Annotated in this window: 61 protein-coding genes and 2 tRNA genes (2 of these 63 cut by a window edge); 40 read left to right on the top strand and 23 right to left on the bottom strand. The window is 51.0% G+C overall.

The features are described 5' to 3' along the window. Positions 1-748 carry the 5' portion of a phosphoglucosamine mutase gene (gene glmM / locus SBG41_RS06845; protein ID WP_317894811.1) on the bottom strand. The gene continues 638 nt to the left of window position 1, outside the view, so 748 of the gene's 1,386 nt are visible here — the first part of the coding sequence; its start codon is at positions 746-748; its stop codon lies off the left edge, out of view. A 95-nt stretch (positions 749-843) separates the two neighbouring features. Here glmM and SBG41_RS06840 point away from each other — a divergent pair, with 95 nt between their 5' ends. The 4 genes from SBG41_RS06840 (at position 844) to SBG41_RS06825 (ending at position 4,147) form a co-directional block, all read left to right on the top strand. Next, complete coding sequence (locus tag SBG41_RS06840; RefSeq protein WP_317894810.1) at positions 844-1,887, top strand: DUF1152 domain-containing protein; 1,044 nt, start codon at positions 844-846, stop codon at positions 1,885-1,887. Further along, positions 1,865-2,662, top strand: a complete 798-nt coding sequence (gene surE, locus SBG41_RS06835; RefSeq protein WP_317894809.1) for a 5'/3'-nucleotidase SurE — start codon at positions 1,865-1,867, stop codon at positions 2,660-2,662. Before SBG41_RS06840 ends, surE begins: the two co-directional genes overlap by 23 nt. A 175-nt stretch (positions 2,663-2,837) precedes the next feature. Further along, entirely contained in the window at positions 2,838-3,053 is a 216-nt protein-coding gene (locus SBG41_RS06830) for a 4Fe-4S dicluster domain-containing protein (protein ID WP_317894808.1), read from the top strand. 68 nt (positions 3,054-3,121) lie between these two features. Then, positions 3,122-4,147: a hypothetical protein gene (locus tag SBG41_RS06825; RefSeq protein ID WP_317894807.1), complete on the top strand. Its 1,026-nt coding sequence runs from the start codon at positions 3,122-3,124 to the stop codon at positions 4,145-4,147. Between the two features lie 80 nt (positions 4,148-4,227). Here the strand turns inward: SBG41_RS06825 and speD are convergent, their stop codons facing one another. Beyond that, positions 4,228-4,623: an adenosylmethionine decarboxylase gene (speD, locus tag SBG41_RS06820; RefSeq protein WP_317894806.1), complete on the bottom strand. Its 396-nt coding sequence runs from the start codon at positions 4,621-4,623 to the stop codon at positions 4,228-4,230. Between the two features lie 293 nt (positions 4,624-4,916). On the opposite strand from speD, the gene SBG41_RS06815 reads away from it, so the two are divergent. Both SBG41_RS06815 and SBG41_RS06810 read left to right on the top strand, forming a co-directional pair. Continuing rightward, positions 4,917-5,720: a nucleoside phosphorylase gene (locus SBG41_RS06815; RefSeq protein ID WP_317894805.1), complete on the top strand. Its 804-nt coding sequence runs from the start codon at positions 4,917-4,919 to the stop codon at positions 5,718-5,720. Positions 5,721-5,769: 49 nt separating this feature from the next. Beyond that, positions 5,770-6,000 (top strand): hypothetical protein, encoded by a 231-nt coding sequence (locus SBG41_RS06810; RefSeq protein WP_317894804.1) that lies wholly within the window; start codon positions 5,770-5,772, stop codon positions 5,998-6,000. A 537-nt stretch (positions 6,001-6,537) separates the two neighbouring features. Here SBG41_RS06810 and SBG41_RS06805 read toward each other — a convergent pair. Beyond that, positions 6,538-7,227, bottom strand: a complete 690-nt coding sequence (locus tag SBG41_RS06805; RefSeq protein ID WP_317894803.1) for a diphthine--ammonia ligase — start codon at positions 7,225-7,227, stop codon at positions 6,538-6,540. 67 nt (positions 7,228-7,294) lie between these two features. Between SBG41_RS06805 and SBG41_RS06800 the strand changes: the two genes are divergently transcribed. After that, positions 7,295-10,405 (top strand): DEAD/DEAH box helicase, encoded by a 3,111-nt coding sequence (locus tag SBG41_RS06800; RefSeq protein WP_317894802.1) that lies wholly within the window; start codon positions 7,295-7,297, stop codon positions 10,403-10,405. Here SBG41_RS06800 and SBG41_RS06795 read toward each other — a convergent pair. Both SBG41_RS06795 and SBG41_RS06790 read right to left on the bottom strand, forming a co-directional pair. Further along, positions 10,377-11,288, bottom strand: a complete 912-nt coding sequence (locus tag SBG41_RS06795) for a triphosphoribosyl-dephospho-CoA synthase (protein WP_317894801.1) — start codon at positions 11,286-11,288, stop codon at positions 10,377-10,379. The two genes, SBG41_RS06800 and SBG41_RS06795, sit on opposite strands and share 29 nt — an antisense overlap. Next, on the bottom strand, positions 11,273-12,823 hold the full coding sequence (locus SBG41_RS06790) for an amidohydrolase (protein ID WP_317894800.1): 1,551 nt from the start codon (positions 12,821-12,823) through the stop codon (positions 11,273-11,275). Before SBG41_RS06790 ends, SBG41_RS06795 begins: the two co-directional genes overlap by 16 nt. A gap of 174 nt (positions 12,824-12,997) precedes the next feature. Here SBG41_RS06790 and SBG41_RS06785 point away from each other — a divergent pair, with 174 nt between their 5' ends. Further along, positions 12,998-14,047, top strand: coding sequence for a 60S ribosomal export protein NMD3 (locus SBG41_RS06785; RefSeq protein ID WP_317894799.1), 1,050 nt, complete (start codon positions 12,998-13,000; stop codon positions 14,045-14,047). Between the two features lie 17 nt (positions 14,048-14,064). On the opposite strand, the gene SBG41_RS06780 is transcribed toward SBG41_RS06785, so the two are convergent. Then, the gene (locus SBG41_RS06780) at positions 14,065-14,406 is read right to left on the bottom strand and encodes an MTH1187 family thiamine-binding protein (protein ID WP_317894798.1); all 342 of its coding nucleotides are present in this window, start codon (positions 14,404-14,406) and stop codon (positions 14,065-14,067) included. Between the two features lie 305 nt (positions 14,407-14,711). Here SBG41_RS06780 and SBG41_RS06775 point away from each other — a divergent pair, with 305 nt between their 5' ends. Next, positions 14,712-15,785, top strand: a complete 1,074-nt coding sequence (locus SBG41_RS06775; protein WP_317894797.1) for a hypothetical protein — start codon at positions 14,712-14,714, stop codon at positions 15,783-15,785. A 354-nt stretch (positions 15,786-16,139) separates the two neighbouring features. Here the strand turns inward: SBG41_RS06775 and SBG41_RS06770 are convergent. Beyond that, a tRNA-Ala gene (locus tag SBG41_RS06770) sits at positions 16,140-16,216 on the bottom strand. A 249-nt stretch (positions 16,217-16,465) separates the two neighbouring features. On the opposite strand from SBG41_RS06770, the gene SBG41_RS06765 reads away from it, so the two are divergent. Continuing rightward, entirely contained in the window at positions 16,466-16,984 is a 519-nt protein-coding gene (locus SBG41_RS06765) for a transcription elongation factor (protein WP_317896508.1), read from the top strand. On the opposite strand, the gene truD is transcribed toward SBG41_RS06765, so the two are convergent. Next, complete coding sequence (truD, locus tag SBG41_RS06760; protein ID WP_317894796.1) at positions 16,981-18,150, bottom strand: tRNA pseudouridine(13) synthase TruD; 1,170 nt, start codon at positions 18,148-18,150, stop codon at positions 16,981-16,983. The two genes, SBG41_RS06765 and truD, sit on opposite strands and share 4 nt — an antisense overlap. Before the next feature lie 17 nt (positions 18,151-18,167). Continuing rightward, positions 18,168-18,548, bottom strand: a complete 381-nt coding sequence (pth2, locus tag SBG41_RS06755; protein ID WP_317894795.1) for a peptidyl-tRNA hydrolase Pth2 — start codon at positions 18,546-18,548, stop codon at positions 18,168-18,170. An 84-nt stretch (positions 18,549-18,632) separates the two neighbouring features. On the opposite strand from pth2, the gene SBG41_RS06750 reads away from it, so the two are divergent. The 5 genes from SBG41_RS06750 (at position 18,633) to fen (ending at position 23,264) form a co-directional block, all read left to right on the top strand. Next, positions 18,633-18,848, top strand: coding sequence for a zinc finger domain-containing protein (locus SBG41_RS06750; RefSeq protein ID WP_317894794.1), 216 nt, complete (start codon positions 18,633-18,635; stop codon positions 18,846-18,848). 40 nt (positions 18,849-18,888) lie between these two features. Beyond that, positions 18,889-19,167 (top strand): elongation factor 1-beta, encoded by a 279-nt coding sequence (locus SBG41_RS06745; RefSeq protein WP_317896507.1) that lies wholly within the window; start codon positions 18,889-18,891, stop codon positions 19,165-19,167. Between the two features lie 316 nt (positions 19,168-19,483). Next, on the top strand, positions 19,484-21,694 hold the full coding sequence (locus SBG41_RS06740; protein ID WP_317894793.1) for a CDC48 family AAA ATPase: 2,211 nt from the start codon (positions 19,484-19,486) through the stop codon (positions 21,692-21,694). 244 nt (positions 21,695-21,938) lie between these two features. Then, positions 21,939-22,172, top strand: a complete 234-nt coding sequence (locus tag SBG41_RS06735; RefSeq protein WP_317894792.1) for a hypothetical protein — start codon at positions 21,939-21,941, stop codon at positions 22,170-22,172. A 36-nt stretch (positions 22,173-22,208) separates the two neighbouring features. Continuing rightward, complete coding sequence (gene fen, locus SBG41_RS06730) at positions 22,209-23,264, top strand: flap endonuclease-1 (RefSeq protein WP_317894791.1); 1,056 nt, start codon at positions 22,209-22,211, stop codon at positions 23,262-23,264. Here the strand turns inward: fen and SBG41_RS06725 are convergent. Further along, a complete protein-coding gene (locus SBG41_RS06725) occupies positions 23,261-23,953 on the bottom strand; it encodes a protein-L-isoaspartate O-methyltransferase (protein WP_317894790.1) in 693 nt (230 codons plus the stop codon). The two genes, fen and SBG41_RS06725, sit on opposite strands and share 4 nt — an antisense overlap. Positions 23,954-24,036: 83 nt before the next feature. On the opposite strand from SBG41_RS06725, the gene SBG41_RS10505 reads away from it, so the two are divergent. Continuing rightward, positions 24,037-24,540, top strand: a complete 504-nt coding sequence (locus tag SBG41_RS10505; protein ID WP_397470752.1) for a DUF371 domain-containing protein — start codon at positions 24,037-24,039, stop codon at positions 24,538-24,540. Here SBG41_RS10505 and SBG41_RS06720 read toward each other — a convergent pair. Continuing rightward, positions 24,433-25,440 (bottom strand): class I SAM-dependent methyltransferase, encoded by a 1,008-nt coding sequence (locus tag SBG41_RS06720; protein ID WP_317894789.1) that lies wholly within the window; start codon positions 25,438-25,440, stop codon positions 24,433-24,435. The genes SBG41_RS10505 and SBG41_RS06720 overlap by 108 nt on opposite strands. 14 nt (positions 25,441-25,454) lie before the next feature. On the opposite strand from SBG41_RS06720, the gene SBG41_RS06715 reads away from it, so the two are divergent. The 3 genes from SBG41_RS06715 to SBG41_RS06705 are packed head-to-tail and all read left to right on the top strand — an operon-like array spanning position 25,455 to position 27,482. After that, positions 25,455-26,282, top strand: coding sequence for an NAD(+)/NADH kinase (locus SBG41_RS06715; RefSeq protein ID WP_317894788.1), 828 nt, complete (start codon positions 25,455-25,457; stop codon positions 26,280-26,282). Then, positions 26,258-26,791 carry an NOB1 family endonuclease gene (locus tag SBG41_RS06710; RefSeq protein WP_317894787.1) on the top strand — a complete coding sequence of 178 codons (534 nt, stop codon included), beginning with the start codon at positions 26,258-26,260 and terminating at the stop codon, positions 26,789-26,791. Before SBG41_RS06715 ends, SBG41_RS06710 begins: the two co-directional genes overlap by 25 nt. Positions 26,792-26,840: 49 nt before the next feature. Continuing rightward, positions 26,841-27,482: a pyroglutamyl-peptidase I family protein gene (locus tag SBG41_RS06705; protein WP_317894786.1), complete on the top strand. Its 642-nt coding sequence runs from the start codon at positions 26,841-26,843 to the stop codon at positions 27,480-27,482. Here SBG41_RS06705 and SBG41_RS06700 read toward each other — a convergent pair. The 6 genes from SBG41_RS06700 to SBG41_RS06675 all read right to left on the bottom strand — a co-directional run bounded on the left by SBG41_RS06700 (position 27,445) and on the right by SBG41_RS06675 (position 33,669). Then, positions 27,445-28,626 carry an RsmB/NOP family class I SAM-dependent RNA methyltransferase gene (locus SBG41_RS06700; protein ID WP_317894785.1) on the bottom strand — a complete coding sequence of 394 codons (1,182 nt, stop codon included), beginning with the start codon at positions 28,624-28,626 and terminating at the stop codon, positions 27,445-27,447. The two genes, SBG41_RS06705 and SBG41_RS06700, sit on opposite strands and share 38 nt — an antisense overlap. Before the next feature lie 112 nt (positions 28,627-28,738). After that, positions 28,739-29,461 (bottom strand): ABC transporter ATP-binding protein, encoded by a 723-nt coding sequence (locus SBG41_RS06695; protein WP_317894784.1) that lies wholly within the window; start codon positions 29,459-29,461, stop codon positions 28,739-28,741. Beyond that, positions 29,458-30,228, bottom strand: coding sequence for an ABC transporter ATP-binding protein (locus SBG41_RS06690; protein WP_317894783.1), 771 nt, complete (start codon positions 30,226-30,228; stop codon positions 29,458-29,460). Before SBG41_RS06690 ends, SBG41_RS06695 begins: the two co-directional genes overlap by 4 nt. 10 nt (positions 30,229-30,238) lie before the next feature. Next, the gene (locus SBG41_RS06685) at positions 30,239-31,255 is read right to left on the bottom strand and encodes a branched-chain amino acid ABC transporter permease (protein WP_317894782.1); all 1,017 of its coding nucleotides are present in this window, start codon (positions 31,253-31,255) and stop codon (positions 30,239-30,241) included. A 14-nt stretch (positions 31,256-31,269) separates the two neighbouring features. Beyond that, on the bottom strand, positions 31,270-32,133 hold the full coding sequence (locus SBG41_RS06680) for a branched-chain amino acid ABC transporter permease (RefSeq protein ID WP_317894781.1): 864 nt from the start codon (positions 32,131-32,133) through the stop codon (positions 31,270-31,272). 159 nt (positions 32,134-32,292) lie between these two features. Next, entirely contained in the window at positions 32,293-33,669 is a 1,377-nt protein-coding gene (locus SBG41_RS06675; protein WP_317894780.1) for an amino acid ABC transporter substrate-binding protein, read from the bottom strand. A gap of 235 nt (positions 33,670-33,904) precedes the next feature. On the opposite strand from SBG41_RS06675, the gene SBG41_RS06670 reads away from it, so the two are divergent. Further along, positions 33,905-33,982: transfer RNA gene (locus tag SBG41_RS06670), tRNA-Arg, on the top strand. Positions 33,983-34,374: 392 nt separating this feature from the next. Next, positions 34,375-34,881 (top strand): hypothetical protein, encoded by a 507-nt coding sequence (locus tag SBG41_RS06665; protein WP_317894779.1) that lies wholly within the window; start codon positions 34,375-34,377, stop codon positions 34,879-34,881. A 43-nt stretch (positions 34,882-34,924) separates the two neighbouring features. Here the strand turns inward: SBG41_RS06665 and SBG41_RS06660 are convergent, their stop codons facing one another. After that, positions 34,925-36,079, bottom strand: coding sequence for a radical SAM family protein (locus tag SBG41_RS06660; protein ID WP_317894778.1), 1,155 nt, complete (start codon positions 36,077-36,079; stop codon positions 34,925-34,927). A gap of 93 nt (positions 36,080-36,172) precedes the next feature. Then, positions 36,173-37,090: a DMT family transporter gene (locus SBG41_RS06655; protein ID WP_317894777.1), complete on the bottom strand. Its 918-nt coding sequence runs from the start codon at positions 37,088-37,090 to the stop codon at positions 36,173-36,175. Between the two features lie 248 nt (positions 37,091-37,338). Between SBG41_RS06655 and SBG41_RS06650 the strand changes: the two genes are divergently transcribed. Both SBG41_RS06650 and SBG41_RS06645 read left to right on the top strand, forming a co-directional pair. Next, a complete protein-coding gene (locus SBG41_RS06650; protein ID WP_317894776.1) occupies positions 37,339-37,857 on the top strand; it encodes a methyltransferase family protein in 519 nt (172 codons plus the stop codon). A gap of 98 nt (positions 37,858-37,955) precedes the next feature. Beyond that, positions 37,956-38,426, top strand: a complete 471-nt coding sequence (locus tag SBG41_RS06645) for a SixA phosphatase family protein (protein WP_317894775.1) — start codon at positions 37,956-37,958, stop codon at positions 38,424-38,426. 173 nt (positions 38,427-38,599) lie between these two features. Here SBG41_RS06645 and SBG41_RS06640 read toward each other — a convergent pair whose 3' ends face one another. After that, positions 38,600-38,962: a MarR family transcriptional regulator gene (locus SBG41_RS06640; RefSeq protein ID WP_317894774.1), complete on the bottom strand. Its 363-nt coding sequence runs from the start codon at positions 38,960-38,962 to the stop codon at positions 38,600-38,602. A 172-nt stretch (positions 38,963-39,134) separates the two neighbouring features. On the opposite strand from SBG41_RS06640, the gene sfsA reads away from it, so the two are divergent. Both sfsA and SBG41_RS06630 read left to right on the top strand, forming a co-directional pair. Next, positions 39,135-39,860, top strand: coding sequence for a DNA/RNA nuclease SfsA (gene sfsA / locus SBG41_RS06635; RefSeq protein WP_317894773.1), 726 nt, complete (start codon positions 39,135-39,137; stop codon positions 39,858-39,860). 114 nt (positions 39,861-39,974) lie between these two features. After that, on the top strand, positions 39,975-40,328 hold the full coding sequence (locus tag SBG41_RS06630; RefSeq protein ID WP_317894772.1) for a hypothetical protein: 354 nt from the start codon (positions 39,975-39,977) through the stop codon (positions 40,326-40,328). A 50-nt stretch (positions 40,329-40,378) separates the two neighbouring features. Here the strand turns inward: SBG41_RS06630 and SBG41_RS06625 are convergent, their stop codons facing one another. Further along, positions 40,379-41,152, bottom strand: a complete 774-nt coding sequence (locus SBG41_RS06625; RefSeq protein ID WP_317894771.1) for a phosphoribosyltransferase family protein — start codon at positions 41,150-41,152, stop codon at positions 40,379-40,381. A gap of 149 nt (positions 41,153-41,301) precedes the next feature. Here SBG41_RS06625 and hisC point away from each other — a divergent pair, with 149 nt between their 5' ends. The 12 genes from hisC (at position 41,302) to SBG41_RS06565 (ending at position 50,233) form a co-directional block, all read left to right on the top strand. Further along, complete coding sequence (hisC, locus tag SBG41_RS06620; RefSeq protein ID WP_317894770.1) at positions 41,302-42,360, top strand: histidinol-phosphate transaminase; 1,059 nt, start codon at positions 41,302-41,304, stop codon at positions 42,358-42,360. 207 nt (positions 42,361-42,567) lie between these two features. After that, a complete protein-coding gene (locus SBG41_RS06615; RefSeq protein ID WP_317894769.1) occupies positions 42,568-42,747 on the top strand; it encodes a hypothetical protein in 180 nt (59 codons plus the stop codon). Beyond that, positions 42,741-43,601 (top strand): ATP phosphoribosyltransferase, encoded by an 861-nt coding sequence (hisG, locus tag SBG41_RS06610; protein ID WP_317896506.1) that lies wholly within the window; start codon positions 42,741-42,743, stop codon positions 43,599-43,601. Before SBG41_RS06615 ends, hisG begins: the two co-directional genes overlap by 7 nt. Continuing rightward, positions 43,598-44,314 (top strand): 1-(5-phosphoribosyl)-5-[(5-phosphoribosylamino)methylideneamino]imidazole-4-carboxamide isomerase, encoded by a 717-nt coding sequence (locus tag SBG41_RS06605; RefSeq protein ID WP_317894768.1) that lies wholly within the window; start codon positions 43,598-43,600, stop codon positions 44,312-44,314. The genes hisG and SBG41_RS06605 overlap by 4 nt, the downstream gene beginning before the upstream one ends. Further along, entirely contained in the window at positions 44,307-44,894 is a 588-nt protein-coding gene (locus tag SBG41_RS06600) for an imidazoleglycerol-phosphate dehydratase (protein WP_317894767.1), read from the top strand. The genes SBG41_RS06605 and SBG41_RS06600 overlap by 8 nt, the downstream gene beginning before the upstream one ends. Continuing rightward, the gene (gene hisF, locus SBG41_RS06595; protein WP_317894766.1) at positions 44,884-45,651 is read left to right on the top strand and encodes an imidazole glycerol phosphate synthase subunit HisF; all 768 of its coding nucleotides are present in this window, start codon (positions 44,884-44,886) and stop codon (positions 45,649-45,651) included. Before SBG41_RS06600 ends, hisF begins: the two co-directional genes overlap by 11 nt. Next, positions 45,644-46,885: a histidinol dehydrogenase gene (gene hisD, locus SBG41_RS06590; protein WP_317894765.1), complete on the top strand. Its 1,242-nt coding sequence runs from the start codon at positions 45,644-45,646 to the stop codon at positions 46,883-46,885. Before hisF ends, hisD begins: the two co-directional genes overlap by 8 nt. Before the next feature lie 8 nt (positions 46,886-46,893). Then, complete coding sequence (hisE, locus tag SBG41_RS06585; RefSeq protein ID WP_317894764.1) at positions 46,894-47,193, top strand: phosphoribosyl-ATP diphosphatase; 300 nt, start codon at positions 46,894-46,896, stop codon at positions 47,191-47,193. Continuing rightward, on the top strand, positions 47,190-47,786 hold the full coding sequence (gene hisH / locus SBG41_RS06580; protein WP_317894763.1) for an imidazole glycerol phosphate synthase subunit HisH: 597 nt from the start codon (positions 47,190-47,192) through the stop codon (positions 47,784-47,786). Before hisE ends, hisH begins: the two co-directional genes overlap by 4 nt. A 9-nt stretch (positions 47,787-47,795) precedes the next feature. Next, positions 47,796-48,797 carry a phosphoribosyl-AMP cyclohydrolase gene (locus tag SBG41_RS06575; RefSeq protein WP_317894762.1) on the top strand — a complete coding sequence of 334 codons (1,002 nt, stop codon included), beginning with the start codon at positions 47,796-47,798 and terminating at the stop codon, positions 48,795-48,797. A gap of 199 nt (positions 48,798-48,996) precedes the next feature. Beyond that, positions 48,997-49,605, top strand: a complete 609-nt coding sequence (locus SBG41_RS06570) for a hypothetical protein (protein ID WP_317894761.1) — start codon at positions 48,997-48,999, stop codon at positions 49,603-49,605. A 214-nt stretch (positions 49,606-49,819) separates the two neighbouring features. Further along, positions 49,820-50,233: a hypothetical protein gene (locus tag SBG41_RS06565; RefSeq protein ID WP_317894760.1), complete on the top strand. Its 414-nt coding sequence runs from the start codon at positions 49,820-49,822 to the stop codon at positions 50,231-50,233. 1,277 nt (positions 50,234-51,510) lie between these two features. Here SBG41_RS06565 and SBG41_RS06560 read toward each other — a convergent pair. Then, positions 51,511-52,335, bottom strand: coding sequence for a M55 family metallopeptidase (locus tag SBG41_RS06560; RefSeq protein WP_317894759.1), 825 nt, complete (start codon positions 52,333-52,335; stop codon positions 51,511-51,513). A 258-nt stretch (positions 52,336-52,593) separates the two neighbouring features. Next, entirely contained in the window at positions 52,594-54,588 is a 1,995-nt protein-coding gene (gene acs, locus SBG41_RS06555) for an acetate--CoA ligase (RefSeq protein WP_317894758.1), read from the bottom strand. A 277-nt stretch (positions 54,589-54,865) separates the two neighbouring features. On the opposite strand from acs, the gene SBG41_RS06550 reads away from it, so the two are divergent. The 3 genes from SBG41_RS06550 to SBG41_RS06540 form a co-directional block, all read left to right on the top strand. Further along, entirely contained in the window at positions 54,866-55,405 is a 540-nt protein-coding gene (locus SBG41_RS06550) for a GNAT family N-acetyltransferase (RefSeq protein ID WP_317894757.1), read from the top strand. Positions 55,406-55,550: 145 nt separating this feature from the next. After that, a complete protein-coding gene (locus SBG41_RS06545) occupies positions 55,551-56,567 on the top strand; it encodes an amidohydrolase family protein (RefSeq protein ID WP_317894756.1) in 1,017 nt (338 codons plus the stop codon). A 100-nt stretch (positions 56,568-56,667) separates the two neighbouring features. Next, on the top strand, positions 56,668-57,098 hold the 5' portion of the coding sequence (locus SBG41_RS06540; RefSeq protein WP_317894755.1) for a LysE family transporter. It continues 271 nt past the right edge of the window; the window shows 431 of its 702 coding nt (coding positions 1-431); it begins with the start codon at positions 56,668-56,670; the stop codon falls past the right edge of the window.

Below are 57,098 nucleotides of genomic sequence, written 5' to 3'. Positions count from 1 at the left end.
TCGCCCGATCACCATCACCGTCATGCCCGACTCCAAGGTCAAGGCCCAGGCTCTTCACTACTACTGAAGCCTCTTGAAGCGAGGAGGGAGTAGGCTCTGGTTCTCGATAAGGGGTCTGCGATATATTGCATGCAATCGTATACGGCTTTACACCGATCCGCCTAAGTATCTCGGGGCTAGTTAGTGCTGAAACATTATTTGCGCAATCTACGAGAACTCGGAAACCTTTCTGCTTGATTAGTCCCTTATCGACTCTGCTTACTACGTCTCTTACATAGAGTTCAAGTACGTTATCGTCTATCCTTACCAAGTCATTTATTCGAGTCCATGGTACGTATCTGAAGCGTTCCTCAAAATAAATGTCTTCTATTTTCCGCTCAGTTTCTCTGTCAATCTCTATGCCCAGAGAATTAATGACCTTGATACCGTTATATTCGGGTGGATTATGGCTAGCAGTAATCACTACGCCAGCGTCATACCCTTGCTCCTTTACGGCAAACTGGAGGGCAGGTGTCGGCGCATACCCTGTCTTGCCTGCAAGGAATACCTCTACACCGCTCGCAACCAGGCCCGCAATCACAGCATTCATTATCATTTGGCCGCCTGCTCTGCCATCACGCCCTACTAGAATTCTTGAACCCTCGCCATAGTATGTCCCTATTGCAAGGCCTAGTTTGAGCGCAAGAATAGGGGTTAATTCTTGGTTAACGATGCCTCTAACACCGTCAGTACCGAAGAGTCTACCCAAAGCCTTCTCTCCAAAAGTTTCTGCAAAGACGAGGCTACATAAATAACACTAACCGTGTTATGGCATATGGGCCAGGCATCATAGAGTGATGAAGCTTGTGCTTCCTCGAGGAAATTTATGGTAATATGCCTCGATGCGTCATAGTGCTTTCTACAGGAGGTGGAGGAGATGTTGCAACAGCCCTACTATATGCGTACAAGATTGCAGAAGAGGGCTCTAGAGCCATAGTGGCAGCACTGCCGTGGGAAAGATACGTTAAGGACCCATGCCCGGGCCCAATAAAGCTCTCGGAAATAGCTTCAGCAACCACGTACAACGAGTATGCTTTGCTCCATAGGGGATGCATTGCGTACCGATGCGGCCGCGTTCTTGTACCAGCAGTATGCAAGGCAGCATTACTCTCGAACAATGTTGTGCCGATATACGCGGTGGACGGGTGGGGAGGAGAACTTGGAATACGTAGGGCAATCAAAGAGCTAAGTGTGCTGCATGGATGTGATTCCATCCTTTTAGTCGATGTAGGAGGAGATGTACTTGCCGAGGGACATGAGGAAGAACTCTGGAGCCCCCTTGGAGACTCTCTCGGGCTTGCAGCGGCAATAAATAGTGATCTTCCCTCAGCACTTCTAGTACAAGGGCCAGGAGCTGATGGCGAGTTATCGGATAAGCAATTATATAGAATCATCGCGGAGCTTGCAAAACGTGGCGCCTTAATGTGGGTAAGGGGGCTAAGTGCAAGGGATGCTGAAATCCTAGAACAAGTAACAAGTATAATACATACAGAGGCAGGCCGTATCCCCTTGCTTGCATTTAAGGGGTTCTATGGATGGTATGAGATACGGGGTGGCACTCGCCGAGTATGGATAGATGTATCTAAAGCGACGGCAGTTATTCTTCGAGCCGAGCACGTCTACAAGTTTTCGAAACCCGCGCAAATAGTTGCTGGGACTACCTCTCTATATGAGGCTAGGCGGCGACTCAATGAACACGGTGTTTATACAGAGCTTGACCTCGAAGAAGACATACACGTGTTAATAGAGCTTGGTGAACTAACTCCTCAAAAGCTCCTCGAGATCCGCGAGAAGTCGCGTTCATCGTTACGGCACGGTGGTAGAAGTGAGACGCTTGCTTATAACTAACGATGATGGTGCTGAAAGCCCTGGGCTCAGAATACTCTATGAAGCAGTAAAAGACCTTGGTAGAGTAGATGTCTATGTACCATCTAGCGCGAAGAGCGCGTGCGGCCATGGGATGACGCTGGGTAAGCCTATAAGAGCGGTAAAGAAGAAGCTGTGGGGTTCAAAAGAGGTAGTAGTTATCGATGGTTTGCCGTCAGATGCTGTATACATAGCTACTAGCATCAATGGGCTTTATGATGCAGTATTTTCCGGAGTGAATATAGGCGACAATACTAGCCTTCAATCAATACTCGCATCTGCAACGATTGGTGCAGCAGTACACGCTGCACTTATGGGTATGCCAGCTGCGGCATTCTCGGTAGAGGCTAGGAGCATGAATGATATTAAAGCCATGGACTATGCTGCGTTGGTGCGTATGCAGCGTGTTATAAGGCTTGTGGCCTCCTTCTTGACTCAAAAAATGCTTCCCCGTGGAATAGACTTGCTTAGCGTTAACTTTCCTCGGAGACTCACAAGCACGAGCAGAATAGTTGTGGCTCCTCCAGCCCGTATCCGTTTTAGACAAATAGCTAAAGAAGTAAAGAGAGATGAAAACGGCAAAGTCATATACTATTCTATTCAAGGCGAGGAGGAGGAGCCAGCTAAGGGAACAGATACTTATGAGTTAAAGCGCGGAAACATCGTCTTAACACCGATTTGTCTAGAGGGCGTTGCGAAATGTAACGCCATATCAATTCTCAAGCACGCTATGGAAGAATTAAATAAAATGATGTAGGGTGGGGCGTCTCAAAGGATTATGGCTTTAATACGGCTCAGAAGAATACGTAAGCAATCTGGGGGGGGTGGTGGCCCGGCGGACGAGATGAACCCGGATAATCCGGGCGATATGGCGCCGGGTCCGACCTCGGGTACATACCCGCACACAGCTTCTCTGATCAGAGGTAGCCGTGATGGAACAGCCTCGCTGCAGAATAGTTGCGACAAGGATAGAGGTAGGAGATAATATAGATCCACGTCTCTGCGAGGAAGCTTGTCCCTCAGAAGCATTACGCGTTAAGGATGGAAAACTTAGCATAAACGTCTCTGCATGTATGGTGTGTCTTGCATGTATGGCTATCTGTGGGCCTAACAATATACGTGTTGTCAGTGATTGGGTCTGCATGTAGTTATTATTTGACTAGAGGACTATAACATCATAGTGCTATTACTCGTTGTGCGGGGTGGCTTGCACAGCATGAACATAAATCTCTTGTTCGTTGATGTTTACATAGCTGAAGAAGACGAGGTAAAAGGGCCAGGATACATTCACCTATCCAATGGTGTTATAGATCATATAGGCGTAGGCTCTCCCCCCGAGGAGGCAGAGATAGCTGAACTTGTGCTTGGAGGCAGGGGCCGCATAGTTTTTCCCGGCTTCTGTGCCCCGCTTGTCTATCCAGAAGCCTATCTATTCAGGACGCTTAGGAGACCTCCAAGAGTATTTGATGATAAGCTCATCGAGTTCAGCAGATCGCTCAGCTCGGAAGAAGCATACTATTTATCGCTTATGGCGTTCTATGAGATGAGTTTGGCTGGGTACACGAGAATACTTGCTGTGTCTCCAAACGCTGTACCTGTTGCAAGAGCGCTAATCGAGAGCGGCCTCGAGGGCGCTATACTGCTGCCAATAAGTAGCTGCAATAATTGCAGTGAATCATATTTCGAAAAAATCCGTTCAGAAATAGAACAAGTCAGTGGCGGCGAACAAGTACGAGTAAAGCTAGGTGCCCTCATAATGCATAGTGAAGGAATAGTGTTACCTAGTTGGATGGAGCTTGTCTGTAAAGTAATGGATAGATCGGTAGCAATTTGTAATGGAATTAATGTTAGAGCGTATGGTCACGATATTCTCGGAGCTAGCGATGTCCCGGGACTTATCTATCCACACATCTCTCCAGGCCAAGTAATATTCGAGTATGGTGCCGAAGGATACAAGGCTTTGTCGCTCCGCTGCCACAAAATCATTGACACCGAGTATAGAGGCATAGAAAAGAATGAAAGAGCATACTTAGCTGTCTACGATATCTCTGAACCCCCCTCCTGGTTCCCCGAGACGAACTTAGCTAAGCCTTATGTACTTACACCAATAGCTACTGCTGAGACAGTCGTATCGGGAGGTAGACTAGTAGTTGATGGAGGCGAGCACTTGTTTATAGGAAGTAGTGCAACAGAGAAAGCTTCTGATGTACTATCCAATATACTCAAGAGAATTAATCTATAATCATGCTATAGTTGTTGCGATGATTTGGGTCCTGTGATAGTTAAAAACAAGATTGTATCGGGGAGGACCAGGAGCTTCTCCTATTCCAGGTTCCTTGATGTTATTCCGCGCTCTACGCGCTTCGCGCCAAGCATCTTTACTATGTAGTCGAATGCGCTGTCGGGATCAGTGTGTTTTCCACAACTATATACATCGACTGTCGCAAAGTGGTATTCGGGCCAGGTGTGGATTGTGATATGGCTTTCAAGTACTATTGCGACGACGCTTACGCCCTCTCCTATTTTCCAGCTTTTGACGTCTAGGAGCGTCATGTTTCCAATGCGTGCTGCCTCGATTACTATTTGTCTCAGCCTCTCTTCGTCTCTTAGAATTGCTTCGTTGCATTCGTAGAGGTTACCGTAAACGTGTCTTCCATATACCTTGGGCTCGTTATTGTTCGCTATGTTTCCTATGTTTCTCAGTGTTGCAGCTTCCATATGACCCCCCTCCGGCTATAGGGGGGGTTATTTTTATAGCCTTTAAGAGTTACCCCCCGGGTCTTAGAGTCTCTCATGGGTACACGGTAGTATTTCATGTCTGATTAGTTGGTTTTATGATAATTAGTAATATTTTATTTAATTCGTAGTAATTGTTATTATGGTGTTTACAAGCCGAAGCCTTATCTACGTTGCATTATATCCTCTCAAAATAAGGCTATGGGCCTTTCTAGAGGAATGAAATAAGATTAACCCGTATGCAGAAGATTTGCCGCGGGAGAGGTTAAGGACTCATGGTCATAATGCAAATCTTTACTAAGACGAGTAAAGGAGACGTTTCAACCCATGCACTCGTTACAAGCCTTGAAGAAGTATACGAAAGAGCTCTTAGCTATCTCAACAATGTTGTTGAGCGAACTGGTAGGCCAGGCTTTCGCGTAGCTACTGGCGAGTTCCATAGAACACGTCTCACAGTAGTACTTCACCCTATAGGTCCCTCAGCACTTGCGATACTCTTAGAGGAGCTAGCCCGCTTGGGCACAGATGTGGTTCTATACCTTGACGCGGCGACAGCTCTTTCGCCCAAAGTTGATATCGGTAGCGTTATCCTGGCTACGGGGGCCATAAAGGGTGATGGTGTGTCAAAGGCTTATGCCCCTCTAGAGGTGCCCGCAATACCGAGCCATGAGCTGTTTCACCATGTTCAGCAATCGCTCGAGGTTCATGATATCAAAACTATACCCGGTATTGTGTGGAGCGTTGACACATTCTACCTTAATGGGGGGGCGATAGAAGCGTCAATGAAGACGTATAGTAGGCTCGCTGTCGCCATGGACATGGGAACAGCGACCCTCTTCACTGTTGCTATGACTAGAAAACTCCAAGCGACCTCTGTTCTGGTGGTTGAATCAAGCGTACCGAAGGGCGTAGAGCGCGGAGCTATTTACTCCGAAGAGGAGGAATACGAGACGCTTCATCAGAAAATATTTAGCGTTATAGATAAGCTTGTGAAGCCATTGCTTGAGGCACTATCTTTGCACATGGAGCACGTAAAGGTATCCAAAGCCGCAACACAGATTGAGGCAACAACACCTTAGGCATCAGCAATAAGCAACGTCTACCGAGGGATACAGTATGGGGAAGGAGATGTCAGCAGCAGATAGGGCATTGCGTCTTATCGATGAGAGTATGGAATTATTAGAGCTGATAGAGAAGGATGTTGGCGTCATAGCTTCAAGTGCGGCAAAGGACCAAGTTCCGAGCAAGGGGAGTATATATTCGCTCTACACGCTCGTAGTTAAACTTAGAGACAGACTTACACAGCTCAGGCATGAAGTATACAATGTCTATTCTCTTGAACCTGGTATTGACGACTAAGTGGTGCACTAGAGAATGAAAGGAAGACCTCTTCGCCCGCTAGGTATCACAATAGTCTTTTCCAAAACTGCTGGATTCCTTGGATCATTGAGCTTCCTTGCATTTCTTGCCTCAGTTGTTCTCTCCAGCTCGCCTGAGACCTCCTTGGCTCTCTGGGTTCTCTTCGCTGGATTTGCGGCTGCATCAATTTATCCTCCAAGCTTAGCTGCTTCAAGACTGATTAGTATACTTAGAAGTCTTGACAAGAACATAGCTCTGCGTCCCTCATTCACGCCTCTGACTGCTGCTTTTGCAGTGCTGGCTGCCCCGCCGATCGCACCGCTTGTCGCCTATAGCATGCTGTTATCGATGCTTAATGTAATCGATAAACTAGCAGTCAACTATGATATCAATATAGAGGATTTAATAAGGCGCTTGCCCGGCGATGCCTTGTCGCCCAAGTTTTTTGTCGCTTCAAGCATCATACCTATAGTGTTGCCGCTCGCAGTAACCATGTATTGGAGGAACATTTTCTCCGCATCTTGTGCAGTCTTTGACTCATTGCGACACAGAGGGTTTTGGGACAAGCCATGCACGCTTGATTTCATAGAAATAATGATCTGGTCCCAGCCTTACAGTCTCGCCTTCGACTCTAAGCTCCTTGCGGAAAAGTGGAGCATCAAGGACTAGTGTCTCGGCCTCACCTCCCTCAAATGCAGGGTTGAATCTATATTTCTTTGCAAGAGAGATTATCATTTCAACAGTTTTCTCGTCAAGGATCTTCCCTACAAGCCAGCCCGGTAAACCGTATGCTTGCACACTCGTAACCATTACCTTGAAGCCTTCGCGCACTAAGCCCCTCATGTACTCTTCTTGGTTTATTCTCCAGAGGGGAGTAAAGCTCTTGAGACCATTCTCTTCAGCGGCTATCGCAAATCTAAGCCTCTGATAATCACTCAGCAGTGCCCCAGAGACTATTGCTTCACAGCCCTTCTCAGCAACCAGCTTAAAGGCATCAATCAGTGAGGCCTCCTCATCCTCCCTAGATGAGTATACGACATAGTCAACTCCTAGAGCCTCGCTCTGGAGACGTGCAACCCATATGTTTGGGTAGTGGAATAGCATGCTTTCCCACTGCTTTGCAGGCTCTATTATCAGTGTGCAGCAGAGTTCGAAGCCGTGCATGACTGCCCAGTGCAATGCATATATGCTATCCTTGCCACCGCTCAGCATAGCGCATACTCGCATGGAGCACACCATGACACTAATCGTATTTATCTAGTCTAGTTGTCTGCCACTAATCGGGTTTTAGGTAATGAGTTCTAGGAAAAACAAGGCGACGAGAGATAGCAATGTGGCAACAAGCCTACGAGCACTTGGCTATGAACTAGTTGAGTGGACAGATGAAGGACAGGAGCCTGAAAAGACAAATACCAAGTTCGCAGATGTTGTCCCAGAGCTTTCTAGCCACGAGAAAGGCTCATTAAATCTCTATAAGCATCAGCTCGAGACGATCAAGGCGCTCGAGGACGGGCGGAACGTCATACTTACAGCGCGCACGGGCTCCGGGAAGACAGAAGCATGGGCATTGGCCGCCCTTCGTAACAATTGGCACGTCTTGGCAATATATCCGACGCTTGCACTGGCAGCGGATCAGATCAAAAGACTTGAAACATATTATTCAATGAGTGGACGCGGAAAAGTAGTAAGAGTTGATAGGCCAAGTATAGGTAAACGTCAGCGGGACAAGCTTCTCGCCGAAATCCTTTCCGCGAAACTAGTTGTAACGAATCCAGCATTCCTATTAGCAGAGTTAAAGAGAATAGCTATGTCTCCTCATCGTGCGTTACTCGAGGACTTCTTGGCGAAATTAGACCTTATAGTTGTAGATGAACTCGACTTCTATGGCGCCCGTAGTGCGCACTTGATATTGTCGATGATCGAGCTAATAGCCAGATACATAGCGTCAAAGCCTCCCCGCGTTGTAATACTCTCTGCTACACTCGGAAACCCCGAAGAGCTAGGTAAAATGCTATCAAGCATAACTGGTAGAGAAACCAAGATAGTTCACGGAAAGCCCTTCAAGACACCGAACAGAACCATAATAGTTCTAGGCAAGGGTGTTGACTCGCTACTAAACTATATACGAGCATACTCAAGCATAATCGCCTCTCGAGCAAAATGGATCCTCGACATTGCCTTCAACGAGGAAGAGCTAAGAGAGCACTTGTACGAGATATATGAGGCTCTTGAAGCAATAGGTTTGCGTCCGCCTAGACCAGGTTTAGACTCAGTAGAGATTCTTCAAGCTGTTCTCGAATCCGCAGAAGAAGGCTTTGTGACCCTAGTGTTTACGAAGAGTATACGTATGGCTGAGAAGCTATACCGTGGCCTCCTCGAACGCTTACCAGCAGACCAACAAGGCCTTGTAAAGATACACCACCACCTAGTCCCTAAGGATGTTAGGGAAAGGATCGAGGAAGAGGCCCGCCGCGGGAAAATACGCATGATAATAACTGTCCGAACACTTGCACAAGGCATAGACATCGGTAACGTCAATCGTGTAGTGCACATCGGTTTACCCGTAGACCTTAGAGAGTATATGCAGAGAGAGGGAAGAAAAGGTAGAAGAAAAGACATCGGAATATCTGAGACAATTGTTGTGCCTTCAGGGCTTTGGGATAGAAAACTGCTTGAAGCAGGAAGCTCGGCTCTAAAGCAGTGGCTAAGTCTCCATCTCGAAAAACTATTTGTAAACCCATCCAACACTTATGCAGCAATATTCAAAGCTCTATGGAAGCTCCTTCACGGAGACCAGTTATCTGGCAACGAGTTAGCGGTAGTGAAGCAACTAGGCCTAGTAGAGGAGTACGGCACGTTAACCGGTAAAGGTCTTGGGCTCAGTGATAAAGGTAGGAGATTTTGGAACGACATCGGATTCTATGAGCATGGTCCGCCCTATGGGTACAGAAAAGTATTGATACATAGGGGTGTCGAGAAGCTCCTAAAAGGAGAAGAGGCCTCACATAGAGATGCCATAGAGAAGTACCAACCAGGAGTATATGACTCAATGACGGAAGCCCTTGTCGTCGGCATTAGTCCCCGTGAGCTAAGAATCTACGAGGAATATCCATCTGAGGCCGTAGAAGAGCATGACTGGCTTGCCAGGGCCTATCACCGATATATTGACATTAAGCGTGGATGGGGCGAGCACCCATCGTTCGAGAACGATCTGCGCTACGGAAGAATAAGCACATATGTAGCCCTTAACGTCAAGGCCCCGCTTAACGGCTTTGGAGAGCTAGTAGAAGAACCCATTGATGTAGAATGGTTTATTGAGAGCCGCCGTCCACGTCTATTGTCGCGTGGTGGCTCTGTGCGAGTCTACCACGATGTTGCTGTAGTTGAACTCAACTCACCAGTAGCCGGGAGATATCGTGATTTTACTTATGGCTATGTGGTAGAAGCCCCGGGAGATATCACGGCGGAGGATATTAGACTTGGCCTCGCAACGCTAATGGTTTATCTCCGGCTCGACCCGGAGTATGCCGTGCCTCTGGGGCTAATACAGTACAGAGTAGTAACGGCGGGCTCAATGAAGCTTGTCCACTTATGGGAGCGCGAGGCTGCCGGGCTTCTCGAGAAGATAGAATGGCTGCAGGTATCAAAGAAGCTAGAAGACTATGCGTTGCCAACTATATTTGTCCCCATGATGGCCGCCATAGATCCCGTCTCGGCGCTCCGCGTTATTAGAGGCGAGGTTCTGCCAAGTGATGCTCGTGCACTCGCAATCCGTGTAGCAAAGATACTTGGAGGAAGCATGACACTTAGGGTAGCAGGGCTACGCATAGAGTTTCCGAAGCCTAGTCCAAGCCACGGGCTTGCATCAATCTATGTGCTATACGATAGTGTTCAGACGGATAGAGGAAACTACGTGGTCGCGGCTATTGCGAGCTATGATGGCGAGAAGGAGGAAGTCTCCTCGATTGCAGCGCCGTTATCTCTTGACACGTCATCAAGACTCTCACAAATAGTGCTCGCTCACTTGGATAAGCTACTCTCTAGGGGATTCAAGATAGCGTATTATGGCTCCGAGCAAAGGAACTTGCTGATTAGGATGCTTGCGGCGAGCTATAGTGGGGTAATGGTGCTGCGTGGTGCCGAATCCGAGGGTAGGCTTATTGATATTGCTCAGAGGCTTTCGAGCCAGGTGGGAGACATTGCTCTTTTATCATACGTGGAGCCGCGGCTTCGGGGAGTACTCGATAATATAATGAAGGCTCATGTGCGTAAAGACGTAGAGTTATTGGAGAAGATGTACGTGGAAGCTGCGAGGCTGCTTGCTAGGGCGATATATAAGCTATTCCTCGCGCTAGAGAAGGGCCGTATAGAGCGTGCTAACAAGAAAGATAGAGGGGCTCATTAAGAATAAGTGCATCGAAAATCCTGCGTGCAAGAGCATTTATAACTATGTCTGCAACAGAGCCCGGTCCTTCATGTCTAAGAATGTTTTCGAGCTCGGCTTCTGCGCTCCTATCGCCCTCTGCGGCTCTCTCCCATAGGCTTCGCAAAGTTCTTCCAAGCTTTCTCTTTAACAAGAAGTCATCGAGCATTGATGCGAGCAAGTACGTTGCTCTCTTAGTAGCAATGGTGAGGCAGGGAGTTTCTCCCAGTATTGGAAGCGCTAAGCCGAAACTTAGCGAGAACATGGTGTGCGCATCGAATGAGACGGGGTCGTAAAGGGAGGCAAGTTTAATCAGTTCTTGAAATGGTGGAAGCCCGCCTACGTCTATGAGGGGTTGTGAAGCGTCTGGTAAGCCGCTCCACGAGAGCCTGCCGAGATAGCTTGGAGTAAGCAGTCTTAGCGAGTCATAGAAGTACTTTGTCCCTGCTCTTCCACAGAGGCTGAGGACGTAGACTGTTGAGCCAGCAACGTGGTCAATGCTTATCTTCGCATATTTTTCAAAGGCATAACCTAGCGCGGCCCCCTGTAAAGCTAGCAAGAGGGATGATCCTAGCCCAACGTTGCCCCACCGCTTCATATGGCGTATAGCCTTATTCCAGCACCTACACCAGGTACCTGAACGAGAGAAGAGGTGCGCTAGTTTAGCGCCCTCTTCGCAACTACATAGGCACATCTCGTACGCTATTGGAGAATAGGCAGCAAAACCTACAGGATCCAAGTCCGGCCTCGGCTTAGAGAAGCTCGATAGCCCGGGTCTAGGCACAGCAGCATCGATAATAACACTGATTGAGCATGCATGTGCATACGCGCGGCAGATGCTTCGAGGCCTCATTGCTTCTCCCATACTAGTTCTCCGCCAACAATCGTTGCGTCAATCCGGAGCCCTGGGAGATCTTCTACGTCAACTTCTAGCGGGTCTTCAGACAATATAGCCAGGTCGCCAAAGCATCCAGGCTCAAGGCAGCCTGCGCGCGGCTCGCCAAGCACTTGCGCCGAACCGGCCGTGTATAGGTGGAGCGCCGTCTCTGGGTCAATAGCCTCCTCCCTCGTATACGATAGCAATGATCCACGTGTCACAGCAGCATATACGCCTTCCAACGGGTTTAGAGGCTCTACCGGTGCATCGCTAGAGAAGCCGATTACTATGCCCTTGTTAAGCATCGACCTAAACGGGTAGAGCCACCTAGTTCTCTCTCCGAGCCTCTCGTGTGCCCACCAATCGCTTATCAGGAAACGCGGCTGTACAGCCACACGTATGTTCATCGAGGACAGTTCTTCCAGTACATCGGGTGGAGCAAGGCTTGCATGCTCAATTCTGCAGCCGCAGTCACTCATTCGGAACCCCTTTATGGCCTCAAGTATTGCCGCATCCCCGATCGCGTGAGCCGCGACGTCAAGCCCCCATTCCTTAGCCTTCCTTGCTACCTCGGCTACTTCGGGGGCTCTTAGGAGAGGCCTGCCTTTGTTCCCTGGGTCATCGCTGTATGGTTCTCTGAGCCACGCGGTTCTCGCGCCTAGGCTCCCATCCATGTATATCTTTACGCCGCTTATTCTGAAGAAGGGGCCTCCGAAGACCGGTACAGCGCCAATAGAATAGAATTTATCGAAAAGTTCTTTCGATATATACGCCCTTACACGTATTCTTAGCAGGCCCATGTTCCATGCAGAAACGAGGCCCCTAAACGCGTGCTCGTCGACATCCATAGTTCCAATCATTGTTATGCCGTGCTTGAGTGCCTCGTTTACACCCTCTATGACGAGCTTTAGCGGGTCGAGACTCTTAACTGCCTCTCGGTACGCCCTTTCGGCCAGCTCCTCAAACACTATTCCAGTGGGCTCTCCATTGCAGCCCCTATCTATTAGCGGCGAGCTTCTATCGTCTAGGAGCCCAAGCCTCTTCATGGCCTCAGTGTTGAGCACGGCAGCGTGGCCACAGACCCTCATCAATATTACAGGCTTGTCGCTGACCACTTCGTCTAGGTCAAATCTAGTAGGCCATGTTCCCATTCTCTCTTGGTCCCAGCCACGACCAATAATCCATTCACTGAATCTCTTCGACTCCTTCGAAACCCTTGCAAGAAGGTCATCAAGGCTCTCAACATCGTTGAGCTTTATCGAGTACTTGTAGAGACCGATACCTTGCACGTGTAGGTGAGCGTCAACGAAGCCAGGGAGGGCAACACCATCGAATTCGTAGAGTCGTGGGCGTCCACAGCTAGCTGAGCGTGCAAGATCACGGGCTATTTGCGCAGCCTCTGTAGCTTCGCCGGCATAGACGACTCTGCCGTTAAGCACTACTATTGACTCAACATACTTCGTTGGCTTAAAAGAGGTATAGATCCGTCTTGCGCGTATAAGAGAAGGACATTCGTGCATCATTAGTGAAGCCCCGAGTAAATCCGAGAAGGGGATATCCTAATCAGCCTTGCTACTAAAGCTCCTCACACTATTGACTAGTTCGCCGAGAACCCAATATAAGGGGAGACATGGCTCCAGCTATCTAAGAGGACGGAGAGAACAAAAGAAAGTGGATAGAGCCGGCCGGTGCCAGCTATGCCCATGTGCATAAGGTGCGGACGAGAAACAAGTATACTCATTGATGGGAGGCTCTGCCCTGACTGCTTCTTAGACCTATACGGATTCGGTGTTGCACCGAAGAGGCTAGAGGTCACAGTGTGTCCAAGGTGCGGTAGCTACAAGTTCCAAGGAAGATGGTTCCCCTCCTCCGGGGATCTTGAAGACGTTGTCGCCTTGGTTTTCCAGGCAGCTTTCAAGCCGAACGAGTATACCGAATACTATCGCGTAGAAACAGTAGACATAGACTATGAGAACGAGAAAGCGATAGTAACTGTTGTGGGCAAGCTAAGGGGCGACGACAAAGAGCGCAGCATGACGTATGCCGTTGATTTGAGGATAAAGAAGCAATTATGCCCAGTGTGCATGAGGAAAGCCTCTGGTGCACCCACAGCAATAATCCAGGTCCGGAGCCATAATGGCCGTCTCGGAAGCGAGGAACGATTGCTCGTAGAAGAGCTCCTCGCAGACCTGGACTCCGGGCTCCAAGAAGCAATCATATCAACTAACGAGGTTAAGGAAGGACTCGACATAAACCTGTTAGACCAAAACATTGCAAGGGTTATAGCAAATAGGTTTAGAAGCAAACTCGGCGCCCTGATTAAGGAGAGCCATAAACTCATAACGCAGAGGCGTGACGGGAAACGAGTAACAAGGCTCACCCTCTCTGTCCGCCTCCCCTTCTTCACGCCCGGCGCACTGATAGACTATAAGGGAGGCCTTGCCCGCGTCGAAGAAATAGACAAAGGCTACGTGATCATCCGGCTCCTCGGCACAAATAAGTACAAGAGGCTAAGAGTCGAGGAAGCTTGGAAAACACTTCAGAAGCCAAAACACATAGAAAGATCAAATGTAGTGATTGCAGCACTAGAGCCCGGCTGGATACACTTGCAAGAAACAAGCGGCGCATACAACTACATTGAAATCCCAAAGAGAGACGTCCTCGTCGAGGGCAGCATAAAGCCCGGAACCGAGGCGACACTAATCAAGTACAACAACAAGTACTACATAGTGGGCAAAAACAATTGAATAAGAGCAAGAAAGAGCTACATTACTCCGTGGACGTTTCTTATCTTCTTTCTCTCCTCGTCTAGAACTTGCATCACTTTCTGCACTTTCTCATTAGGTAGCTCTTCCTCCCTATCCCGCCTATCATCAACAGTAACAACAGTTACTATCCTCGTAACACCCATACTGTAAAGCTCGTCATGTACCTTGCGAATAATTGCTCCTATCTCGCTAAGATCACGAACATGAATAACGGTATTGTCTGGGGTAACTATAGGGCTATATCCTTCTGCCTCAAGGAGCGCGACGACTCTCGCAATATATCTTGAAAGACTAGTTCCTACTCCAATAGGTATGACCTTTAGCGCAACCGTTGGCATAGAACACGTTACCTCCACAACAGTATAGAATATGTTAGGACTGCTACTAAAGGCAAACGATAATCAGCTGTAAACACATTAAACCCTAGCATGCTACTAGCAAAAACCGAGCAGGTGCTGACTACAGCCGAGGCCGAACACCCGGATGTGGTACAACACCTAGGCTGAGCCTCTCCGCATCTTCCCTCTCTTCAAGCAGGGCAATGAAATATCTGATTAGCAAATTGCTATAACAATACGTAGAATCACTATATAAATCAGTGACGGCTCACTTTACGACCCAATCGGCGCCTAGGATTGATAAAATGAGATACTTAAGCATTGTCTACCTGCTGGCTATCCTGGTTATTATCATTGTATCATCTAGCTATATGTATATAGGCATAACGGAGAGCAATGACGAGGCATCATTGACTAGCCCGACAGAAATAGTAGTTTGTCCGGAGCTAAGCATGTTTACGAACGCGCTGACAACATCTTCTGATGGTCGTGTTTATGCCGTGAATTCTAGTCCAGATGCTTGTGTTAGGGAAGCTTTTAGCCTTATTGGGTCTAGAAGGATGAATCTAGAAATAGACAGAGATAAACAATATTACGTAAGCAAGATACAAATGTACATAGAAAAGAGTAGCTTGAACTCGTCAATACGAGACATAGTTATTCATATTAAAGTACATCAACTAGTAGTCTATGATAATGATACAGCCCTTCTACTGGTTAGTGTACCAGCATCATTGATTCCCAAGCTCGTTTCAAATAAGGAGGCAACCAGTATCATGATAGCTGCACTAAAATACGCCCTAAAAACTGATCTTCACAATATAGCCATCATATATTCTTCTCCTAACCTTCAACTTGCTCTGGAAAAACTAACCATAGGGCTACAAGACCTTGTTGAGAAACATGTTGTTATCAGTATAGGTTGTACCGGCGGCATCCTAGTGGTAGGAGTACTAGAGGATAGGCTCAAAGAAGTTGGCGGTATACAGAACTTCGTCGATCTTGTGGCAAGCTTGTTGCCGGAGGACTCTTGGGCTGTTGTAGTTGTAAACAAGAAGCTTCCGACTGTTACATTATTGATAGGTACTGAGACTCTTAGTAAGCCTAGTCACAGTAAGCTGGTCCAAACTGTTGCAGAAACATCTATCGAAAGTCATGTAACTGCTACAAATAGTACGACTAACATAGAAGCTGCTCAATCAAGCATAACTGTTGAAAGAAGCATAGAAATCATCAGCAATAATAACGCTAACCATAATCCTAATATCACAACTAATCAGGCTGGTAGCGGAAAAGACATTATTCATAGCGGATATGTGCTTCTGCTAGCAGTTCCAATAATTGCTATTACTGCTATTATTGTATTACTTCGTCACTAGTAAGCATTGATTAACCCGACCATTACTAAGACATCTCTGCTCATTCAGAGAATTGAAGCTACAACAATAGGACGTTGCCGCTAAACATCGAAAAGCTAGCCTTATGATTCCTAATTTTTCATATTAGGCTTTATCCTTAGCCTCTCTATTCATTGTGTATCATCATTGCTGATACCATGTTTTAAGCCAGTAATTGGTATGCCTTAGGATTGTTGATTACCTTATCGGGACGTAGAGGTTAACCTCGTTTAGTCTTTTTAGAACTCTTGGACTTGTTTCATTTTAGTTGATAAACATTAGGCAATTAGAGCTTGGAAGGCCATAAGAAGCGTAAGAGAAGGTTTTGTATGGGGGTGGTGGACCGGCCGGGATTTGAACCCGGGACCTCTCGGGTGCAAGCCGAGCGCTCTTCCAGGCTGAGCTACCGGCCCATCCCGTGTACGGGATTCTCCTCGTTGTAGGTGCTTCCTCTACGGGGTCGTTTATATGTTTGTTTTATGATTCTTGAAAGTTTTTGGGTTATGTTTTTGTTTTCCCCCTTATTTGAAAGGACTAATATTATATAGGGTCTGTGTGTTTGGGGAGAATGGCGGATTAGGTACTGGTCTTGTGCTAGGGACGGCCAGTAAAACATTATGTAAACAGTAAGCGTGATTGTGGGGTGATGTGTCTCGGTACAGATTCCTCTTGACTATGTCTGTGTCAAAAGCGGTGTGCTGTGTCCTAGGTGCCAGAGTCTTATTGATACTGGTGTTGTCCAGGATTTCGAAGTGGAGATAATGAGGGCACTGATAGAGCTTGAGGAGAATGAGGGAATACAGATACTCAAGAAAGCGACGTACTATAAGTCATACCTAGTAGACAACGATATGGTAATCATCGTTATGGATCTGGGTGTTGGTACAAGTGTGCCGGTCTTTAGCCGCTATGCTCGCCAGATAGAGCAGCGGCTCCGGGAAAAGCTCGGTAAGAGAGTAAAGATTATACCAAGGGCTAACGATGTTAGAGGATTAGCGATGCACCTTCTTTACCCTGCTCGCATACTCGGCGTTAATACTCTCTGGTTGCCGGATGGGAGCATAGAGTACGTTGTTAGAATTCCTCGTAGCGATGCTCGCCGGCTGAGCAAGCACAGAGAGATGTACGAGAAGATATTGTCGGAGATATTGCGAAAACCGGTGCGTATAAGGCCAACCTAAAGTCCATCAGGTATTTTTACAAGCTCTCTCAACACAATTGTAGCATACATTCCATGTTCTAGGCTGAATTCAATCAATACTTTTCCATCAGCGAGCTTCCTGGCTTGGAGCCCTTCTGGCTTCATGTATACTGGTCTCCAGTAGGGTCTTGAGCGCATTGATTTATGTAAGGGCTTTGAGATTTCTTCCTCGCTTAGCCCTATATCGTCTAGAACGCTTCTTAGCAATTGCCTGGCCTCGCCTTCTACGCCTATCTTATACCCTATGCCTGGCACTGGGGCATAGACTCTGTTACCGATGATTCTTTCTCCGCTCAGTTTCTCATTAATTCCGACTCCTTTCTCTATGCGTTTCGACAAGTAGAGGTTGTAGATGAATGCTTGTAGGGCTGAGAAGTACACCGAGTATATACCTTTAGGCAGTTTCTTAACAAGGTCGCTGAGGCATCTTGATTCTGAGGCCACAGTGAATTCGTATAGCTTGGAACCGATACAAGCTTCAGGGCTCCAGCCTACTAGTCTGCAACGAATACTCTCCGGGTCCTCATCAGGATAAGGAGAGTTAATCATCTCGTCAGCATAGTCTACATAGTTACCCAGTAGGAGAGCTATTCCGAGTAGATGCGTGTTCGGCCTTCGTGTGCCGAATCTTTGATATCCATAGTAGTTGGGAAGGAGCTTCTCTCGAAGATCAATTATTTTCTCGACTATTTTGTCGGGGCTGTTGAGAGGTTCTAGTATTATCCAAAAACGGTTGCCTTCTGGTGGTCTCTCTTTGCACACATCGGTGCGCCCTATAAGCCTTGCCCAGATATTTCTTAGGTTAACGTGTCTGGGGGGGTCACCTTTGCACGGGATGCATACATATTGTGTTGCTGTTGCATCGGTATCCTTTAGCCCGAAGAACCTTGGTCTTCCTCTAATATGGTTTCTAAGGGCTTTTGCAAGCATGGCGACAGCTGCATGAGTTGAAAGACCCCTTTTGGCGACGAGGTATACACAGAAGCTGCCCTCGTCCCTCAGGAAAAAGCTTGGTGCTATCTCGCGGACAATGAAACTTCTCTCTCGAGGTCTAGCTATTCTGGCTACCGGTTTCCCGTCTAGCACTATGTACTTGAGCCCTAAAAGATAATCGAGGCTCCAGGGAGAAGGGCGAAAATAATCCAAAATTGCACACCACGTATTCATAGGAGTTTCAACTTGCCGGTAACTCTATCAACAAGTCTCGCTGGCGCCGGCCCAACAGCTGCAGCAGTCAAAGTATTGGGCGGTAATTCGGTACGCCCAGCATCTCTTATCAGCGATGCAGGCAATCCTAGTCGCCGCGCCTCCTCATAGATCTCGAGGAGCTCTCTCTCACTATTGACTTTAAGTACTACTTTTTTCTGCCCCTCAGCCCTCCATCTCTTAAGCCACGTTGTCCAAGTAGGATTACCGCTTTCTAGAACCAATAATACTGCCTCTACGGCTGCGTGGGCTGCCTGGGCAGCTGCTTTACCTTTGCTCATCTTTATATCGGCCCGCAGTACTATTGCTTGTTTATATTCCTCTGTCTCCGAGGCCAAGCTATGTTCCCGGTATGGCGGGATACGAGCATAACTCTAATAATTAGCCCTCTCCTAGCTGAGGGCCCGGGGTGCACTGCTAAGTTGGCGCTAAGCCTTGAAGTCCCACGTAGGCCTAGCATAGTAGAGGCAACAAAGCTACCAGTATGCACTAGCTGTGGTAGGCCAATACCTCCGTGGGAAAAGGCAGTCGCGTTTGTCTGCCCTAACTGCGGCGAAGTAATAATTTGGAGATGTGCACGCTGCAGGAAGATGGGCGTACCCTATAAGTGCCCCAAGTGTGGTTTTGAAGGACCCTAACAACAATGGTATTGAATACATAAGAGTGGAGGGAACAAGAATGGCAAAAGTACTAGTCGTAACAACCGTATACCCATCAAGCACAGATATAGACCTAGACCAGCTAGTTGAGAAGATAAAGTCACAGCTGCCAAAGGACTACTCAATAACAAGGTACGATAAGGTGCCAATAGCGTTCGGGCTCAATGCCCTCAAGCTATACATACTGATACCCGAGGAAAGTGAGGGAGGTACTTCAAAACTAGAGGAAATATTGCAAAACGTTGAGGGTATTGAGGAAATAGAAATAGAGGCAGTGCACCGCATATCTGAGTATTAAGATAGTGGTAAGATAGTGGAACACAACTTTTTCGCTCCCATCGAAGCCCCTATAATTCATCAAGCTGCAATTCCTCTAGCAAGTCCTTGCTTACACAATTTCGGGCATTCTGTTCTTGTTACTAGGGGGAACCGGGGAATCAGTCCTTATTAGTCCTTGTTTGGAGGGTAGCTACACAGATAAACGGCTAGGCAGAGTGCCTAGCTTCTGGGATTAGTATCCCGCTATATACCTCTGTAGACGAAGTCACAATGTTAACTAAATTAGTGGCTAAGAGTAAAAGAGCTAATGCTTAGGAGCATAGGTGGGTAAAGATATGGCGATCACCGGGTCGCGGAGGAGGAAGGAGATCGTACTAAGAGTTGCTGAAGCGAAGCAGCGTGATGTTGGCAAGGGAAAGGTGCGTATTGACCCCGACCTCCTAAAGATGATAGATGCTGAGCCAGGCGATGTCGTCGAAATAGAGGGTCGGAAGAAGACTGCAGCCATAGCGCTTCCAGCGTATCCTGAGGACAGAGGATCAGATATTATCCGCATGGACGGCCTTATAAGGAAGAACGCGGGGGTCAGCATTGGAGACAAGGTCATAGTGAGAAAGGCCGAGGTAAAACCAGCAGCACTAATGAAGCTAGCGCCAGCAAACTTCTCAATAACCATAGACGCTGGATTTGTTAACTATGTTAGAAAGAAGCTCATAGAATACCCTGTTGTTGAAGGCGATACCGTACTAATACCAGTGCTGAATCAGTCCATACCGTTTGTTGTTATCCAGACAAAGCCTCAAGGAGTAGTCGTAGTAACATATGACACTAATATCGTGGTGCTTGAGAAGCCGGTAGAACAGGGTAGGATTCCGCGAGTAACCTACGAAGACATTGGTGGAATGAAGGATATTATCCAAAAGGTAAGAGAACTAGTAGAGCTTCCATTGAAGCACCCAGAGGTATTCAAGAGGCTTGGCATAGAGCCTCCAAAGGGTATTCTCCTCTATGGCCCGCCGGGTGTTGGTAAGACGCTGCTGGCGAAGGCAATAGCTAATGAGACAAACGCTTACTTTATTGCCATTAACGGTCCGGAGATAATGAGCAAATACTATGGTGAGAGCGAGCAAAGGCTAAGAGAAATATTCGAAGAGGCAAAGAAGCATGCTCCAGCAATAATATTCATAGACGAGATAGACGCGATAGCGCCTAAGCGAGACGAAGTCATAGGTGAGGTCGAGAGGAGAGTCGTTGCACAACTGTTAGCTCTAATGGATGGGCTCGAGAGCAGGGGCGAGGTAATAGTCATAGCTGCAACCAATAGGCCAAATGCTCTTGACCCTGCACTGCGCAGGCCGGGAAGATTTGACAGAGAGATAGAGATCCCGTTACCTGACAAACAGGGTAGGCTCGAGATATTGCAAATACACACTCGCAACATGCCGTTAGCCGACGACGTAGACCTTGAGCGACTCGCTGAGATGACCCGCGGATACACGGGTGCAGACCTTGCAGCGCTAGTCAAGGAGGCTGCACTGCACGCTCTCCGCCGCTACTTGCCAAAGATAGACTTGAGCGAGGACAGGATACCGCCAGAAGTACTCGAGGAAATGGAGGTAAGAATGGAGGACTTCATGTCTGCCCTCCGCGAAATAGTGCCAAGCGGCCTAAGGGAGATCTATATTGAGGTTCCTGAGGTTCATTGGGAGGATATTGGTGGGTTGGAGGATGTTAAGCAGCAGTTGCGCGAGGCAGTAGAATGGCCGCTCAAACAGCCAGAGATATTCAGAAGAATGGGGATCGAGGCACCCAAGGGTATCTTGTTGTTTGGTCCTCCTGGTACTGGTAAGACTATGCTCGCTAAGGCTGCTGCAACAGAGAGCGGAGCCAACTTCATAGCAGTAAGAGGACCAGAAATACTAAGCAAATGGGTAGGAGAATCAGAAAAAGCAATTAGAGAAATCTTCCGCAAAGCAAGGCTCCACGCACCTGCAATTATATTCTTCGACGAGATAGACGCAATAGCGCAGACGAGAGGCTTCTACGACACCAGCGGCGTGACATACCGCATAGTAAATCAATTGCTCGCAGAACTTGACGGAATAGAACCGCTGACTAATGTCGTGGTTATTGCTGCTACTAATAGGCCTGATATCCTCGACCCGGCGCTGCTAAGGCCAGGAAGATTCGACAAGATAATTTATGTGCCGCCTCCGGACAAGAAAGCAAGACTAGAAATACTCAAAATACACACAAGAAAGATGCCATTAGCAGAAGACGTAGACCTAGAACTATTAGCGCTAAAGACTGAAGGCTATAGTGGCGCCGACCTTGCAGCTCTCTGCCGCGAGGCAGCAATGCTTGCGCTGAGAGAGGACATAAACGCGACAAGGGTACACATGAGGCACTTCCTCAAGGCACTAGAGATAATAAGGCCGTCAATAACACAAGACATGGTCAAGTTCTACGAGGACTGGTATAAGCAGGCACGCCAGCAGCTACCCGGAAGCAAGCTTGTACAGGCAAAGCCACTCATATTCACATAACCCTTATAAGGCTCTTCTTCCACGAGATTCTTTTGTGGAGCCTAGGCTAAATCTATCATACTCCTGAATTCCGTTATCCGGGCACCTTTGGTAATTGTTCCGCTTTGCACGGGTCTGAACTGATCCAAAGTCTTGATCAAAAAGAGGTTGCCGGTTAGTGTGCTCATGGAAAAGTAGACTACGCGTGTTGTATACTGCCTAGCCCCTCTTTGCATGGTTTCATGCCTGTTACGTGGTGGTTGTTATGGGCGTGAATGGATGGAGGAGTATACCACTATACTATGCTATTGTCGAGGAGCTTGAGCGCAGAGGAGGAACCGCTAAGGATATTGATCTCTACAAGGCGCTTAGAGATAAGTACGATGTCACTTTTATGGAGTTCCTAAAAGAGCTCATGAAGCTCGAGATGCAAGGGATAATACATGTAGACGTCCTTAAGGAGAATCTCAGAAACATTGAGCTTGTTGTCAAGCCTTAAGAGACAGCTGTGCACCATTTCTACCCGGGGTAGGGCTTGGGAGTAAACATTAGAGAGATAATACCGCCTGAAGCCATAAAGACAATCGAGTTATCGTTTCTCAAATACAAGGTTGTAGCCATTGATGCCTATAACGCCCTTTACCAGTTCTTGACAGCCATAAGGCAGCCAGATGGTACTCCGTTAATGGATTCCAAGGGGCGCATAACAAGCCATCTAAGCGGCTTATTCTATAGGACGATAAACCTGGTTGAGAATGGTATTAAGGTAGTATATGTCTTTGACGGCCAGCCTCCCGAAATGAAGTATGCCGAGATCGAGAGAAGGAAGAAAATAAAATCAGAGGCAATAAAGAAGTATGAGGAAGCCGTGAAGAAGGGAGACATAGAAGCTGCGAGAAGGTATGCACAAATGTCATCAAGACTCACCGAGGACATGGTGAATGATGCCAAGAAGCTTCTCGAGGCAATGGGGATACCCTACGTCCAGGCTCCAGCAGAGGGCGAGGCACAGGCAGCATTTATGGCGCGGAAAGGCGACGCGTGGGCAGCAGCTAGCCAAGACTACGATTCACTGCTGTTTGGTGCCCCAAGACTTGTACGCAACCTAGCTATAACCGGTAAGAGAAAACTGCCGCGAAAAGACGTGTACGTCGAGATAAAGCCAGAGCTAATAGAGCTTGAAGTGCTTCTTAAAGCACTAGGCATTACACGGGAGCAGTTAATAGCAATAGGTATACTGGTTGGTACCGACTACAATCCTGATGGCGTCAGAGGAATTGGGCCGAAGACTGCTCTAAAAATGGTGAAGGCTCACAAGGACCCAGTTAAACTGCTACAAAGTCTACCTAAGCACGAGTTCCCAGTTGACCCTGTAAAGATTTATGAATACTTCCTCAACCCGCCAGTTACTAGCGATTACAAGCTAGAATGGAGGGAGCCCGACGAGAAGAAGGTCTTCGAAATACTCGTAGAGGAGCATGACTTTAACCCTGAGAGGGTTAAAAACGCGCTCGAGAGGCTAAAGAAGGCTTACCGTGAGCATATTAAGGGTAAGCAAACCGGGCTTGATGCTTGGCTGCGTAAACGCTAATACTCGTGAGGTCTCCATCCATGCTCGCCTATAAGGGGTACGAAGAGCACTGGGATCGTTGGCTTCACCTTGATGCTTCCATCTGGTCTTTTCTCAACAATGTATAGGACTTGAGAATACCTATCGCCTATTGGTATAACCATTTTTCCGCCGGGTTTCAGCTGCTCGACCAGCGGTTCGGGGATATCCGGAGCGGCGGCAGTGACTATTATCCTATCGTATGGAGCTTTTTCCGGGTAACCCTTAGTACCGTCTCCGACTATCACTGTAACACGGTCAGCATATCCGGCCCTCCTTAAATTCTCCTTTGCCTTCTCCGCTAGCTCGGGTATCCTCTCGACAGAGTATACATGACCCCATTTTTCTCTAGGCATATCGCTAGGAGCAACTATCTCAGCAATAACTGCTGCATGGTATCCGGAGCCGGTACCGACCTCTAATACCTTCATGCCTATATCTAGGTCCGCGTACTCGCACATCAATGCAACCATGTGTGGTGCACTAATAGTCTGGCCATGGCCTATTGGTAGGGGGGTGTCCTCGTAGGCTAGGTGACGCAGCTCTTCAGGGACAAAAAGTTCTCTCGGCACGCGCAGCATCGCCTTAAGCACTTTTTCAGAACGAATATAGCCTTCTCGAAGGAGTCTCTCAACAAGTCTACGACGTTGTTCCTCGAAGCTTATAGGCACCTCAGAGAACCCCAAGCATTTCCCTAATATACGGGTTCTTCTTATCGGTGGCGTAACGGTAGCCAAGATAATGGTGTACCCCGGTGCAATATGGCCTTGTCTTGCTAAGCTGTAGGGGTCATCCAAACGTACAAGCCGCTCACGAGACGACATTAGAGCTGGAAGAGGGTCCTAATCTAACGATTCGTGGTGACTGCATCGTATGCGTTGAATGCAAGAATGCTGGCAATGCAAGACAACTTGTAGCTGAGAGAGGACTCTCAAAGCTATTCCTTATCGCCGTGAACCCTTTCATAAAACCCTATGTCGCGGGCTTGAGCATTGATGGTTTTTCTCCCGGAAAGAGGCCTCGTAGGCTCATTGTCAGGAAGAGCTCCTATACCAAGGACGCGTTGATGATTTGTTCATCGAAGAGTGCCGCAGAGCTTCCAGCAGAGTTTAGGAAGCTTCTACAAAGCTCATATACAAAATGCTTCGTATTACTGGTTCTCAGCAGGCCTATAGATGACATCAACTCTATATATGAACTTGCGGGGTGCGTAGTCGAGGACACGGGTCACCCTAACACCGCTAGGCACAACTCCTAATGCCTCTTCCTCGCTAGAGGCCACGACATAGACGTGTATAATACAGCCCCTTGCCGTGTTGCAAAGAGTCTTAGCCGTATCAAGGAACTCTACAGCGTGGTGAGGTAGATTCATGATTATCCTTGTAAAGACGGGGCGCAGATAGCGTGGAAGCTCGTGTGCATCCATATTGAGAACCATTACTGGTGTTCTTAGGCGCTTCCTATTCCTAGCAATAGCGTCAATGAGCACCTCTATTGCCTTAGGATTTATGTCGTTTGCTACAATGAGGCGTGCTCGTCCAAGCATGCTTATTGTTAGCGCGAAACCACCTATGCCGGAAAACATGTCAAGGACAACCTCGTCACGGCCCACGAGGCTCGCTAACCTATAGTGCTCTGTAGCGAGCCTAGGATTGATATAGACCTCTCCAAGTGGAACCCGGAAAACAAGTCCGTGTTCTCTATAAGTTACGACGCGGCGCTCCTCGCCCGCAAGGTGGATGAGCTTTTGGATGCGGTACTCGCCGAGAGTAGCCTCTTTACCATATACACTCCTGATACCCTTTACCCTTCTTAGAAGCTCCTCGGCAACCTCTCTTTCCCGCCCCCTGAGTCTCTCATCAAGCGATACTACAGCTACGTCGCCTACAACGACGTATGATATGGGCGGCTTCTCTTGAAGAGTGTATTCGCAGGCCATCTCTATAAGGTCTGCATAGCCGCAAGACCCAAGCAAGTTGTTGATAAGGCTTTGCATCTCCTCTATGTTCGTTATAGCGTAGAGGGGGTATTCTATTCGTAGAGGAGAGTACTTCTTAAGAGGCTTAGCACCTCTAAGCATTAATTGGCGTCTTTGCAGCATGCTGCGTGCATGCTCGCCGCACCAACGTGGCACTGTTAGCGCGATGCAGCTCTTCATTCGGTGACACCGTTATGCTTCGCCGCATAGCAATATTTGCTAGACCGGACTTAAGAGAGTCAATCATGCTTGCGAGAACTGTTTACCGACGCCTACGAGACCTAGGAGCAGAGCCGTACTATGATATATCTATAGCTGGGCTAACCGGTGGCCCAGCTATAGATTTACGCTTCGAGCACGTTGACGGTGTCGTCGTGATAGGCGGGGATGGTACACTACTGCGCTTGCTCCAGATACTTGGAGAAAAGTCCCCTGTTCTCCATCTCGTCAAGCTTGGCCATCGCGCAGTCCTCTTCCCCGATGATGCGTCGGTTTCAATAGAGCGGCTACGAGACTTTGTAGCAGGCAACTTCTGGATAGAGGAGCATACTCGCCTCCTCGTTGATAACAATGGCGCCATAAGCTATGCGCTCAATGAGGCTCTTGTAACAGCTCTTGGCTCCAAAGTAGTCTACTTGGACGTCTTAACCGAGAATGAGGAGATTTACAGCGATATGGGAGGCGATGGAGTAATTGTTGCAACGCCGCTGGGCAGCACGGCCTATAACTATAGTGCTGGAGGTCCAGTGGTGCACCCCATGCTTGACGTCATGGTGATAACCCCTCTTAATCCAATGAACAGAGAGTTTGCCTCAGTTATTGTTCCGGGCCATGTTTACGTGTTCATACGGGTGAAGTATACTCTTAGGCCAGTTAAACTAATAGTAGATGGTGCGAAAGAGTATCTTCTTACACGGGGCTCTGAGGTAAAAATAACGCTAAGAGGTCCACCTGCCCGCTTTGCAAGGTATGGAGAAAAAAGAGTGCTGAGGCTGCCATGGGCGAGAAAGTGCTCGTCCTAGACACAACGGCCTTCATAGCCCGTCTACCGCTCTATGCGCCCCGAATCCGGGCCTATACGACGAGCAGTGTCCTATCAGAAGTCAGGGACTCTGAGAGCAAGGCTGGACTCGAAATGGCCCTAACACTGGAAAGAGTAAGTGTACTAGACCCTTCTCCCGAGTACCTCGAGCGTGCAAGGAAGGAGGCACTGCATAGAGGATTACACGTTGCATTGAGCAAGACGGATTTATCGGTTGCCGCTCTCGCCTTGATGCTGAGAGATAGGGGACGTGATGTCGAAGTGGTAACCGACGACTATGCGCTACAAAACCTGCTCTCATTTCTAGGCATAGGTTTCCGGCCCATAAGGACGCGTGGAATAAGGCGCAGCGAAGAGTACATAGTCGTATGCCCTGCTTGCGGGTATCGTTCAAACAATCCTGCGGAGAAGGTGTGTCCTGTCTGCGGTACACCTCTGAAGAGAGTAAGGAAGCATAAGTCTCGGAGGAGGGGTAAAACAAGGCCCTAAGACAATTAGTCCTTACCAGCTACTTGGAGAGGGGAGGCGCCAGGCTCCCTTGAAACCACTCATACTCTTGATAGGATATAGTGTTTTTGCGGGATTCCAGATAAACCCGGCAGAAGAAGTAGTCGTTGCGCTGGACGGTTATGAGATCAACGGGTTGAGGGTAAAATCCCTAGTCCTGCCAGTGTCCTATAGGGTTGTGAAAGAGAAGCTGCCTAGCATGCTCGAGAAGGAGGAGCCAGCAGCGGTAATCGGGGTTGGTCTCGCTCCTCGCGCCGCACGGCCCATACTAGAGCTCGCGGCATCAAATATTGCTAGTTTCACAGCACGGGACGAGGAGGGCAAGACGCTAGACCTCGACTACATAGATTCTGTGGGCGAGTTAAGAGTAGTCAAGACAAGAATGCCTGTGGAGAACGTGCTCAGCGAGTGCAGAAGAAGAGGTCTCGAAATACGCCCTGGAGTAAGCATAGGGACGTATCTATGCGGAGTTGCAGGGTACATCATAATGAGATACGCGTGGGATCACGATGTGCCTGGAGGCTTCATCCACATACCGCCCTCAACCGAGCTCGCCATGAGGCATAGGCTCCCAAACTGTATGCCGCTAAGCCAGATAACCGAGACCATTCGCTGCGTCATTGACGTCGTTTCCGCTAAGGCTTCACAAGCTTTGCAACAAAATAGCCAGTAGCACCATGGACGTGTGGATGCACACGGATGGAACAATCACTGCAAAAGCCTATGCCCTTAGCGAACCGCCTAGTAGTTGAAGGAGGCTCGAGAACTCTGAACCCCAGCTTCTCGACAGCATATCTAATGTTTTTCTCGTTCTCGCTAAGAGTCACCGTGCATGTCGAGTAAACCAGTACTCCCCCGCTGCGTAAGAGGCCGTATGCAGCCCTCAGGAACTGGCGCTGATACCTAGCCGATACCCTCACGTCCCGCAAGCTCTTTGAATCATAGATCTTCGGAACAACCCCGAGGCTCGTACAAGGGGGATCGAGAACCACGTAGTCGGCTACCCCCTTGCCAAGCTCGAGGTCAGCATACCTTGCATCCATACGGATAATCTCCACGCCACGATGCCCCAATCTCTCAAGGTTTTCTCTCAGCCTCCTCGTCTTCGAAGCTGAGTGATCAATTGCTATTATCCTCGCCCTGCCGCGGACAAGTTCATAGACATGACTGGTTTTACCTCCGGGAGCTGCACACATATCAACGATGATGCTGCCCGGCTCCGGGTCTAGGACACGGGCCACGAGCATCGAGGAAATGCTCTGCTCGTATATCAAGCCCCTAGTGCTCCACTCAGTGTCGCGCAGGCTCGGTACACTGTAGAGCGGCCTCACGTTGCGAACAACAAGCCCCCTCTTCACCCGAAGAGCCGTAGAGAAGCCCTCCTCGACAACCCCGTTAGCAACAAGTACACCATTCTCAGATACAACTGTGACCTCTGCACCCGGCTTGGCGCATTCATCTACGCGTACCACGCCCGGCGCATAGACATGGGCTCCCATCATAACGCTCTCCGCGGCCCTCTTATCAACGACTACGTAGCAACCCGTATCGCGTACATTGTTGGGCCCCCTTACGGGAAGCCAGAGAGCCTCTTCGAGAAACTCGTCAGAATAAACCTCTAGGCCTTTTTCACGCATATCGTCTAAGAGCTGTAAGGGCTCGGCCCTCAACACGTTGACGCGGATATAGTACCTCGTCGGCGGCCTAGCAATCGCTTCCAGGAACTTGCGGAGCCCATGACCGCCATAAACCTGTTCAAGCTCCCTTAGCACACCCTTATCATAGCAAAACATGTTGCTAATGCAATCTGCTGGCATTCTCGGTGTGCCCAAGGATGAGAAGTGTTTAGCCATCTAGACGGGTTTAAAAATGAGGCAGAACAAGGGTCCTAGGAAAAATCGTTAGCGAGGTCGACTACGTGTTTAATGGCTACCCTACTCCTAGATAAGCCTTAATTATTTCTGGGTTCTTTGCAAGCTCCTTTGCAGGGCCCTTCATTCGTATTCTGCCCGTCTCCAACACGTAAGCGTAGTCGGCGGTATTGAGTGCATAGTGGACGTTCTGCTCTACTATGAGAATCGTTAGTCCCTCCTCCTCGCGTATCCTCTTGACTAGATCCATTATCTCGAGGGCGAGTTTTGGCGCGAGACCTAGGCTCGCCTCGTCTATCATCAGCAGCTTCGGGAGCGCCATAAGCCCCCTCGCAATGGCGAGCATCTGTTGCTCGCCGCCGCTAAGCGTTCCAGCCTTCTGGTTCAGTCGCTCCTTTAGCCTAGGGAAGATGTTGAAAACCCTCTCAAGGCTCTCCGGGATCTTTAGCCTCGCTCTAGGATTATAGGCGCCCATCAATAAGTTCTCGTATACAGTCATCTGCGGGAAGAGGCCGCGCCCCTCTGGGACAAGAACTATGCCCATTTCCACCCTCTTATAGCTCGGGTACTTCGTCACATCCCTTCCTTCGAATACTATTCTTCCCTTCCAGGCTGGTAGGATACCAGCTATGGCCCTAAGCGTCGTGGTTTTTCCTGCACCGTTGCTGCCGATTAGTGCTGTTATCGTTCCTTTCTCCACGCTCAGCGAGACATCCCAAAGTACTGGTATTCTCCCGTACCCTGTGTGAAGATTCTCTACCCGTAGCAGGGGCTCCGTCATGCCTTTGCCCCCTCCTTAAACTTCTTGACGAACGCGAGTGCGAGCTTGGGGTCACCTAGATAGGCCTCAATAACTTGTGGATTGGTCGCTATCTCCTCCGGTGTCCCCTCTGCAAGCTTGCGTCCAAGGTGTAGGACAACTATCCTATCAGCCAGGTTCATCACCGCGTGCATGACGTGCTCTATCATTACTATCGTTAGCCCGAATTCCTGCTTAGCCTTCCTTATCTTCTCGAGCATAAACGATACCTCAGCCGGGTTTAGGCCTGCGAGAACCTCGTCGAGCAACAAGAGCTTCGGGCTCCTCGCAAGCGCTCTCGCAAGCTCCAACCTCTTCTCAAGCGCGACGTTGAGCTGCGCTGCCAGCATGTGGGCGTACTTGTCGAGGTCAAGGAACTCGAGTATGCGCTTAGCCTCCTCTGCCGCTTCTAGCTCGCTGAGCTTACGGTTAGAGAACTTTATCGAAACCAGGACGTTCTCGTAGACCGTTAGGTCGTGGAAGGGCTTGGGTATCTGGAAGGTACGGGCGACTCTCAGGCCAGCTACACGGTGCGGAGGCCACCCCGTCACGTCCTTGCCGAAGATTTCTACTCGGCCCTTGTCCGGCGGATAGAACCCTGTTATCACGTTGAATAGTGTCGTCTTGCCCGCGCCGTTGGGGCCTATGAGGCCAACTATCTCTCCCTCCTCAACGCTCATGGAAACTCCTTGGAGTGCCCTTACTCCTCCAAAGCTCTTGTGAATATTCTCTACACGGAGGACTATCATGGTTATCACCTCACTCGAGGAGGAATCTGAGCTTTGCGCTCCTCAAGCGGAGCCACCCTATTACACCCATTGGCAGGAATTCGGCGATTGCTGCTATTGCTGCGCCGAATATGATGAGGTGGAACGAGGGGAAGCTGGTTAGGAATGATGTCTCTACTGCATGGTATGTTGCCGCGCCAACAAGTGTTCCTGTCACGGTGCCGGAGCCGCCGAGCATCACCGAGATTATTGCCTTGATGCTTAGCTCTAGGTTAAAGAACTCTCCCGGAAGCACTATCATCCTCTTCCAAGCTATTACTGCGCCCGCTAGGGCTGGCGGAATAGCGCTGAGGACGTAGGCCAACGTCTTATACTTCCACGTGTCAACACCTATTGCCTCGGCTGCGTCTTCGTCCTCCCTTATCGCTCTCAGTCCGGCGCCAAACTTGCTTCTAGACACGTAGAGGTTGAGAAGTAGCCCGACAGTTATAGTTGCTACTAGCAGGAAGTAGGCTATGTAGTGTACCGCCATTAGGCCGCTGTACCCGGCGATATGGTAGCCCCTATAGTATGTCGCGGGGAGCTGGAGCCCCTCGCTTCCTCCAAGATAGTTAATGTTCTCCGCGATGACGCGGGAGGCTTCCAAGACAGCTATTGTTGCGATCGCGAAGTATGCTCCCCGCAGCCTAAGCACGATTAGGCCTACTAGGTACGCGGTGGCCATAGCTACTAGTGCAGCAGCTATCATCGCAAGGTAGATGTTTACTCCATAGTAGTACATCAGCACCATTGCAGTGTAGCCGCCTATGCCGAAGAACACTGCGTGGCCGAAGCTCACGTAGCCAGTATAGCCTAGTATGATGTTGAGGCCGAGGACAACTGATAGTAACACCATGAATGTGGTTAGGGTCTCCCTGTAGTAGGCTAATGACTCCGAGTAGATAGAGCCTATGCCGAGGCCTAGGAGTAGGACTATAACTGCAGCGACAATGATGTTTGTTATGTATCTGCCCTTTCGGAGCTCACTAACTATTCTCGCCGCCTCCATGGCAATCACCCCGCCTATAGTTTTGCGAAGAGTCCTGTAGGCTTAATCACCAGCATCACCAGCAGCAGAACAAATGCAACTAGGGGCCCCCAGCTCCCGCTCGCCACTATGCTTGTGAGCTGCTCTGCAATACCTAGAATGATTCCACCTATGAGGCTTCCTAACGGGTTGCCGAGACCCCCGAGGACCACTATTGTGAAGGAGTATAGCTCGTACATGCTGCCGGTCTCTGGTGTGAAGCTATAGGAGAGCGCGAGCAGTGTTCCGGCGGTTGACGCGAAGAGTAATCCTAGGGCAAAGCTGAGCATCAGCACCTTAGTCACGTTTACGCCCATAAGCGCGGCTGCTTCCTGGTTCATGACCACGGCTCTTACTGCGCGGCCGAACCATGTGCGGTAGATCAGCAAGTATGCTGCTATGGCTACAGCGATGGCTATTACTGCGCCTACTACTTGCACCATGCGTATCGGCACGTGGCCAACCTCTATAGTTGCAGTGGTTACTGGCAGTGTTCTCGCGATTCCGCCGAACTTGAGCTGCAGTGTTCCTAGAATAATGAGCCCGAAGCCGAACGTTGACAAGAGGCTGGCGAGTTCGGGCCCACCCAACACCTTGTGCACGAAGAGGTAATACGCTACCATTCCGAGCACGAAGCCGAAGAATATCGATATAAGCACAGATGCGAGTAAGGGATAACCATACTCCACGCTAAGCAGGTATGCGACGTACATGCTCAGCGCTATGACAGCGCCATGGCTCAGATTGACTACCCTAAGTATGCCCCAGATAATGCTTAGCCCGAGAGCCGCTAAGCCATATAGACTACCAACCACAAGTCCGGCCGTAAGGCCTCCTAGCAGCAGTTCGGGCGAAACCAAGGCATCAACACCCAGCAAGACTTGATTTATCTAATGCTTTCTACCCTGAGATAGTATCATCGGTTATGGAACCGAAGCTATTATGGAGCTATGCGTGCATATTAGTTAGGAATTGATAAAAACAATATCAGCGGTAAAAAACTACATGATTAGTCGCCCTTAGCTGCCCCAGGGCAATGGGTACACGGGCTCTGCTTCAGCAGCCTCCTCCGGGTACACTATCACCTTGACTAGTTTGCCGCCCTGCTTCTGCCACTGTACTAGTACCATGCTGTGGCCTATCTGGAGGCCGTGCTTCTCCGGAGTATTGTCGAACTTTATGTGGCCCCAGAAAGTCATTAGGTCTAGGTTGTCTAGGAGCTGCTTAGCCTTCTCAGTGTCAAGCCCAGCGTGCTCGAGAATGTACTGTATCAGCAGGCCAGCGGCATAGCCTCCTGCAGCGTGATAGCCCGGTGTGTGCCCATACTTGGCCTCATATGCCTTGACAAACTCCTCGACAGTGGGGCCATACCACTCTATGCCAAGCTTCTTGGCCGCATCTGGGCTGTACTTGACTCCAGGCTCCCACTGGCTAGGACCAATAACGCCTACAGCCGCGTCGCCGAGCTCCGCGAACGCGGGCTCCGGCGGCGCCACTAGTATTGCTACGTATTTCAAGCCCTTGATCTTAGCGTCGTATAGTTGCTTGACGAGGTTGAAGCCGTCCTGGAAGTGGCCTCCACCAAACACAGCAGTAGCTCCCGAAGACGCTATCTTCGCTATATAGGTGGAGAACTCAGTAGTACCCGGCGGGTAGTAGTCCTCGTATACTATCTGGAAGCCCTTCTCCTCCAAGTACTTCTTAGTTGCAGCTGCAACTGATTTCGCGAACTTGCTGTTCTCGAAGAGCAGTGCAACCTTCTTATTATTGGGGTCAAGCTTCATCAACAAGTCAACAGTGGGCGTCATGTATCTGCTGGCGGGGGTGTAGAGCTGGTAGACGTACTGGTAGCCCTTCGTGAAGATCGAGTCACTAGCAGCGCCAGTCGCGATCATTATCTTGTGGTAGCTATCAGTCACGGCAGCAGCGGCGGCAGTCAGTCCGCTGCTATATGGGCTGATAAGGTAATCAACCTTGTCACTGGTTATGAGCTTCTGGTAAAGCTCCTGGACACGCGCGCTCTTAGACTCGTCGTCATAGTAGACGAGCTTTATCTTACAAACCCTGCCATCGGGGAGCTTGACGCCACCCTTAGAGTTAACCTGCTCCTCCCACAGCTTGATACCGTTAAGCTGCTCAGCAGACTCCTTCTGCAACTTACCTGTCAGGGACGCCGTAAACCCGATCTTAACAATACATTCACCGCCGGCACCGCCAGCGCCGCTTGTTGTCGTTGCCGGCGGCGTAGACGTAGTAGGGCTCGGTGTACTCGTAGCCGGGGCCGAAGAAGTAGTTGTTGTACCCTTTCCTCCTCCCTTTGCAAGATAATATGCAGCACCTATGATTACCAATATAATGATTATCGACGTTATAATGAGCCCGGTTCGGGAAGCCAACAATTCACACCTCTGCGAGACACCGTACTATGTTCAAGTAAACCGATGAATGAGTAGGGGTTTTATTATTAGCTATACACGCTATTCCACACTGTAACATATTAAAATAAGTGATAAAACTATAAAAAATACGAAACAAACATGACCGGCCCAGCAGCCAAGAAAAACTATTAAGACAGCAACAATGAACAACAAACCTACAAACACGGGAACACAGACACCGCGGGTCCCACGTGGGCCCGTAGCTCAGCCAGGATAGAGCGCCGGCCTCCTAAGCCGGTGGTCGGGGGTTCAAATCCCCCCGGGCCCGCCACTCCTTTCGGAACAAAAGCCTCTTTATACGATGGATGCTCCTCGTCATTACTGTTATTCTGTCGTTGCCCTTAACTCTCATATATAATCATCAAGCAAGGTCATTGTAGCTGTTTTTATCGTGGACGTGTTAAGCCAAGGTGGGTCTATAGAATTCTCGTGACATAAAGTAAGATATCTCTTGCCTTGGAGTGTCTTGTTGGGGTTTCGTCGATGGAGATAGGGGTTTTGGGGTTAATCTTACTCTCTTTGCTCCTCTACCATGTTTTGGGTCGTCGCTTTTCGCTTGGCCGCATTATTGTATTGGTCTCTGTGGTGCTTGTTTCTCAGTTTCTCTTGTGGTTTCTACGCAGCTCTGGCGAGGTTGTGCTTTACCCGTGGGAGTATCCTGTATTGTATTCTGCAACTGCCTGGGCTACGTATAGCGCCTTTAAGGCCATCGGAGTAGCGGTTGCTGCTAAGAAGCTGAAGAAGCTGGGTTTTTGGCTCTTCCTTGCCGTCATGCTTCAGCCGGTTCTTACGGGTATCAATATTTTTGTTGCTCCTCCTCTGCGACACGCTGTTGTCCATCTTGGCGGAGAGCGGCTTAGTGCCGTGGTTGCTGATACTAGGCTCAGGGCGGAGTGCGGCTACTATTGCTGGCCACATGCAGAGGCAATACTGTTTACCTATAGGCATGGGAGCCTTGTAAGGATAACCATGATAGGAATAACTAGCTCCCTTCTCTTCATAGAGATAGTTCACGATAGAGTTGGAAAAGTAGTGCTTCTCGAGCCGTGGCACACATATTTGCTTAGAGTTGATGCCGAGTCTTACCTTGTGGAAACAAGGTATATGTGGCTACGAGTTGTTAGCGGTGAACAAGCATTCGTGAACCCGGGAGCTAGAGACTACAGCTAGCGTGTAAGCCCTAGACCGAGATTTACAGGCAGAGCACTTATTACTAATCTTTAAGGTCTCCTAGCCTTTCCAGCATCTTTCTCAGCTTTTCCTTGTTCTCTATTATTGTCTGTAGCTTTCTCATGTGCTGTTGTATTCCTTTACGTATTGGCTTAGGGTATTTTGCTAGCTGTTCACCGCACACGTATGGCGGGCCTAGTTCCTCGCAGAGCTGCTGGGGCGCCTTATCCGGCCAGCCGAGGTACGCGTATTCGTGGAGAGTCGGGCGGAGCAATGGCTCCTCGCGGTACGCGAGCCACTCCAGGCAGCACGTTCTCCCCGGGCGATACCATTTTGCCGCGGGGAGGGCTGCGAGTATGGTGTCTTTGCACGCCGCGTAGGGTGCACCATGCCTTGCCGCTACCGATGCCAGTGCTTCGTGCACGTGGAGCCTCCACTCGGGGCAGGGGTGGAGCAGCGGCTCTCTCCCAGGCTCCTCGCCTAGCTGGTAGGGCTCCCAGCACCCAGCGGGCTCGTTGAAGCCAAGCACCTGGTAGAGCATTTGCAGCCCGTTCCCTATCTCTCTAATGGGCTCTGCTATGAGGCCTTTTGCTCCGTGGCTGAGAGCCTCCTCTGCCGCCCTCAAGTGCTCCTCCTCTAAGCCGGGTATGAGTGGCTGCACACGCACAATGATGGGCACGCCTTGCTCTGATAGTTGCTCTGCTTCGAGGAGCCTCTCTGTGGGCGGCGGTGCCGCGGGCTCGAGTAGCTGGGCGACGCCGTCGCCGAACCCGATAGTGTACTGTAGTAGGAGGAGGCCGTGGTCTGCTAGGCTCAGTATGAGGCTTAGCGCTTCCGAGTCTCTTGTGACGAGTCCCTTCGTGTTAACAACTAGGGGTACTTGGTGGCGGAGAGCGGCCCGGAGAATGTCCTTGACGACCCCGGAGACCTTGCCCCCTACTGGCTGGAAGGGGTCGCTCAGCGTTGAGAGCCGGAAAAACGGCCTAGGTAGATCATCGGGCAGCTTTCTCGCTAGCTTCTCGAAGAGCCGGGGCACCCACGGCTTAGCGGCCGGGGCTCCGTGGGGCCCCCGGTACCACCTAGCATAGCAATAGATGCACGCGTAGCTGCAGGTCTTGAAGGGCTCTATGCGGAATACCGAGTAGCAGAGCGACGAGATATAGTTACTCGGCTTGATAACGAACTCGAGCCACTCCAAGCCGGCTCCACGCCTACGGGCAGCTGATACCAGCCCTTAATCCTCTTTGACCGCGGAGTGTTGTTTTCCGTTATTTCTCCTCCCCATAGGGTCTCAGTGGGCTCGTGCCCCGCGTGTGCGCGGTGTATAGTACGTTATCCTGGCATACCTTATCGTTGCTAAGCCGAGCGCGGTGAAGACAAGTATGGCCCCGGCGAGCTGTGTTCCCCTAAGCCTTTCTCCCAGGAGTATCCATGCGAGTATCGTCGTAAATACTGGCAAGAGGTTTACGAACAAGCTTGTAGTCGACGCACCTAGCGCCTTTACTGCGTGAAACCATGCGATATAGGCGAGGAAACCGGGTACGGCGACAATGTAGAGGAGCAAGACGAGTAGTCTAGGCTCAGCGAGCCTTATTACTGATCCCGGTAGCTGTGGAAGAGCGACGACTATGTTGAAGGGTGTGCTGAGCAAGGTGCTCCCGGCAAGCGCCGCTAATGGGTGCAGGCCGCGCATCAGCTTCTTGGACTCTATCGTGTAAAGAGCCCAGACGAATACACTTATGACGGCTATCAGTACTCCTAGCCAAGCCTTGCCGCCGTGGAGCGAGCCCTTGTAGGACCCAAGCTCGATAAGCGTGACGCCCAGTAGTCCAAGGATTGCGGCAAGGTACAGTATATTGTCGCCTTTCTCAAGGCCCATGGCCTCGGCTAGGAGCATGGTGACTATTGGTAATAGGGCGAAGGTGAGGCCAACTAGTGCTGCAGGTGCAAATCGCAGGGCAACGTACAATAAGTTGTTAAACAGTGTTATGCCTAGGAGCCCTGCCAGGAGAAGCCTCCTCCCAAGGGGGACGCCAAGGCCTAGTGCAAAAGAGTATCCAGCCAGCATTACCGCGACAAGGAGCCACCGTATAGCTGTTAGCGCGAAAGGATCAACACCATTGACTACTATCACTCTTGAGGCAACCACGTTAGTAGCCCATGCTAGCGGCGCGAAAAATGCTAGTAACAGACTCCGGGCCCTGTTCAAGCCGGTTATCCTCTCCTAGCCATGTGCAGCAAGTATCATGCGAGTGCTGGCTTCCTGGACTCTTCAGGCTAGGGCTTTAAATGAGAATTCATAGCGGCTGGTGCTGTTTCCGCACTCATCGTGTAGCGGTCTTGGCGGCTCCGAGGACTCCTTGGCCGAAGAGCAGCCAATGAGTTCCCCGAAGACCTTAAGCTTGGGCACAAGCATTTTCGTACATAGGGCTAGGCTCGTGTAGGTGCTGAAGGGGCTTGATTATAAGTAACCGTCTGCGCGGCGCAGCATGGCTAGGCATGATAATAGTTATCGTGATTTGCGGGATAGTCTCCAAGCCCGTAAACATCTGCGACCCCTTGTGGTGTCGCTTGCTTGGCGCCATCTTGCTCCTCATATCTATGCGTGGCGCGGCTGTGACTGGCCGCTATCTCGCAGTCTACGGCAACCCTATCCGCCGCGGAAGAGGCCCAGGGGAGCCAACAAGACTCGTGAGAGAAGGCCCATATTCGTGCATGAGGCACCCCATGCACTTATTCCTATCATTGTTCCCCCTCTCGCTCGGCCTTCTCGCCTCTACTAGCTGCTCAATAATAGTTGGCGTAGCCGAGGCCGTGCTGGTACTCGTGCTCGCTGTAACCATTGACGAGAAGGAGAGCATAACCAGGTTCGGCAAAGAGTACACAGAATATCGTAAAAAAGTGCCAGCCTTCAATCTCCGCCCACGTTGCCTGCTGAAGGCGCTGGGCCGGCGTCCACCAAAGCATAAAGAATAGGCGTGGATATAGATAACATAGAGACATGGATAGCAGCGGAGAACTAGCCCCCCTTCCGCCGGTGCACATATGATGCACGTATGGAGGGTGATGCCGTTATGGGTCTCTATGTGTTCATGAGGCACGGGAAGGCCGTGCCAGCCAGCGTGGCCGGTAGCGACGAAGAGCGCTGGCTAACCGAGGAAGGTAGGAAAGACGTAGCCCTAGTGGCGAAGCTCATACCGTTCATGCCGAAAGTAGTCTATACGAGTCCTCTCCGACGGGCAAGAGAGACAGCAGAAATAATTGCACAGGTAAGGGGCGGCGAAGTCAGGGTAGTCGAGCAGCTCTCCCCCGGCATGGCGAGCTGCGAAGCCATAGAAGAGCTTGGAGCAGAGCCGGAAACAGTCTTCGTAGGCCACGCGCCGAGCATAGAGCTAATAGTCTCCTGCCTCATCGGGGGAGGAGCCATAAAGATCAAGGCGGGGGGTTTCGCACTAGTAGAGGCGGAAGAGCTATCGCGAGGCCAAGGCGAACTAGTAGAACTAGTCACGCCTCGCATAGCACGAGTACTAACCGGTGAATCGTAATTAGGCCTTTACTATCGTATACTTTTTACGAAAGCCTAGATGAGCTGAAATTATAGCCCTTATAGATACGAAACATTGTTCCCAGCGATGCCGTGCCCTGCTGTCAGCACTATCGCTTGGCAACAACTGCTGCAAGAGCCTCCTATATGCTTGGTTCGAGACATAGTCTTGCACTAGTCCTGGGCAGCAGCTGTCTTCAAGTACTCTAGCTCCTTTGCTAGCTCCTCAACTCTTTTCTCGAGAATCTCTATGCGGGCTCTGAGCTCCTCTATGGCGACGAGGAGCGCCTCTACATCAGGACTCAGCCGGTGCACAACGTTTTTCCTAACATCTCTCCGAGGAAGGCCGCGCAGCGCCGGCATTACAGCGTAGTATTTCCCTTCATCTCCCCGCGCCACGAGGCCACGATCGCGCAGCTTCGCAAGTACACTTCTCACCTTCTGCAGCGGCTCTCCAAGAGCATCTGCTATCTCGCGCGGGCTACTTCCTGGATGCTCTTTGAGAAAGCTTAACAGCCTCTCCTCTATATCGCTCATAGCCCTGTTCACCACGTCCTACATGGCAGTGTCAAAACACTATCACGGGCTCTTGGTAAGCGCGGCCACTCTTTCAGATTCTATATCTCGCCCTTGCGCCCCCTATATAGTTGACCTGGACATGGTAGCTGATTAGGGGTAAGAGCCGCAGCGTCTCTAGGGGTTCCGTAGAGTGGAGCAGCCTATAGTCTCGATAGAGCATGTTAGGAGTGCAGAGCTGGTTGCGAGGATTAAGCGCTTCACTGTGATGCTTTCAACTGGCCGGGACAAAGTACAATGCCATATACATGATCCAGGCAGGCTAACACACTTGCTAAAACCGGGTACAAGGGTGTATTACAGACCTTCTTGGCGTCCTGGGAGAAAAACCAGCTGTGACGTCGTGGCGGTAGAGGAGCCACGCACTGGTACAATAGTTTTAGAGGACACGAGATTCGGGAACAAACTCTTCCCCTTAGTGGCTCACAGAGTCATACCGGGCATAAGCAGCCTTACGGCGGAGAAGTGGATCAATGGGACACGCGTGGACTTCATAGCAACCGATAGTGTTGGCAACATTGTACTCATAGAGGTAAAGTCAACAAACCTCGTAATCGACCGTGTAGCATTGTTCCCCGATGCACCGAGCCAGAGAGCTAGACGCCAAATAGAGGTCCTAGTCACGGCTTCCAAGAACGGCACACGCGCCGCAATAGTATTCACCGTTCTCAGACCAGACGCTGATATACTGAAACCTAACCGCGTAGTTGATCCAGTGTTCTCCCGCCTCCTCTGCGCGCACCGCAACAGCCTAGAACTCTATGCTTACCGCGTAGAGCCCCTGATCGAGAAGGATAACGGGGATGAGATGACACTCAAAGTGTTCTTCAAGGGATTGGTAAGTGTTGAGCCCTGCTGAAGAACATGTACTAGAGTCTAAAGAGGCAAAAACCGTCTGGCAGGAACCCTGGTTGCTGAGCGGGTTACAACATATCTACGCGCCCGCATCCACTATATTCTTGGGAAGATAGCCATGGGTTGGTGGGGAGGAGGCTACGGATACGGATACGGGCGCAAGAGGCGCGGTAGAAGAGAGGAACCGCTGCCAACGCCGGAGGAAGAGCCTCCGTACCATGCACCGTACCCTGGATTTGAAGCAGCTCCACCGGCGCCTCAGTATACGCCGCCACCTGGTGCTCCTTGGGCGTTTCCGCCACCGTTTCCCGGCATGGCTCCACTGAGCCCGGAAGTAGAGCTGCAGATGCTTAGGGCGCAGAAGCAGTGGCTAGAAGCAATGAAGAAGATGATAGAGGAGCAGATAAAGGCTATTGATGAAAGAATACGTGAGCTCGAGGAAGAGCTTGGGAAGCGCGGCGAGGAGAAATAAGGGCCAAAGGCCGCTCTGAGTGCCTGCCTATCCCGCCCAATATTTTGGTCCTAGAGGCTCGGTACGCGCCTGGCTCCTGGCTTTGTGAGGATAACCAGTGCGTCTACTTCCCGGAACCCGCTTATTTCAACCCATTCCTCGCCAACTACCACGATTGCAGCGATATGGGCTATTCTGGCGCCACTTCTTTCTACTAGGTCGCGGAGAGCCTTCAGCGTCTTCCCGGTCTCAACGATGTCGTCAACTATGAGTACATTATCTGTCCTTGAAAGTGTGTTGCGAGGTATGCAGAAGCTGGGTATAGTTGAGCTGCACACATCGCTATCGGTTATTGGTCCGCGGCGCGCCACGGTAAAGGGCCTCTCAATCACCATGCTCATGGCGGTGGCGAACGGTATACCTGACGCCTCGGGCACAAGTATCCTCGTGATGTTTTTGCCCCGTATCTTGTCAGCGTAGTGGAGCGAGACCAGTAGGAGATACAGGGGATCGGTTAGAATAACACTTGTGTCGAGAACGCCTCCGGTCTCGGCGAGGCGCTCTGCAAGCACCCTGCGCGGGTTCTCTAGGCGCCAAATAGCGTCAAGGATAACCTTGGCCTTCTCCGGCGAGGGCAAGCCCCTACCAGTCACGTAGCGCGAAAGGTGTGGCGCTGGAATCCCCGTAGCCCTTGATAATTCACGGTAACTATGCCTCTGCTTCGCCAAGCGAAGCGCCTCAACAACCATTAACACGAACCTTGCCTCGTCGAACCGCCTGCTAGGAACAACCACCAGGCCGACGCCTCCAAGCACGGCGACAAGCGCAATAAAGAAGCCGCACACAGTACCGCGTCAGAGTATCAAGGACGCGGCTAAAGGACTTACCTCTGCGAGGAAACGTCCCCGGCCCTCCGAGGACTGGTATCTTTAAATCCCTTAGCACCAGGGGAGAGGCGCCTGTAGCCAGAAGGATATCGAGGAATAGCCGCGGAATGGTGTCCACGGTGATGATTATAAGAAAATGGGTCCGAGAAGCACCGGTTTACGAGCCACGCGATTATTCTCGTGACACAGTTGCCAGGCTTGATCTCAATGAGAACCCTGAACCCCCTCCCCAGTGCATAGTTGACGCTATACTAGAGGAGGCTCGTAGAGCAAACCGGTACCCCGAGAAGAACATGTACAACCAGCTCCTGGACGGGCTCTCGGAGTACACTGGTATAAGTAGAGATAACATAGCCTTCGGCCCGGGCAGTGACGCGCTGCTAAGATCCTTGTTCGAAGCAGTTCTCGACCCAGGCGACGTAGTCGTAGCAGCTGCCCCCTCGTTCTCAATGTACCGGGTCTACTCCTCGCTAAGCGGCGCACGGTACCGTGAGACTCCTCTAAGGGAGTGCGGTGACAAGTGGTGCGTTGATAGAGACGCGTTCCTCGAGGAGGCGAAGAACGCGAAACTAGTCGTAATAGATAACCCAAACAACCCTACGGGCAGCCTCTTGTTCGACAGAGAAACGATAGCTAGCATAGCGGAAAACACGAGGGGGCTCGTAGTAGTTGATGAGGCCTACTACGAGTTCAGCAAAGAAACCGTCATAGACCTAGTGAGCGAGTTCAGCAACATCGTCGTCACTAGGACCTTTAGCAAGGCCTTCGGGCTCGCCGGGCTCCGCATAGGCTACCTGGTAGCCGCAAAGGATGTTCGCGACGCTGTTTGGAAGTTCCTAGCCCCCTTCCCCATGCCGCGCACCAGTATAGCAGCCGCCATAGCTGCGCTAGGCTGCAGGAACATCTTCAAGAAAATCGTTGAGAATATTGCTGAGAGAAGGGAATGGCTACGGGAACACCTAGGAGCCCTCGGAATGAAGCCCTATAGGAGCTGGACGAACTTCGTCCTAGTAGACACCCGCATAGACAATGTTGTGGACAGGCTCGCCGAGCGCGGTGTAATGGTTCGCCGAGTACCCTTTGGCGACACATGGGCACGGATAACGATCGGGGCACGAGGCGAGCTCGAGATACTTCTAAAAACGTTATCGGAGATAAAAGGATGAAGAATATCAGCTAACCGAAAGTCGTTAGCCCTGCACTCTTTGAGGAAAGCTTACAGATCTTTGACTAGTCTTGCATGAAGAGTGGTTTGGAAGCCGCACCCCTCTCGAGGGTAACCTCTTTAACCTCCACAAAGGAGTGGGCTTTGCATAGCCCGTTATCGAGGCAAGGGTGAAGGGAGATGTGCGTTCATACAGGATAAGATGTACATGCCTCGGCCTACGATGGTCTCCTTGTTCTCTTCGTCCCTAAGCCTCCTTCTCGAAGAGAAGGATGTTGATGCAGCAGATGTGAAGCACGGCCCGCCTCGAGCAAATACGGCTTCGGATTGCGGCCTCTATTCTCCCAGGAAAAGAATCGTGGCGAGGGATAATGATTGGCGATGCTGAGGATAGCTGTCCCCAACAAGGGTAGGCTACGTGCTCCTGCGCTCCGTCTCTTGGAGTCTGCGGGCATTGAGCCGCTGTACGGTGACTCTGATAGGGCGCTTGTGGTCCCGACGAGTAGGGAGGATGTGAAAATAGTTTATGTGAGGGCCGAGGATATCCCGAGCATTGTTGCTTCGGGTGCAGCCGAGCTAGGCATCACTGGGCGAGACTACGTTGTTGAGTCGGGTGCACGGGTAGAAGAAGTAGCCGACCTAGGATTTGGTCGTGCAAGGCTTGTTGTCGCGGTGCCGCGTAGCAGCGGGATAAGGAGTCTCGAAGAACTACCTGACGGTGTGCGAGTGGCTACAAAGTACGTCAATATTGCCAGGAAGTTCTTCGAGGAGCATGGGATAGCTGCCGAGATTCTAAGGATAAGCGGTGCCTCAGAGGTTATGCCTAGCCTTGGTGCATGTGACGCTGTTGTTGACATAGTGTCGACCGGGACCACTATGAGGCTTCACGGCCTTGTGCCCATTGCCACCGTTCTTGAGACAAGTGCACGGCTCATAAAGAGCCCGTTGGTGCGCGACGACGAGGACACGGTTAACGAGGTAATAGAGGCGTTGAGGAGTGTTGTTAGAGCCCGTAGGCACAAGCTCGTGCTCATGAATGTGCCAGACCGGGTTCTCCATGAGGTCCTCTCGGTCCTTCCATCGATGAGTGGCCCGACGCTTGCACGCATAGAGGCGCCGGAGCCTATGTGGGAGGTTATGACTGTTGTGCCTATTGATAAATTGTCCAAGGTTGTTTTTGAGGCTAAGAAGAGGGGTGCAAGAGACATACTCGTACTGAGCGTTGAGAGGGTGATACCGTGAAGCTCCTACCCTCAATAGACTTGGAGGCCGGTGAGGCGGTTAAGCGTGTACGAGGGGTGAGGGGCACCGGCCTCCGGCTCGGAGACCCCCTGGCATTGGCGGAGCGCATAGCGAGCTACGGCTTCAAGTGGATCCACGTGGTTGATCTAGATGGTGCTGAGAAGGGTGCACCGAGCCCCTGGAACCTCAGTATAGTAGAGAAAATAGCCAACGATATAGGTGTTAGCATTGAGTTTGGCGGAGGAATCCGCAGCATTGAGGCAGCGATTGAGGCGTGTAGCAAGGGTGTGAGGAGACTAGTAATAGGGTCCGCGTGGTTCCACAGCCCCGGCTTCCTCGACGATGTGGTAGATACTACTGGTTGCCAGGTCTTAGCAGCGGTGGAGGAGGATAGTGACGGCCGTCTCCTCTCCCGTGGCTGGAGAGAAAAGGAGCGATTAAGCACGATGGAGGCGCTGAGGCTAATCGCCTCGACAAAGGCAGACGGTGTGTTCTATACACAGGTATGGGTCGAGGGCTCCCTCGGAGGACCTAGCTTTGAGAGAGTAAGAAACGTGCGCAAGGAGGTGAAGGGGCTCCTCATCTACTCGGGAGGCGTCTCGAGCATTGCTGACCTAGAGGCTCTTGAAGCGCTCCGCGTAGACGGTGTGGTCGTCGGGATGGCCCTTTACTCTGGAAAGATTAGCTGGGAGGAGGCTGCTCGCTATGCCTAGGAAGGCAAGAGTTGTGCGAGAGACTCGGGAGACGAAGATAATTGTCAACATAGTGTTGGAGCCTGGTGACGCGAAAGTCTCCACGGGGATAGGGTTCTTTGACCACATGTTGGAGACGCTTCTACGCTACATGGGTGCGAGTGGCTCAGTTGAGGCGGTTGACAAGCGCGGCTTCGACGACCACCACGTGGTAGAGGATACAGCGCTCACGCTAGGCGAAGCAATAGCCAGGGCTATCGGATCTGCCGGGATAAAGAGGTTTGGCTACGCGATAGTCCCCATGGACGAGGTCCTCGTCCTCGCAGCGGTAGATGTCTCGGGGCGCTCCGGCGCGTATGTTGAGCTGCCATTTACCCGGGAAGAGATAGGCGGCCTAGCACTAGAAAACATACACCACTTCGTATCCTCGCTCGCCTCGGCAATGCGTGCAACAATACACGTTAGGGCCATCGCCACGGGGAATAACCACCACCTCGCCGAGGCGGCGTTCAAGGCTCTCGGCATGGCTCTGCGAGAAGCACTCGCACCCAGCGCCGAGACTATAAGCACTAAGGGAGAGGTGAGGCTGGATGCCAGCTAAGAGAATCATTGCTTGCTTAGACGTGGATAAGGGGCGAGTAGTCAAGGGGATTCGGTTCCGGAACCTAAGGGATCAGGGCGACCCGGTAGAGCTTGCTGCAAGGTACGAGGAGGAGGGTGTTGACGAGCTAGTGTTTCTCGACATAACTGCTACGGTGGAGGATCGTGAACCCCTCTATCGCGTTGTAAGGGACGTTGCAAGCACGATAACGGTGCCCTTTACTGTCGGCGGCGGCGTGCGTAGCATTGAGGACTTCGGCCGATTACTTGACAGCGGCGCTGACAAGGTGTCAATAAACACGGCTGCCGTTAAGAATCCACGACTCGTCCAGGAAGCAGCCAAAGAGTATGGCTCACAAGCAGTAGTAGTAGCGATAGACGCTGCCCGAAGTGCCGCGGGCGGCTGGGAAGTATACGTAGCGGGTGGTCGCATACCCACCGGCATAGACGCGGTGAAATGGGCTAGAAAAGCAGCCGAGCTTGGTGCAGGAGAGATACTGTTAACAAGCATTGACCGTGATGGAACGAGGCAGGGCTATGACCTCGAGCTTACAGGGGCTGTTGTTGAGGCAGTGAATGTACCGGTTATAGCGAGTGGGGGTGCTGGCGAGCCCCGGCACTTCCTTGAAGCATTCACTATTGCGGGAGCCGATGCGGCTCTCGCTGCAGGCGTTTTCCATGAGGCGTTGATCCGCATACCTGACCTCAAGAAATACCTCTTAGAGCGTGGTGTTGAGGTGAGGCCTCCCGATGGGTAGCCTAGTATACATTGATGCGAGACAAGTGGATACGAAGACTGTTATCCGGGAGATGAAGAGACCGTATAGCCTAGAAGAGTATATTGAGAAGGTTAAGCCCATTGTGGAAGATGTCCGTGAGAGAGGGTATGCCGCTGTAAGGGAGTACTCTGAGCGCTTCGACACAAGAAGCTTCGATGACCCACGTGTAGCGAGGAGCGAGATGGAGGAGGCGCTGCGAGAAATAGGCGATGAGGCTCGCTGGGCCCTGGAGGTAGCGGCTAAGAGGATACGGGAATACCACGAAGCAACAATGCCCCGGGACACCGTTCGAGAAGGCTATGGACTCGTATGGCGTCCCGTAGAGCGTGTTGGCGCCTATGTCCCGGCTGGCGCGAAGCCCTATCCATCAACACTCTTGATGACGTGTATACCGGCCCGCGTCGCTGGCTCGCGGCTAGTAGTTGCAGCATCTCCACCGTATCGCGATAGGGGGTTCAAAGCCCACCCACTCATAGAGGCGGCTGCCCTTGTTGCTGGAATAGACGCACTCTACGCCGTGGGTGGTGCACAGGCTGTAGCCGGGCTAGCCTTCGGGGTTAATCCCTTGCCACGAGTGGACAAGATTGTTGGCCCAGGCAGCCCCTACGTAGAGGCCGCGAAGCTCATAGTATCGACCGAGACCGGTATAGACATGGTTGCGGGGCCAAGCGAGATAGCAATCCTGGCAGATGACTCGGCTAACCCCGAGCTAGTGAGCCTAGACCTCCTTGCACAAGCAGAGCACGGAGCATTCTCCTCTGCAGTCCTCGTCACGCCGTCTAAGAGCCTCGCAGACCAGGTTGCCTCGAGGATAAAGGACCATGTTCGGGAACCACATATGGGGCTCGTCTTCGTAGTTGTTACGAGCAGCGTTGGACAAGCGATAGGCATTGTTAACGAGTATGCTCCCGAACACCTAGAAATAGTCATGGAGAATCCCCGCGACGTGGTCAACGAAATAAGGAATGCTGGAGCAGTCTCGCTGGGCGAGCCAGTAGCCTACATGGATTACGCTGCTGGGCCTAGCCATGTTCTTCCAACAAGTGGTGCAGCGAGGTGGCGTGGCGGGCTAAGCGTCTATGACTTTCTGAAACCAATAGCGCTTGTAAGCGCTGTGGACGAAGAGACCCTTGATGCGGCAATAGTGCTTGCCAGGCTAGAAGGATTCCGCTTCCACGCTGAGAGCCTAGAAGCGAGAAAGAAGGCAAGGTGAGCAAAACCATGGATTGCTCGGAGGGTCTTGGCTTCCTCGACGAACTCTACAACATCGTCTTGCAGCGCATCCGGGAGAAGCCAGAGGGTAGCTACACAGCCAGCCTAGCCGAGAAGGGAGTAGGGTTTGCTGCCCGCAAGCTAGGCGAAGAAGCCATAGAGACCATCGTCGAAGCCCTCCAAGGTGACCGAGAAGCATTGGTCAGAGAGGCAGCCGACCTTCTCTACCACCTTGTAGTGGTTCTCGCCCTGAGCGGCGTGAGTACCCGCGACGTGGCGAAAGAGCTTCTCAGGAGGAGGAGGCGATGAGGATACTTGTGCTGAAATACGGTGTCGGCAATATCTATAGCGTGAAGGCTGGCTTCGAGAGGCTAGGAGTCAGCGTCAAGGTGTCGGAGACGCTGAGAGACGCGGGAGAAATAGATGCACTCATTCTTCCCGGCGTAGGCGCGTATCCCGCTGCAACTAGGAGGCTAAGAGAGGAGAGAAGCCTGCTCAACAAGCTACTCGAGAACAACATTCCAGTTCTCGGCATTTGCCTAGGGATGCAGCTCTTCTTCGAGGAAAGCGAGGAGGGGGGAAGAGGCCTAGGCCTCCTGCCTGGCAGGGTTACGAGGCTTAGGGCGCCAAAGCTCCCCCACATAGGGTGGACACGCACCTTCATGCTCCGCGACAGCGAGCTACTAAGGGGCGTAGAGAACGGGTCCTACATGTACTATGTGCACAGCTATGCTTATACTAATACAGCGCCAGGCTGGGTGAAGGCTTACAGTGCTCACGGTGAAAGCTTTGCAGCAGTCATTGAGAAGCATCCCTTGTATGGTACCCAGTTCCACCCAGAGAGGAGCGGGCGCAAGGGCTCACTCGTTCTAAGAAACTTTGTAGAGGCCGTGAAGAGGTGAGAACAAGCTATGCCGCTACATGTCATCCGCAGCCCCGACGAAATCGACTACGAGAAGATGGGTGGGCTAGTTCCCGTCACTGTGATCGATGCTGTCTCGAAGAAGCCGCTCATGCAGGCATATGCTAGCCGAGAAGCAGTAGCAAAGACGCTCGAGACCGGCTATGCCTGGTTTTACTCTAGGAGCCGTCAACGCCTCTGGATGAAGGGGGAGACAAGCGGGAACACGATAAGAGTGCTACGGGTTGTTGCCGACTGCGACCTCGACTCGCTTATATACGAGGGAGTCCCGAGTGGCCCAGTATGCCATACCGGGGCGAAGAGGTGCTTCCACAACCCGGTTGCCGAGGGACGTAGCGAAGCCCTCTGGCAACTAGTACTTGAAGCCTTCAGAGAAGCCCGTGTCGTCCCAAGAAAGGGGTACGCCGGACTAGACCAATACCTATACGTTATCAACCCAATAACTGACAACATTCCGCCAATAAACCCGCTCCTCCTACAGCTACTCGCCGACACCCTGGCCGAGCAGCTAGAGCCCCTAAAGCCAGACGCGGTAATGGTTCCAGAAGCACTTGGTCTCCCCCTAGGGACTCTCGTCGCACAACAGCTCGCAAAGCCTATGATAATTGTTAGGAAGCGGCAATACGAAGCGCCAGGAATCGAGATAAGCTACGCCTCCGGCTACGAGGAGGGCAAATACTACGTATACGGGCTCAGTAACGAGTACAAACGCGTAGCAATAGTAGATGACACTGTCTCTACCGGGGGCACAGCAATAGCGCTACTAAAGCTGCTGGAGCAGCGAGGCCACGAGGTAGTAGCAATTGCTGCAGCACTAGCTAAGCCACAGTACCGTGGAGTAGACCGGATAAAGGAGCTAGGCCACCAAGTTACAAGAATACTAGACCTATACGTACAGCCCAAAGAGGACAACGCCATGCTCCAGATACAAGGGCACGGAATAATAGAGGGCAGGAAAGCAGAGCTAATCATACCAATAAAGCAGCGATGAACACTGTGTAGACACTATTCTAGGTAGGCGCCATGCCGAAACAATACTGCGCACAGTACGCTGCTTCTTCATTGAAACTTATCCGGGGCTCTAGCGGGACCAGAGGACTATAGGTACTGCTGTAACGGAATCCAGGGCACAGGGATGGTCATGAGTGTTGATGCCTCATCCATGCCCTTTATAAAGGGGGTAATTGGGCATGGGGTCTAGAAATCACTATTGCAAGCATGCGGCGTTTCTACCCACTACTATTATCTATATTAGTGCAGCAGTCTTTGCCTTGCACAATGGATGGATGTCGATATATACTTCATCCATAGCCTCCTTTGCAAGCATAAAGCCCGGAAACACGATGAACATTCTCCTACCAATAGTGATAGAACTATCAGGGCTTGTATCAGCGATGTCGTTTGCTAGGTGTATAGCCCGTTCCTCAAAGCCCCTTGCAATAATAGGGCTAATATACTCGCTCATATTAGCAGCAATTCCATTTGCTTCGATAGAGGAGCCAGAAGTAGTACATGTGCTTTCACAAGTATTCTTTGCAGCAACGATTGCATTTGCAGTAACATATTTGGTAACTAGTCCTCCGCCAAGACCAAGTATTGCCCAATTCAGCCTAGATGTTCACCGTGCGTTCGTGAGGAGGCTCAACGTGGGCATGCTCTCCTTTACGTCAATCATTGTATGGTATACTAGTGTCGTTGCCAATTGGCCGCCTGGCACACTTATACCAGAACTCGTAGCGCTAACAGCGTCTACAATAGGATATCTAGATGTGCTTAGAGAAGACAATAATCCCCAGTAGGCCTACTTTTTACCTAGCAGGAATATGGTTCTGTACATCTCTATCAAGTGGTTATACACCCCACAAACTCTAATATAGTCCCCATACCGAACACAGCACTCGGAATACCCATGTACTGGTAACATTAATAACCCAGTTTTTTAACGCGTGTTATAGTTAGTAGAAAAGTCGCGAAGAACCTAGGAAAGGATTGGAAGAAAAAAGGGTGTGCCAAGTGCACGACTCATATGACGAGCCAATAGGATCAATGGAGCCCAGGAAATTAGCAGAGATAGTATGCCGCGAAGCCGGAGACCTCTGCATCGATAAAGAACTATCAGACAACGAAGTAGCCCTCATTGTTGGTCTTGAAATGGCGACGCTCGAGACGTACCTGTTCATATACCACGGGATGGGGGAAGAAGGAATAAGAGAATGCCTAGCTGACGATGAGTGTTTGAGAACACTCCTACAAACAGTTACAGAAATAGACCAACTATACTCCAAAGGCTCATACTTCTACACAATATCGCTCAAAGAAATAAAGATAATAGTAGGAATACTCGGCAAGATTATCCAAGAAGACAATCAGAACAGTCTGAAAGTTAATAGCACAGGAACAGAGGAAATAGTCACCCTTTCAAAGTAGAAACAAAGAATCAAAGCCGCAAGGAAAACAGAGGACATACACTAAGACACGAGATAGTACTCCTCAGAAAGACCGATACAGACGTATTATCTAAGCCGAGGATAACAGCACATAACTATATAGTACAAAACCCAGGCAAAAACAATAACTATTAAGGAAAACCACCCAGGCCCAGGGAGAACCCCTTCTCACTGGGAGGCAGAGCGGCCGGCCCCCGAGGGGCAGGCCTCCCGGGCCCGGAGAGCCCGTGGGGAGGGGCTACCCCTCCCCCGAAGCCAAGAGGTCTTGATCACCTCCTCCTGGAACCACGCAGGCACGCACCCAGGCGCCAGAAAGCCAGCATGGGGCGACCCAGAGCAATTGGAGGAGAAGACGATACCCAGCTGCAGCCCATGAGCCTTAGGGCAGGGAGTCTCTAGCTAACCCATACACCACGCCCACGTAGCGGGAGCTAGAGGGGCCCTTTGGGCCCCTAATTAGTCCCCGAGACAGCCCCGTGCCCAGGCCCCTCTGCGGCACAATAAGCCGCAAGCAAGCGACTCTACCGCGTTGTGCTAAGAGCCCTGCGGGGCGGCTCGAGAGGAGCCCGGGCACAGCCGCCTCCTTGGCAGCCTCGGAGGGGCGTAATATATTTACATTTATAAGCTATATCTATCTAATATTCTCTTGTATTATATGCCCCTCCTTAGCCGCCAAGGCGGGTGGCCGTGCCGGGCCCCCAGTATTGTATTATTTTTGCAATTATTGCTATTGATTATTCGTTGTCCGCCCCGGGCCCTTAGCCAGCGGCAGAGCCGCTTGCCTGCGGGGCCCTGGGCTACCGTAGCTGCCTCGGGGACCGGGAGGCCGCAGGACCCCCGTCACCCGCCACGCGGGTGCAGTGTATGGGTTAGCTAGAGACTCCCTACCCTAAGGCCCAGAGCCGCAGCCAGGTATCATCTCCTCCTCCAACTACCCGGGTCTCACCCCCATACCGGCTTCCTAGCACCTGGGTGGGCCCACGTTGCCCAGGGAGGTGACCGACCCCGTGGCCCCGGGGGAGGGGCTACCCCTCCCCCACGGGCTCTGAGGATCCTCGAGGCCTGCCCCTCCCGCGCGGATGGGGACTCTGCCTCCCCTTTTATCCGCGGGAGAGGCTTGTCCCGCGGGGTGTGTTCTCCCTGGGCCTGGGTGGCCCGGTCTAGTTGTTTTCTTGTTTGGACACTGTTTAAGGCTTGGGGGTCATCGGTATCTTTGTGGTGTGCTATTCTGATGTTCTTGTGAATCGTAATGGTTCTTTATTTTTCGAAGCTATAGGCTGCTATTACTATTCCTTCAAATAGCTTGTAGTTCTCTATATAGTTGTTGCATGTTAGCCGGATTGTTACTCCGTCTATTCTCTCGACGCAGGGGAATAGTTCCGCTATGTCGGCGTGGAATGGCCTCTTGAGTTCAACCTCTATCCATGGCTCCTTGGGTTTCAATGGCTTCACTTCCCTGTTTTTCGTTGCATTAATGGCTTCTTTGACTGCTTCCCTAAGTTCGTGTTCAAGTCTGTTCCAGGGAGGGGTGTGGTCAGCGTAATAGGAGACAGTATCTTTTAGGGCAATGAAGCGCGCCCAGGGTGTGTGTTTCTCTACATGTTCCCTTAGCTTTGCGTCGCCTGCTACTAAGGCGACGGGTACACCTAGTTCTCCGAGAGCATATGTGTTTAGAAGGTACTCTGTGGCGGCATCGCACTCGCTGAGCCTTACTCGTTGTACTATTCGCCCGGAATAGGTGTGGCCCAGTACGCCTCCAAGCTGGGGACTAGAATGATACCCTAGGAAGAATGCAGCATCTACGCCCGTAGCCTGGCTTATCATTGCCATGGGCCGGGGGAATCCGCGAATAAGGCTAACTCGTTTATCGAGTTCAAAGGGATCAATATTCACCATAGCTCCATGACTGTCGGCAACAATAACCTCTTCAACACCATGTTTGAAAGCTTCTTCGGCAACAACATTGGTTACGAGAGTCATGATGCGTCTAAGCTCGTTGTAGAGTGGCTGTCCGGGAGACATCATGTACTTGCTCGGAGCCCAGGGCATGCCCTCTGCATCAACGGATACGAATATCTTCAAGCCAGGGCTCACCGCGTAGGGATGCGCGGTTCCCGGTAGAAAAGCAAAGGCTCGATTGTGAACGAAAATAGCAACTGGCCCTAGTTCCTGTTTCTAGGAGTATTAATCTATAAGCTCAAGAGCTTGCCAGGAGGCTCTTAGTGAAAAGGTGAGGCTTGTAAGAGAGTCGCTTGTGGCGCTGCTAGCGCTTGGCCGCTGGCTTAGAGAAAGAGTTGGGCAGGAGCCGGAAAAACCCCTTAAAATAGGAAATTGAGTTGATTAGCTCTGCTGCATTAGTTTCTTGAACTCTTCTACCGCTCTCTTTACCTCTTCTACTGCGCTTGGATCCTCTAGAGTTGATACATCTCCTATTGGTCTGCCCTTGATGAGGCTGATGAGTATTCTTCTCATTATTTTGCCGCTCCTGGTCTTCGGCAGCTTTGACACGAACAATACCTTTGCCGGTACGGCTATTGGGCCAACAATTTTCCTTACTGTGAGCTTTATTTCTTGCTCGAGTTGCTCGCTCGGCTCATAGCCTTCCTTGAGGACTACGAATGCTACCGGAACTTCTCCCTTCACGGGGTCAGGTGCTCCGACGACGGCTGCCTCGCTTACTGCTGGGTGTGCTACTATCGCGTCTTCTATCTCTGCTGTTCCGAGGCGGTGGCCTGCCACGTTGAGCACTTCGTCTGCTCTACCTAGTAGCCAGAAGTAGCCCTCTTGGTCCTTTATCGCGTAGTCTGCTGGGTAGTAGATCCAGATGCCCTCCTCGGGCTTGCTGAACCTCTCCCAGTAGGTCCTAATGTAGCGGTCAGGGTCACCCCAGATACCCATTAGCATGCCCGGCCAGGGCTTCTTGATTACGAGTAGCCCCTTCTTCCCTGGCTCTGCGGGCTTGCCTTCTGGTGTGAAGACGTCGGCGTCTATGCCTGGTAGTGGTAGTGTCGCGCTTCCGGGCTTGAGGGGTACGAGTGCTAGGCCTGGTGCGGGGGATATCATTGCAGCGCCGGTCTCGGTCTGCCACCATGTGTCAACGATTGGTGCCTTGCCGCCGCCGATCTTCGTGAAGTACCATTTCCAGACATCGGGGTTGATGGGCTCGCCTACGCTGCCAAGCAGCCTCAGTGTTGAGAGGTCGTGCTTCTCTACCCATTTGTCGCCGAAGCGGCGGAGGAGGCGGAGCATGGTGGGGCTTGTGTAGAAGATTGTTACCCCGTAGCGCTCTATCATCTCCCAGATCCGGTCGGGCGCCGGGTAGTCGGGGGCGCCCTCATACATTACCTGAGTTACTCCGTGCATGAGTGGGCCATAGACTATGTAGGTGTGGCCTGTTATCCAGCCAATGTCCGCGGCGCACCAGTATATGTCGTGGGGCTGGGGGTCCCAGTTCCACTTGAACACATTGTACACGTAGGTCATGTAGCCGCCAGTGCTGTGCATTATACCCTTTGGTTTGCCCGTGGTGCCGCTGGTGTAGAGTATGAATAGGACATCGTCTGCCTTCCTAGGCTCCGGCTTGACGTAGGCCTTCTCGGGGGCCTCCTTTATGAGTTCGTGGTACCAGTAGTCCCTGCCGCTGACCATGTGGACATCGTTGCCAGCCCTCTTAACAACGATCACCTTTTCTACTTTTACGCCGCGCTCCTCAGCGATCTTCACAGCTTCATCAGCATTCTTCTTGAGGTCTATGACCTTGCCTCTCCTGTAGAATCCGTCAGCGGTTATCAAGACCTTTGCCTTGGCATCGACGATTCTCTCGGCTAGCGCCTGGGCGCTGAACCCGGAGAAGACTACGCTGTGTATAGCTCCTATCCTCGTGACAGCGAGCATAGATACTGGGAGTTCTGGTATCATTGGGAGATAGATAGAGACCGTGTCGTTGGGCTTGAGCCCGATTACCTCCTTTAGCACCCATGCGAACTTGTTGACCTCGCGGTAGAGTTCGCCGTAGGTTATTGCCCGCTTGTCTCCAGGCTCGCCCTCCCAGTAGTACGCGACCTTGTGTTCAACACTGGTTCCTATCCACTTGTCGAGCGCGTTTAGATTAATGTTTGTGACACCGCCCTTGAACCAGCGATAGAAGGGCGGGTTAGAGGCATCGAGTACCTGGTCCCAGTGCTTAATCCAGATCAGCTGCCTGGCTCTCTCGTCCCAGAACGCCTCTATGTCTTCGAGGCTCTTTTGCCGTATCTCTAGGAACTTGCCGAGATCGGGCCAGTACTTCTCCTCGAAGGGGAGCGCAGTGAATTCTCTCTCATCTCCAACGCTCACTGGTTATACACCTCTAGGCAATAGTCGATACTCGAGCTAACGGAGTAGTAATGATGTGTCGAATTTAAGCTTTTCTACCAATACTTTACCAAAGATAAAGAATTTGAAAGAATTCTAACGAATTTCGGTCCACGTGGCAGAAATGCGTGCAAAAGACGCGCCCAGGAAGAGGTAAGGGCTAAGTATCTTTTCTGAGCCGTTCCTAAGAGTAGAGCGTGGAGGGGTTTCAGAAACGCCTAGGCTCATAGCCCTAGCGGAAGTTCCTAGAATAGGCGAGGTGAGGCTCGAGGAGCCTTCAAAGGGCGACGAGCACCGCCTTCTTGCATTCTTTGAGAGCCTTTCTAGAGAAACAGTTCTAATGAGGTTTCTCAGACCAATACGCCACTTCGGCCCAGAGGTTAGGAGGATACTTGATAGAAGCACTACCCCGGTTGCCGTCGTGACGTCGCTCCCAGATGGAAAGGTGATAGGCTCGGGCGAGGTCTATAAGATAACTCCAAGTGAGGGAGAACTTGCAATAGTTGTTCATGACGCGTATCAGAGGCGTGGATTGGGCTCGCTCATAATGTACACGTTGTTTCTCGAATCCGCTAAGAAGGGTATACGGAAGATACACGCATACACGCATGAAACAAATATACCTATGAAGAGGCTTGCAAAGAAGTTTGGCGGCCGATTAGCAGGGAGAATAGAAGAAGATATGTACGACTTTGTCTTTGATACTGAAGAGGCGCTGAAGATAGGCGAAAAAGTGCTCGCAGAGAAGGGTATAGTAGTCAAGACTGTAGAACAAGCGGCTGAGGCTACTGCTGCTTAGCGTATTTCTTCTCTCCCGTCTTGGCTGTTCTGCGAAAATGTAAAGTACTGGCCGCCTCAGCCGTACTCATATTTAGAAAGACTTAGACAAAGGTCTACTACTGCCTACGACGATTATCGAGTAAAGGTGATTAGGTATCGCGGTTGTGGAGAAAGTGAAGAGAGTACTAGAGAAGGTCGGGGTAATAATTGATGCGCATGCGCATCTACCTGTAGGCTCTTTTCCCCATCGCTACTTAGAGGACTTGGCTTCTGCTGGGATAGGTGCAGTAGTACTCCTAGGTATACCTGACTTCAGCAAGATCATTGCCTCCCTAAGCCTCGAAGACGTTATTAGAGAGTATGAGCGAACGAGGAGCGTCATAGAGCGCCATGTTCCGAGAGAGCTGTGGGATAATTTGCGCCCCGAGGCACTCTACCTATCAGCCCTCGAGCTTGCAAGAGAGTATGGCCCCCTCTGTGGCCTCCTAGAAGACGAAGCCCTCATACAGTCGCTGATAAGCATAGAGGAGACAGGTCCTGAATTTGCAGTATTCCATGCAGTCCAGCTAGACAAGGCACCGGACGATGTAAAGGAGGAAGCAGAGGAGGCCGTTAAGCGGGGCGCCAAGGGGCTCAAAATAATATCGACACTCTTCATGAAGAGCCTTGACGACCCCTCAGTGGAGGCCGCTATAGAGGCAGCCGAGGAACTGGATATCCCAGTAATAGTGCATGCCGGATGCGACCCCGGAGTATGGGAGCTACCCAGGTACTGTAAGTACGGCGACCCATCTAGGCTCGAGCCAGTCATAAAGCAGCACCGAGAAGCAAGGATAATAATAGCCCACGTTGGGGGCTACAGCGCGATAGCACCAGGAGTATTTGTGGCTGAGACCCTAGAGCTCCTCCGCCGCTACCCCAATGTCTACGCAGACACCTCTGCACTTAACCCCGTAGTCGTGGAGATGGCGGCAAAGGATACTCCTTGCTGCAAGCTCCTCTTCGGCACGGATTACCCCGTTATAAATAAGAGGCCAGAGGACATCGTAGTCGAGTACTATGATGCACTAGTCTACGCAGGAGTCAGCAGAAGGTTCATTGAGGCCTATTTCCACGGTCTCGCCGAAGAAGTTCTAGAAATAAAGCCAGCTGAGAGACAAGTAGACACCTCATATGCGTAACGTTTTCAGCTCCCTCGTATCAAGTGCAACTAGGCTCAGAAGCCGCATCCAACAGCTAGGAGACTCCCTCGTCTCCCCGGTGCACGTAGGGTGGCTTGGCTTGGAGCGCGCACGCGAGATCTCTCTCCGAAAAGTCGTGATCGATACGCTGCTCATTACGCCTAGCGGGGCTCTAAGCCCCGGCATGTTGAGCGCATCAGCTGTAGCTGTTGGAGCCTATCTCGGTGTTCTTGGCGGAGTCCTTGTATCGCTTGGCCACATGTTGTTCGAACTACCTTACGTAGCTGGCCTCGTCCTCTGGGTCGAGAAACTAGAGAAGATTCTTAAGAGGCTTGAGAAACCCTTGGCACTCATAACGCTTGCTTTTGCTCTCTTCTTCGCCCTAGGCCTCTTTGAGACAGCGTACACGGTCTATACGGAGAATAAGCTGGATCTAAACAATGGCTCCCTCCGCGTAGGGTCATCGCCGCTCGGCGCGGTACTAGCGGGGATAGTGTTCACTGGAGCCAATCCGTACTTCCTCGCATGGTG

The organism is Pyrofollis japonicus (assembly GCF_033097485.1).
GTDB lineage: Archaea > Thermoproteota > Thermoprotei_A > Sulfolobales > Pyrodictiaceae > Pyrofollis > Pyrofollis japonicus.
The sequence above is the reverse complement of the archived record's forward strand: the minus strand, read 5'-3'. Positions and strand labels throughout refer to the sequence as shown.

Bases quoted from the DNA above. Each gene is read 5' to 3' on its own strand.
- SBG41_RS06785 (WP_317894799.1), top strand. From the start codon at position 12,998: ATGCCCATGTGCATAAGGTGCGGACGAGAAACAAGTATACTCATTGAT.
- SBG41_RS06790 (WP_317894800.1), bottom strand. From the start codon at position 12,823: ATGATGCACGAATGTCCTTCTCTTATACGCGCAAGACGGATCTATACC.
- SBG41_RS06740 (WP_317894793.1), top strand. From the start codon at position 19,484: ATGGCGATCACCGGGTCGCGGAGGAGGAAGGAGATCGTACTAAGAGTT.
- speD (WP_317894806.1), bottom strand. From the start codon at position 4,623: ATGGAAGCTGCAACACTGAGAAACATAGGAAACATAGCGAACAATAAC.
- SBG41_RS06780 (WP_317894798.1), bottom strand. From the start codon at position 14,406: ATGCCAACGGTTGCGCTAAAGGTCATACCTATTGGAGTAGGAACTAGT.
- SBG41_RS06830 (WP_317894808.1), top strand. From the start codon at position 2,838: ATGGAACAGCCTCGCTGCAGAATAGTTGCGACAAGGATAGAGGTAGGA.
- hisF (WP_317894766.1), top strand. From the start codon at position 44,884: ATGCCAGCTAAGAGAATCATTGCTTGCTTAGACGTGGATAAGGGGCGA.
- SBG41_RS06630 (WP_317894772.1), top strand. From the start codon at position 39,975: ATGGGTTGGTGGGGAGGAGGCTACGGATACGGATACGGGCGCAAGAGG.
- SBG41_RS06600 (WP_317894767.1), top strand. From the start codon at position 44,307: ATGCCTAGGAAGGCAAGAGTTGTGCGAGAGACTCGGGAGACGAAGATA.
- SBG41_RS06710 (WP_317894787.1), top strand. From the start codon at position 26,258: ATGGGCGAGAAAGTGCTCGTCCTAGACACAACGGCCTTCATAGCCCGT.
- SBG41_RS06615 (WP_317894769.1), top strand. From the start codon at position 42,568: ATGCCTCGGCCTACGATGGTCTCCTTGTTCTCTTCGTCCCTAAGCCTC.
- SBG41_RS06720 (WP_317894789.1), bottom strand. From the start codon at position 25,440: ATGAAGAGCTGCATCGCGCTAACAGTGCCACGTTGGTGCGGCGAGCAT.
- SBG41_RS06800 (WP_317894802.1), top strand. From the start codon at position 7,295: ATGAGTTCTAGGAAAAACAAGGCGACGAGAGATAGCAATGTGGCAACA.
- SBG41_RS06745 (WP_317896507.1), top strand. From the start codon at position 18,889: ATGGCAAAAGTACTAGTCGTAACAACCGTATACCCATCAAGCACAGAT.
- SBG41_RS06690 (WP_317894783.1), bottom strand. From the start codon at position 30,228: ATGATAGTCCTCCGTGTAGAGAATATTCACAAGAGCTTTGGAGGAGTA.
- SBG41_RS06735 (WP_317894792.1), top strand. From the start codon at position 21,939: ATGGGCGTGAATGGATGGAGGAGTATACCACTATACTATGCTATTGTC.
- SBG41_RS06825 (WP_317894807.1), top strand. From the start codon at position 3,122: ATGAACATAAATCTCTTGTTCGTTGATGTTTACATAGCTGAAGAAGAC.
- SBG41_RS06640 (WP_317894774.1), bottom strand. From the start codon at position 38,962: ATGAGCGATATAGAGGAGAGGCTGTTAAGCTTTCTCAAAGAGCATCCA.
- SBG41_RS06645 (WP_317894775.1), top strand. From the start codon at position 37,956: ATGGGTCTCTATGTGTTCATGAGGCACGGGAAGGCCGTGCCAGCCAGC.
- hisC (WP_317894770.1), top strand. From the start codon at position 41,302: ATGGTGTCCACGGTGATGATTATAAGAAAATGGGTCCGAGAAGCACCG.
- hisH (WP_317894763.1), top strand. From the start codon at position 47,190: ATGAGGATACTTGTGCTGAAATACGGTGTCGGCAATATCTATAGCGTG.
- SBG41_RS06575 (WP_317894762.1), top strand. From the start codon at position 47,796: ATGCCGCTACATGTCATCCGCAGCCCCGACGAAATCGACTACGAGAAG.
- hisE (WP_317894764.1), top strand. From the start codon at position 46,894: ATGGATTGCTCGGAGGGTCTTGGCTTCCTCGACGAACTCTACAACATC.
- SBG41_RS06685 (WP_317894782.1), bottom strand. From the start codon at position 31,255: ATGGAGGCGGCGAGAATAGTTAGTGAGCTCCGAAAGGGCAGATACATA.
- SBG41_RS06695 (WP_317894784.1), bottom strand. From the start codon at position 29,461: ATGACGGAGCCCCTGCTACGGGTAGAGAATCTTCACACAGGGTACGGG.
- hisG (WP_317896506.1), top strand. From the start codon at position 42,741: ATGCTGAGGATAGCTGTCCCCAACAAGGGTAGGCTACGTGCTCCTGCG.
- SBG41_RS06715 (WP_317894788.1), top strand. From the start codon at position 25,455: ATGCTTCGCCGCATAGCAATATTTGCTAGACCGGACTTAAGAGAGTCA.
- SBG41_RS06700 (WP_317894785.1), bottom strand. From the start codon at position 28,626: ATGCCAGCAGATTGCATTAGCAACATGTTTTGCTATGATAAGGGTGTG.
- SBG41_RS06810 (WP_317894804.1), top strand. From the start codon at position 5,770: ATGTCAGCAGCAGATAGGGCATTGCGTCTTATCGATGAGAGTATGGAA.
- SBG41_RS06815 (WP_317894805.1), top strand. From the start codon at position 4,917: ATGGTCATAATGCAAATCTTTACTAAGACGAGTAAAGGAGACGTTTCA.
- hisD (WP_317894765.1), top strand. From the start codon at position 45,644: ATGGGTAGCCTAGTATACATTGATGCGAGACAAGTGGATACGAAGACT.
- SBG41_RS06805 (WP_317894803.1), bottom strand. From the start codon at position 7,227: ATGCGAGTATGCGCTATGCTGAGCGGTGGCAAGGATAGCATATATGCA.
- SBG41_RS06775 (WP_317894797.1), top strand. From the start codon at position 14,712: ATGAGATACTTAAGCATTGTCTACCTGCTGGCTATCCTGGTTATTATC.
- SBG41_RS06570 (WP_317894761.1), top strand. From the start codon at position 48,997: ATGGGGTCTAGAAATCACTATTGCAAGCATGCGGCGTTTCTACCCACT.
- SBG41_RS06795 (WP_317894801.1), bottom strand. From the start codon at position 11,288: ATGGGAGAAGCAATGAGGCCTCGAAGCATCTGCCGCGCGTATGCACAT.